This window comes from Hominisplanchenecus faecis (assembly GCF_020687205.1).
Taxonomy (GTDB): domain Bacteria; phylum Bacillota; class Clostridia; order Lachnospirales; family Lachnospiraceae; genus Hominisplanchenecus; species Hominisplanchenecus faecis.
In genome coordinates this window covers 1-46,012 of sequence record NZ_JAJEQE010000020.1, presented here as the reverse complement: position 1 = coordinate 46,012, position 46,012 = coordinate 1, and the positions used below count along the sequence as shown (strand labels likewise).

General features: G+C 42.1%; 42 protein-coding genes and 1 pseudogene. 10 read left to right on the top strand and 33 right to left on the bottom strand.

Features of this window, described 5'->3' with window-relative positions:
- From LKD42_RS07535 to LKD42_RS07495, 9 genes are all read right to left on the bottom strand, one after another.
- Positions 1-227 (bottom strand): hypothetical protein (locus tag LKD42_RS07535; RefSeq protein ID WP_248835296.1); only part of this gene is annotated, 227 nt, incomplete at its 3' end.
- A complete protein-coding gene (locus LKD42_RS07530; RefSeq protein ID WP_022118193.1) occupies positions 212-1,603 on the bottom strand; it encodes a sodium-dependent transporter in 1,392 nt (463 codons plus the stop codon). The genes LKD42_RS07535 and LKD42_RS07530, both read right to left, overlap by 16 nt.
- 64 nt (positions 1,604-1,667) lie before the next feature.
- Entirely contained in the window at positions 1,668-2,018 is a 351-nt protein-coding gene (locus tag LKD42_RS07525) for a PqqD family protein (protein WP_022118192.1), read from the bottom strand.
- Positions 2,015-3,913: an OPT family oligopeptide transporter gene (locus LKD42_RS07520; protein ID WP_248835295.1), complete on the bottom strand. Its 1,899-nt coding sequence runs from the start codon at positions 3,911-3,913 to the stop codon at positions 2,015-2,017. The genes LKD42_RS07525 and LKD42_RS07520 overlap by 4 nt, the downstream gene beginning before the upstream one ends.
- A gap of 442 nt (positions 3,914-4,355) precedes the next feature.
- Positions 4,356-5,588, bottom strand: a complete 1,233-nt coding sequence (locus LKD42_RS07515; protein WP_248835294.1) for an MYG1 family protein — start codon at positions 5,586-5,588, stop codon at positions 4,356-4,358.
- On the bottom strand, positions 5,563-8,892 hold the full coding sequence (locus LKD42_RS07510; RefSeq protein WP_248835293.1) for an SbcC/MukB-like Walker B domain-containing protein: 3,330 nt from the start codon (positions 8,890-8,892) through the stop codon (positions 5,563-5,565). Before LKD42_RS07510 ends, LKD42_RS07515 begins: the two co-directional genes overlap by 26 nt.
- Positions 8,885-9,529, bottom strand: a complete 645-nt coding sequence (locus LKD42_RS07505; RefSeq protein WP_248835292.1) for a DUF4194 domain-containing protein — start codon at positions 9,527-9,529, stop codon at positions 8,885-8,887. Before LKD42_RS07505 ends, LKD42_RS07510 begins: the two co-directional genes overlap by 8 nt.
- 112 nt (positions 9,530-9,641) lie before the next feature.
- Positions 9,642-11,042 (bottom strand): Wadjet anti-phage system protein JetA family protein, encoded by a 1,401-nt coding sequence (locus tag LKD42_RS07500; protein WP_147632331.1) that lies wholly within the window; start codon positions 11,040-11,042, stop codon positions 9,642-9,644.
- A 14-nt stretch (positions 11,043-11,056) separates the two neighbouring features.
- Entirely contained in the window at positions 11,057-14,353 is a 3,297-nt protein-coding gene (locus LKD42_RS07495; protein WP_248835291.1) for a DEAD/DEAH box helicase family protein, read from the bottom strand.
- Positions 14,354-14,612: 259 nt separating this feature from the next.
- Between LKD42_RS07495 and LKD42_RS07490 the strand changes: the two genes are divergently transcribed.
- Positions 14,613-15,215 (top strand): YbjQ family protein, encoded by a 603-nt coding sequence (locus LKD42_RS07490; RefSeq protein WP_248835290.1) that lies wholly within the window; start codon positions 14,613-14,615, stop codon positions 15,213-15,215.
- A gap of 428 nt (positions 15,216-15,643) precedes the next feature.
- Here the strand turns inward: LKD42_RS07490 and LKD42_RS07485 are convergent, their stop codons facing one another.
- The 3 genes from LKD42_RS07485 to LKD42_RS07475 form a co-directional block, all read right to left on the bottom strand.
- Positions 15,644-16,186 carry a restriction endonuclease subunit S gene (locus LKD42_RS07485; RefSeq protein ID WP_248835289.1) on the bottom strand — a complete coding sequence of 181 codons (543 nt, stop codon included), beginning with the start codon at positions 16,184-16,186 and terminating at the stop codon, positions 15,644-15,646.
- A gap of 146 nt (positions 16,187-16,332) precedes the next feature.
- Positions 16,333-17,628, bottom strand: a complete 1,296-nt coding sequence (locus LKD42_RS07480) for a tyrosine-type recombinase/integrase (protein WP_009321335.1) — start codon at positions 17,626-17,628, stop codon at positions 16,333-16,335.
- A 160-nt stretch (positions 17,629-17,788) separates the two neighbouring features.
- Positions 17,789-18,418 (bottom strand): helix-turn-helix domain-containing protein, encoded by a 630-nt coding sequence (locus LKD42_RS07475; protein WP_248835288.1) that lies wholly within the window; start codon positions 18,416-18,418, stop codon positions 17,789-17,791.
- Positions 18,419-18,593: 175 nt separating this feature from the next.
- On the opposite strand from LKD42_RS07475, the gene LKD42_RS07470 reads away from it, so the two are divergent.
- The 6 genes from LKD42_RS07470 (at position 18,594) to LKD42_RS07445 (ending at position 23,945) form a co-directional block, all read left to right on the top strand.
- Complete coding sequence (locus LKD42_RS07470; RefSeq protein ID WP_002578307.1) at positions 18,594-18,824, top strand: helix-turn-helix domain-containing protein; 231 nt, start codon at positions 18,594-18,596, stop codon at positions 18,822-18,824.
- Positions 18,825-18,969: 145 nt separating this feature from the next.
- Positions 18,970-19,284, top strand: a complete 315-nt coding sequence (locus LKD42_RS07465) for a DUF3847 domain-containing protein (protein ID WP_024738908.1) — start codon at positions 18,970-18,972, stop codon at positions 19,282-19,284.
- A 328-nt stretch (positions 19,285-19,612) separates the two neighbouring features.
- Positions 19,613-21,334: a MobA/MobL family protein gene (locus LKD42_RS07460; RefSeq protein ID WP_117636791.1), complete on the top strand. Its 1,722-nt coding sequence runs from the start codon at positions 19,613-19,615 to the stop codon at positions 21,332-21,334.
- On the top strand, positions 21,318-22,022 hold the full coding sequence (locus LKD42_RS07455) for a DUF6040 family protein (protein WP_021369328.1): 705 nt from the start codon (positions 21,318-21,320) through the stop codon (positions 22,020-22,022). The genes LKD42_RS07460 and LKD42_RS07455 overlap by 17 nt, the downstream gene beginning before the upstream one ends.
- Positions 22,023-22,177: 155 nt before the next feature.
- Positions 22,178-22,636, top strand: coding sequence for a MarR family transcriptional regulator (locus tag LKD42_RS07450; protein ID WP_108817235.1), 459 nt, complete (start codon positions 22,178-22,180; stop codon positions 22,634-22,636).
- Positions 22,626-23,945 carry an MATE family efflux transporter gene (locus LKD42_RS07445; RefSeq protein ID WP_248835287.1) on the top strand — a complete coding sequence of 440 codons (1,320 nt, stop codon included), beginning with the start codon at positions 22,626-22,628 and terminating at the stop codon, positions 23,943-23,945. Before LKD42_RS07450 ends, LKD42_RS07445 begins: the two co-directional genes overlap by 11 nt.
- 133 nt (positions 23,946-24,078) lie before the next feature.
- Here the strand turns inward: LKD42_RS07445 and LKD42_RS07440 are convergent, their stop codons facing one another.
- From LKD42_RS07440 to LKD42_RS07415, 6 genes are all read right to left on the bottom strand, one after another.
- The gene (locus LKD42_RS07440) at positions 24,079-24,315 is read right to left on the bottom strand and encodes a DUF6061 family protein (protein ID WP_002578301.1); all 237 of its coding nucleotides are present in this window, start codon (positions 24,313-24,315) and stop codon (positions 24,079-24,081) included.
- 267 nt (positions 24,316-24,582) lie between these two features.
- Positions 24,583-25,110 (bottom strand): restriction endonuclease subunit S, encoded by a 528-nt coding sequence (locus LKD42_RS07435; RefSeq protein WP_248835286.1) that lies wholly within the window; start codon positions 25,108-25,110, stop codon positions 24,583-24,585.
- Positions 25,111-25,184: 74 nt separating this feature from the next.
- Positions 25,185-26,153 carry a site-specific tyrosine recombinase/integron integrase gene (xerA, locus tag LKD42_RS07430; protein ID WP_248835285.1) on the bottom strand — a complete coding sequence of 323 codons (969 nt, stop codon included), beginning with the start codon at positions 26,151-26,153 and terminating at the stop codon, positions 25,185-25,187.
- Positions 26,154-26,197: 44 nt separating this feature from the next.
- Complete coding sequence (locus LKD42_RS07425) at positions 26,198-26,656, bottom strand: hypothetical protein (RefSeq protein WP_248835284.1); 459 nt, start codon at positions 26,654-26,656, stop codon at positions 26,198-26,200.
- Positions 26,656-27,117, bottom strand: a complete 462-nt coding sequence (locus LKD42_RS07420; RefSeq protein ID WP_248835283.1) for a DUF3990 domain-containing protein — start codon at positions 27,115-27,117, stop codon at positions 26,656-26,658. Before LKD42_RS07420 ends, LKD42_RS07425 begins: the two co-directional genes overlap by 1 nt.
- Positions 27,118-27,130: 13 nt before the next feature.
- Positions 27,131-28,279: a restriction endonuclease subunit S gene (locus tag LKD42_RS07415; protein WP_248835282.1), complete on the bottom strand. Its 1,149-nt coding sequence runs from the start codon at positions 28,277-28,279 to the stop codon at positions 27,131-27,133.
- Between the two features lie 449 nt (positions 28,280-28,728).
- On the opposite strand from LKD42_RS07415, the gene LKD42_RS07410 reads away from it, so the two are divergent.
- Positions 28,729-29,619, top strand: coding sequence for a hypothetical protein (locus LKD42_RS07410; RefSeq protein WP_248835281.1), 891 nt, complete (start codon positions 28,729-28,731; stop codon positions 29,617-29,619).
- A 70-nt stretch (positions 29,620-29,689) separates the two neighbouring features.
- Here LKD42_RS07410 and LKD42_RS07405 read toward each other — a convergent pair whose 3' ends face one another.
- A complete protein-coding gene (locus LKD42_RS07405; protein ID WP_215658804.1) occupies positions 29,690-30,073 on the bottom strand; it encodes a VOC family protein in 384 nt (127 codons plus the stop codon).
- On the bottom strand, positions 30,070-31,581 hold the full coding sequence (locus LKD42_RS07400; protein ID WP_248835280.1) for a class I SAM-dependent DNA methyltransferase: 1,512 nt from the start codon (positions 31,579-31,581) through the stop codon (positions 30,070-30,072). Before LKD42_RS07400 ends, LKD42_RS07405 begins: the two co-directional genes overlap by 4 nt.
- A 344-nt stretch (positions 31,582-31,925) precedes the next feature.
- Here LKD42_RS07400 and LKD42_RS07395 point away from each other — a divergent pair, with 344 nt between their 5' ends.
- Positions 31,926-33,161: an Nramp family divalent metal transporter gene (locus LKD42_RS07395; RefSeq protein ID WP_248835279.1), complete on the top strand. Its 1,236-nt coding sequence runs from the start codon at positions 31,926-31,928 to the stop codon at positions 33,159-33,161.
- A gap of 224 nt (positions 33,162-33,385) precedes the next feature.
- Positions 33,386-34,915 carry a sodium/proline symporter PutP gene (gene putP / locus LKD42_RS07390; RefSeq protein ID WP_248835278.1) on the top strand — a complete coding sequence of 510 codons (1,530 nt, stop codon included), beginning with the start codon at positions 33,386-33,388 and terminating at the stop codon, positions 34,913-34,915.
- A 165-nt stretch (positions 34,916-35,080) separates the two neighbouring features.
- On the opposite strand, the gene asnB is transcribed toward putP, so the two are convergent.
- The 13 genes and pseudogenes from asnB to LKD42_RS07330 form a co-directional block, all read right to left on the bottom strand.
- Entirely contained in the window at positions 35,081-36,619 is a 1,539-nt protein-coding gene (gene asnB, locus LKD42_RS07385; protein WP_248835277.1) for an asparagine synthase (glutamine-hydrolyzing), read from the bottom strand.
- A gap of 207 nt (positions 36,620-36,826) precedes the next feature.
- The gene (locus tag LKD42_RS07380) at positions 36,827-37,678 is read right to left on the bottom strand and encodes an Rpn family recombination-promoting nuclease/putative transposase (protein WP_248835276.1); all 852 of its coding nucleotides are present in this window, start codon (positions 37,676-37,678) and stop codon (positions 36,827-36,829) included.
- 294 nt (positions 37,679-37,972) lie between these two features.
- Entirely contained in the window at positions 37,973-38,278 is a 306-nt protein-coding gene (locus LKD42_RS07375; RefSeq protein ID WP_248835275.1) for a hypothetical protein, read from the bottom strand.
- A 14-nt stretch (positions 38,279-38,292) separates the two neighbouring features.
- Entirely contained in the window at positions 38,293-39,669 is a 1,377-nt protein-coding gene (locus LKD42_RS07370; protein WP_248835274.1) for a YeiH family protein, read from the bottom strand.
- 123 nt (positions 39,670-39,792) lie between these two features.
- Positions 39,793-40,053, bottom strand: coding sequence for a hypothetical protein (locus tag LKD42_RS07365; RefSeq protein ID WP_248835273.1), 261 nt, complete (start codon positions 40,051-40,053; stop codon positions 39,793-39,795).
- A 75-nt stretch (positions 40,054-40,128) separates the two neighbouring features.
- Positions 40,129-40,263 carry a hypothetical protein gene (locus LKD42_RS15090; protein WP_283094977.1) on the bottom strand — a complete coding sequence of 45 codons (135 nt, stop codon included), beginning with the start codon at positions 40,261-40,263 and terminating at the stop codon, positions 40,129-40,131.
- Positions 40,263-40,406, bottom strand: a complete 144-nt coding sequence (locus tag LKD42_RS07360; RefSeq protein WP_248835272.1) for a hypothetical protein — start codon at positions 40,404-40,406, stop codon at positions 40,263-40,265. The genes LKD42_RS15090 and LKD42_RS07360 overlap by 1 nt, the downstream gene beginning before the upstream one ends.
- 54 nt (positions 40,407-40,460) lie before the next feature.
- Positions 40,461-40,595 (bottom strand): annotated as a pseudogene (locus tag LKD42_RS07355) (TIGR00266 family protein); the annotation flags it as partial.
- A 50-nt stretch (positions 40,596-40,645) separates the two neighbouring features.
- The gene (locus LKD42_RS07350; protein ID WP_248835271.1) at positions 40,646-43,561 is read right to left on the bottom strand and encodes a response regulator; all 2,916 of its coding nucleotides are present in this window, start codon (positions 43,559-43,561) and stop codon (positions 40,646-40,648) included.
- Positions 43,551-44,324: a substrate-binding periplasmic protein gene (locus LKD42_RS07345; RefSeq protein ID WP_248835270.1), complete on the bottom strand. Its 774-nt coding sequence runs from the start codon at positions 44,322-44,324 to the stop codon at positions 43,551-43,553. The genes LKD42_RS07350 and LKD42_RS07345 overlap by 11 nt, the downstream gene beginning before the upstream one ends.
- Before the next feature lie 329 nt (positions 44,325-44,653).
- Entirely contained in the window at positions 44,654-45,307 is a 654-nt protein-coding gene (locus LKD42_RS07340) for an HAD family hydrolase (protein ID WP_248835269.1), read from the bottom strand.
- Between the two features lie 17 nt (positions 45,308-45,324).
- Positions 45,325-45,798, bottom strand: a complete 474-nt coding sequence (gene ribH, locus LKD42_RS07335; protein WP_147632772.1) for a 6,7-dimethyl-8-ribityllumazine synthase — start codon at positions 45,796-45,798, stop codon at positions 45,325-45,327.
- A gap of 14 nt (positions 45,799-45,812) precedes the next feature.
- Positions 45,813-46,012, bottom strand: a 200-nt coding sequence (locus LKD42_RS07330; protein WP_248835297.1) for a hypothetical protein, incomplete at its 5' end; no start/stop codon positions are given.

Here is a 46,012-nt window from a genome sequence, read left to right as displayed (position 1 = left end):
CCCCGATATGAGCATAAAAGTGGAGCGTAAGCTTCACGATATGCGAATATTGGATAGAATTGTGGGAGTACGAAGTATGGAACAATTCGTATGGCATCTTTTGACCCCAACATCATTCTATAACCATTATATAAAATTAAAAAAGCATTGTACACTAGCCAAACGGCCAGTTTTACAATGCTTAACTGAGTTTTTTCAAAGTTTTCTGTTTTTACATCGAAATCCATCCCAGTACATTTGCAATGGAGCTGAGAAGGATAATGATAACGCAGGCGGATGCCAGATATTTCAGGAAGAAATGATATAATTTCTTGCGTTTAAAATCAGATGACTGTTCAATCTCCGCATCCATTCTTTTAAATCCGACGACTTTCAGGATCAGAATGCAGGTAGCAAGTGCTGCGATCGGCATCATGACCGAGTTGGTCAGGAAGTCAAAGAAATCCAAAAACTGCATACCAAGGATCTTCACAGAGTCCCAGATACCATATCCAAAAGAGGATGCCGTTCCGATCACCAGCATCACGACAACCATCAGCAGACAGCATTTTCCACGGCTCCAGTGAAGCTCATCGTTCAGGGTGGAAACGCTGGTCTCAAGAAGTGAGATTGCACTGGTCAGTGCCGCAAACAGAAACATCAGGAAGAATGCGATGCCGACAATCGTGCCAACTCCCATACTCGCAAATACTTTCGGCAGGGTGATGAACGTCAGTGCCGGTCCTGCCTGGAGCGTTTCCATATCTCCGCCGGAGAATGCAAACACTGCCGGAATGATCATCAGACCGGCCAGAAGTGCGACACCGGTGTCAAAAATCTCAACCTGCGTGGTGCTTTTTTCGATGTCTACATCTTTCCCGATATAAGATCCATACGTATACAGGATACCCATCGCGATCGACAGGGAATAAAACATCTGTCCCATCGCCGCAACGACCGTCATCCAGGAAAAGTTCTCCAGATTCGGGATCAGGAAATATTTGATGCCTTCCACGGCTCCCGGTCTTGTGATGGAATAAACAGCCACACAGGCTGCCAACAGGATCAGAAGCGGCATCATAACCTTTGAAACACGTTCTACTCCATTTTTTACACCTGCAAGAATGACAATAAATACCAGTGCCGCAAAGATCAGAAACCATATTTCTACTTCCATAGAAGAGGTGATAAAACTGTTGAAATAGCCGTCCTGTGCAACAAGGTTTGCATTGCCCCTGATATACTCAAACAGATATTTCAGAACCCAGCCGCCGATCACACTGTAATAAGGAACGATCATCATCGGGATGACTGCGTTGATCCAGCCTCCCAAGTGAAACGGCAGGCTCTTTCCGAATTTGTGGAAAGCTCCAACCGGGCTTTTTTTCGTCATACGTCCCAGTGCTGTTTCGGATACGATCATAACATATCCAAAAGTGACCATTAAAATCAGATAGACAAGCAGAAACATACCTCCGCCATATTTTGCCGCAAGATACGGAAATCGCCAGATGTTTCCAAGTCCAACCGCAGAGCCGGCAACTGCCAGCACATAACCGATGCGACCGGAAAATTTTCCCCGTGCGTGCAAGAGATTTTCTGCATGTTTTTTATTTGTGCACATAAAAAGAATCCCCCTGTGGTAAAAAATCCCTTACAGCAGAAACTGCCCGCCGCAAGGGATTTTATTATTTAAAACTTACAAAATGATTGTTTTCAAGAATCTGAAAATACTTTACGATTCGTGGATAAAGGGGTTCTGCCGCTTCACCAAACCGCTCTTTTTCCAGAGCAGCCAGATCCATGACGGTTCTCTCTCCATCGATAAAAGGCCAAAGATAACTTCCATGTACATCCAGATGTATCTTTGTGACTTCCGGGCGGTTAAATACTTTCTGTGCGATCCCGTTAAAAAAACCTTCATTTTTTACTTCCAGTATCACGCGATCCCTGAAGTCTTTGTGCCACTTCAGGCCTTCGGCTTTTACCGGAATCAGATCCAGATAATTTATCTGTTGTTCCTGTTTCTTTTTTTTCATGCTTTTTTCTTTTTCTTAAGAGAGAAGTAAAGCAGGGATGCAATCATCAGCACCATAAGAATGACACCACCGATGTTGCCAAAGTTTACACTCTCTCCGATGCTTGTGTTGATACCAAATACTGCGAAAATTGCCAGCAGGATACCTACCAGACCTTCTCCGGCGATCATACCTGCACAGTACAGTGTTCCGTCTGTGGCCTGCTGTTCTTTTGTCTTTTCATCGACGTTTTTACGTCCATCCATTACCATACGTACAACGCCACCGATCATGATGGTTGCGTTCAGGTAGATTGGCAGATACAGACCGATTGCGAACGGCATTACCGGGATACGAAGGATCTCAAGTCCCAGTGCCAGGAATACACCTACAAATACAAGATTCCATGGCAGGTTTCCTCCCATGATACCTTCTACGATCATCTTCATCAGAGTTGCCTGAGGAGCCGGTACTTCTGCTCCGCCGTAACCCCATGCTGCATTCAGCAGATAAAGAACACCACCGATAGCCAGACCGGATGCAAGAACACCGATCAGCTCACCGATCTGCTGTTTTTTCGGTGTGGCACCCAGCAGATAACCGGTCTTCAGATCCTGCGAAGTATCGCCTGCGATTGCTGCAATGATACAGATAACAGAACCGATTGCGATTGCTGCTGTCATACCGTCGATACCTGTCTTGCCGCTTCCTTTGATTGCCATAGTAGCGATCAGCAGAGTAGCGATTGCCATACCGGATACCGGGTTGTTAGAGCTTCCTACCAGACCTACCATACGGGAGGATACTGTTGCAAAGAAGAATCCGAAGATTACGATCAGTGCTGCTCCAAGCAGAGTTACCGGGATAGCCGGTACTGCCCAGATGATAACAACCATAGCAACGATTCCGACCAGTATGAACTGCATCGGCAGATCCTGTGCGGTACGTGCGGTACTTGTATTTTTTCCGCCTTTTACGCTCTTCATGGAGTCGCTGAATGTTCTTACGATCAGTGGCAGTGATTTAATCAGGGAGATGATACCGCCTGTTGCGATGGCACCTGCACCGATATATTTTACATAAGTACTCCAGATTGCCGCTGCACCGCCGCCTGCATAAAGCTGAGCGATTGTTGTGCCTGCTTTTGCCGGATACAGCCAGGTATCAGGTCCGAACAGACAGATCAGCGGAATGATAACCAGCCATCCGAATACAGAACCAACAAACATGTAAGATGCGATCTTTGGTCCTACAATATAACCAACACCAAGCAGGGCCGGGTATACTTCCATACCGATCTCACCTTTGAAAGATTTAAAAGCTGCTGATACGTCTGCCGGGATCACCTTCAGACCATCAACGATAAATTTAAATACTGCTGCAAGTCCCATACCGGAGAATACCGTAGAAGCGTTTGCTCCGCCTTCTTCGCCGGCCAGAAGTACGTCTGCACATGCAGTTCCTTCCGGGTAAAGCAGTGTCTGGTGTTCTTTCACGATCAGGGCATTACGAAGCGGTACCATGAAAAGTACACCTAAAACACCACCGCAAAGTGCGATCAGTGTGATCTCGACAAGGCTCGGCATAGAGCAAAGACCCTCTTCTGCCCAGAGGAACAGTGCCGGCATCGTAAAGATCGCTCCTGCTGCAAGTGACTCACCGGCTGAACCGATGGTCTGTACCATGTTACTTTCAAGGATGGAATTCTTACGCATGATAATGCGAATAACACCCATAGATATAACTGCTGCCGGAATAGAAGCAGAAACAGTCATACCAACTCGGAGTCCAAGATATGCATTGGCTGCTCCGAAAATTACTGCGAGCAAAACACCCATAATAATGGAAGTCACAGTAAGCTCCGGCATGACTCTGTCTGCCGGAATGTACGGTTTGAATTCGTCTTTCTTATTCATTTCCTTTTCCTTTCATACTTTTTCTTTTAACGATCCGAAAACCTTCGTATATCCGCCCTCTTCCATCTCCGGATCATTATCACCTAAAATAATCCTTATGAATTGCTCCGCTTTCCCTCAGCTTCTGCAATTCCGTATCATCATAGAACTACATTGTACCTAAAATCCGACTAAATTGCAAGAATATAATACATTTTTCTACTTTTTTCCTGTTTTCAGACCTGTCTTTTTGTGCACTTTTTGAGATGCCAGGGTCAAAAGATCAAAATGTCGTTCTTGCTTGCAAGATAAGACATTTGAACTTGGGACCCGCTAAACATGAGGAAGTAGCTATTTACGCAGTAAATATGCGAATTCCGAATGTTTATAGAATTGCGAGAGTTACTTGTAACGGAGCAATTCGCAGGCATCTTAATGCCAGGGTCAAAAGTCTGAAATCGCACTATGAGCCGGACGGAATCCGCACAATTTTCTGTTCCCCTTCCATCTCTGTCATCACAAGCACCGGCATATGGCGTTTACGAAGTGCATGGATCAGCGGATACACCGCAAAAAGATCTCCCTGCACATAGACTGCTTCCGGTTTGGATTTCAGAATCTTTTTCACCTGATCTTTGATCTGTGCTTTCCATTCCTGCTTTTCAAGTGTGGATTTACCGTAAATGCCGTCCCACTCCATCGGCGGAAGATCCGGCAGCTCCATGTGCACGATTCTGGCACCGGAAAACTGCGGAAGTTTGAAAAGCAATGCATCGGCTGCCTCATCTGTGCCAAGATTTACGATCACAACCTGCTCATGGAACTGCTGCTGACTGATCTTGCATGCCTTTATGGCATCTTCGAGCGTACTTGTCGTCATAAGAAATCCGCCCTTATGACAGAATTCTGCACCGGAAAGACCGCTCTCTTCTTTTAATTCTTCTTTTTCAAGACCAAGCCAGCTTTCCGGAAAACTGCATTTATAATTCAGGGAGTATTCTCGCTTCTGAGGCTGAATACAGTAGCCGCCGCGATTGGATGGAAAGATCACGAATGCAATGTCTGTCTCGGAAAGATATTTCTGGCACGGAACATAATCCGGCAGCACCAGAATCTGCTTTTCATCCGCCGGCTTTTTGCCGGAAGCGATCTCTTCCTGATGCTGTTTTAAAATTTCTTCTACACGTTTGTCGGCACGCTCATTGCCCCGATAACGCTCCAGTTTGTTATCGAGGATCATGCCGGCCACACCGACCGCCTTAAAGAACGCCGCATCGTTTCCGCCCTGTGCATCCCATGGCGGATTGAAATTGCCGATCAGGGTGGCAAGTTCATTTTTTTCGCCGGTGTTGTCATTGTTGTCCAGTGGCTGCACAAAAGCCTCGTCAAATTTTTCTGCCAGTTCTTCTCCTAAAATCTCAGCACCCAACTCTTCCCATAAAAGTCCGAAAGCTGCATACGGCACACCATTTTCACGGATTCTGCTATCCCTCTGATGATGGTCGTATTTCCCTCTTCCGATGTCAAAAACAATCCCTTTAAAATCCTCCGGCACCTGACTGCCGCGGTGGATCGTGATCTCCGGATTGACAGACAGCAGAAGTGCAGACGAAAATACATCGTCCGCATGAAACTTTCCGCTGTGGGTAAATGCCTGTGCATCTTTTTCTTTAATTTGCTCCATTAACTGTGTCATGAAATTTCACCTTTCCGATCAACATATCGTCGTTTGCATTTTTCAGAACCGGGATGATCACACCGCATTCACTTCCGATCGATTCCAGTTTATTTGGCGGTGCACAGAAGATAACCTGAAAGTCCTGGTTTTTGAAGAAATCAAGCATCAGTTTGATATTGTGGTCACTCATTTTTTCGAACGGCTCATCAATAAAGATCAGTCTTACGGAATTGACTCGCACATTGTAGAGCATGGAGAGTGCCGCCGACAAAATCAGCGTATATGGGATCTGCGTTCCGGCACCGGAATTGTATCCTACCTGTTTGGATAATTTTCCGTCTTTTACTTCCTCGTTGTTGATGATGATCTCGTAGCTCATATAATTGCGGTAATCTGCAAATTTCTGGATCTCCGCCAGATCATTTTTTTCAATGATGCGGTTAATAATATCTTTGATCTCCCGCTCCCGTCTCTCTACTTCGTCATCCTCATAACCCATCAGCTTTGTAAGGGCGATCTGACCGTCCGCCAGATTTCCGGTCTGCTGAAGATACTCTGCATAACGCAGAATTTTGGCATAGTCGGAATTGTCATTCAAAAATTTCACATCAAACTGATAGCATGTCGCGAATTTCAGCTTGCGAAGCTCTTTGTTGATCTGTGCGATGTCTTTTCTTGCAGCCCTTGCCGTCTCGTAAATATTCAGAACAAATTCTCTTTTGAAAATGCTTTCATAACGCATGGTCTGCTCTTTTAATTTCTGCTGCAGATTCTGAAGGTCATCGATCCAGATCTTTCCGCGTCTCTGGTGATAGCTTTTTTCGTACTCAAGACCGATCGGCAGACGTTCTTCTTCCTGCTTGCGGTTGTTGTACGCCTGCTGCTGTCCGTTGATATTTGCCGCAAAACTGCTGACACGTTTTTCCATCTGCTCTTTCTCGGAAAGCTGCATGATGCCGCCTTTTTTATCTTCTCCGGCAAGATAGCGGTCGTATTCTGTGATCGCCTGCTCTGCTGCAGAACGATTGAGCTTTTGTTCTTCTTCCAGATGTTTCTGCTCTTCCGCTTCTTTCGCCTGATACATCACGCTGTCTTTCTTTTTCTGTTCGATTTCCGCTTCCAGTCGGTAACGCTTTTTGCTCTCTTCATCTTTCTCCCGTGTTTTATTGCGAAGCTGTTTTTCCAGATCGGTCACACGCTGCGAAAGTGCCATAAATTCTGCATTGTTTTTCTGGGCTTCCAGAAGTTCACGATAACGCACCTTTTCTGCTTCCAGCTCTGCATTTAAATGCTCACATTCTCTGTTGGCTTCCAGATTGTAATCTTTGAAATAATCCAGACTACTCTGCAGAAAGACATCCTGATTCTGCATCGTATGTCTGCTGCTCAAAATCTCTTTTTCCCGTTTTTCCAGCTGATCCAGTTTTTTCGCAGCTCTTTTGCGGTTCAGCTCGATCGCCGCCCCGCCAAGGCAGTAGCTCTTGATCTTTTTCGTGTTGATGTAAGTAACTGCCATATTTCTGCCGAGTTTTCCTTCTTTTGACATGGCATTGTCGTATTTTGCAACCTCGTCCAGCTCGACTGCATGGATCGCTCCCAGCCAAAACTGGAAATACTTTGCTGCTGTCTCATTCTGAATCTGAAGATAATGATAGACCGAATCTTCCTCACATTTGATCTTGCGTTCAGCCAGACGCTTTGTATTGACCAGCTCCACATAACGATGTCCGGAGCGGTCCATAACCTGATTGGCAACATCAAAGGCCTGTGGCGAGACCAGGATCGCATAGCGGTGCACACCAAGAAAAGCTTCGATCGCATCACGCCATGCTTCGTCTTTCAGTTCCGATACATATTCACACGCCATGCGGGCTTCTTCATCGATGCCCTGTTTTTTCAGTTCTTTGTTGATCTCCCGGATCAGCTGCGTCTGTTCCTGCACATGCGAATAATCCGCTTTGTTGCGATCGCAGTTTTCGATGATCTTGCTCTGCTCGCTGCGTTCCAGCTGCACTTCTTTGAGCTCGCGATCCAGATAAGCTCTGCTCCGCACAATACTGTCACGTTTTTTACGGATTTCCGCCCGCAGTGCATCAATGGCTTCCTGCTTTTCAGAATTGGAAAGATCCACTGCCGTCAGTTTTTCAAGTGTTTCAAAATAAGAAACCTCGCATTCCATTTTTTTCAGTTCTTCTGCCACATGCAGCAGACGTTTCCGGAACTGCTCCAACTCTTCCCTTTCACTCTTCCGCTTCTCCAGCTGTTTCTCGAAAGCAGTGATCTGCTGTCTGGAATTGTCGATTGCTTTGGAAACATTCAGTTCCCGCAGTGCGGCTTTTGCTTCCATGTAATAACGGTCAAGTGCATCGATCTCCGTGCTCAGTTCTTTGATTGTTTTGATCTGTGCTTCTACTTCAATGCTGTTTTTGCGGATCATTTCTTCTGCCATACAGCGTTTTTCTTTCCAGGAAAGCATATTTCGATATTTTAATTTAATATCATCCACTTTCAGCTGCATGACACGCTCATCGTATTCTGCATAATCCTTCAGGATCGCATCCAGATCACCGATCTCTTCTTCGATCAGCTCCAAACGGCTGTTGATCTGCTCAATATTTTTCTTGGCATCTTTTAATTTTTCAAAATTGACATCGTGTTCTTCCAGAACCGATTCCCGGATAAATTCCTGGATCTTTGCCGCCGGATTGTATGCCATGATATTTCGAAGTTTTCTCTGATAACGAAACACTTCCTGATACGGAAGCTTCAGTCCGACCATCTGCATAAACAATGCCACTCCATCCTGTTTCTTGCGGAGTTTGACATTGTAACGTTTCTGAAATCCGGACGCATCGTACGGCTTTAAGGCAGAACCGTCTTCATAGACATAGGAAATATCCGACAGACGTTTGTCTTCCATCGCATACCAGTACGTGCCGCGGATATCCGTCACGGCTGTCTCGATGATCACGCCGAGCACAAAGGATTTTTCGTTGATCTGGTCATAATATTCCAGTGCGATATGGCTGTACACAACCGGGATCTTCTCTGCCGGTCTTGCATACACGCCGGCACTTGCATCAACCAGACAGCGTGTATACGAGATCAGATTTCGCTTGCCCACGCCTGTATTATATCCGCTTGTCGCCTTATTAAACTGCGTATCACCGGTGTAGGCATATTTGATGGCATCGAGGATCGTCGATTTTCCGCACTCATTTTCTCCGGAGATCAGGGTGAGATTTTCTGCAACCGGAACGACCGTGTTGGTAAATCCATACCAGTTGATCAGCTGTACATTGCGTAAAACTATTTTACTCATCGCTCTCCTCACTTTCTGCCTCTTCCAGGTCTGCCATGTCCGCTGCCTCGAAATCTTCCTGTTCCACAAATTCTGCCATCACCTGTTTCAACTGTCCGATATCCATACAGAACTGCAAAGAAGGATAGAGACGCACAGCCCCGTCCTCTTTTGTGATATCGTCACTGTAATCGATCAGGCAGAACCTGCGGAAGGTCGCATATGCTTTTTTGAACTCGACCGGTGTCAGTTCTATATCATAAAGTCTGCATTTGTCGATAATCTCACCGACCGTCACATAGACTGCCTCTTCATATCCCATCCGCTCCAGAAATAAAAGCCACAATACCAGCAGCAGCTTCATATGTCTCTGGTCAAAATGATAGAGATTGAGGCGTTTCAGTCCAACCGTTTCTTTATCATCATCATTTGGCTGCAGCATCGCCACACCCATCTGTTCTTCCACAACCACTTTGTAGCCGATCACTGCCAGATACTGGTTCATGTCGTAGCGGTTAGATTCGGAAGCCACAAACTGATAGAGCTTTTCTTCTTTGTCTTTTACAAGAAATGTCGTATCCAGAAGCCGCCGCACACAGCGTTTGAACAGATACGCATCCTCGTCGCTCATATTGCTTATAAAACTTAAATCCTGCATATAAATTTACCTCATTGTATTTGTAAAGCGGACATTCACAATCCGCTTCTCTGCGTTCAAAAAGATGCCCTGTAAATATTTTCGTACCCTGTGATCCACAATTCTGACATCTTTATTTTCTCGAGATCACCACATTGCTGATATCGGCAATCTTCGTGCTCACTTTTTCGTTCTTGATACGGACTTCGTATGGAAATTCTGCATTTTTCGCATAAAGCATCGCCGCTGCGATCATCAGTGCCTCTTCTTTTGTCTGCACACCCTTTTCTTTCAGCTCCATGCTCACATCCAATCCAAGTGCCTCATCCAGATATGCTCCGACACGGGCCGGAGCATATCGGTTCGGTGCACTGCGGAACAGATTCTCCGTCCGTTTCTGCATCTCTTCTTCCGACATCGCATTGGTGTTTAATGCGATATTCTGACCTTCGTTGCGGATACGCCGATTCTGCTCGAATGATTTGTAACCAACGTATTTCTGGTTGATAACACGAGTGCATTTCTCCACTTTTTCCATCGCCGCATCCTGCTCTTCTTTTGAAATCCTGGAAACACGGTCCAGGAAATCGCCGAGAAGATTCTCCAGTCTGACACGGCTGCTCGCCATCTGCATGATCCTCGTATTTGCCAGATTATAATAACTGTTGATGCGAGTATCAATCAGTTCCATATTTTCTTCGTATTCCACACTCAGGAAATACTGGAGTTCCGCCATGTAACGATCCACACGGGAAATTGCCTGCTCTTTCGGGCAACGCAGACGTTTTCCACATTCTTCGACCATTTTCTCATACATATCCCCATAACGCAGATCCTCGATCCGGTCACGGATGAAAGAAAGCTGGGTCGGGATCAGTCCGTTGTTTTTTACGAAGAAATATTCACTGAAAAACCGGTCCAACATTTCATTTTTCATAATGAACTGCCCGAAACTGTTCATGTCCTGAAATTCGATGACTGTTTTCATGATATCCGATATACTGTCTTTTAAATCAGCCAGCTCATTACGAAGCTCGGTTTCATTTTCCATCATCGGCACCAGAATGTTTGAATACGGTCGTTCTTTTCGCACCGAGCCTTCTTCCGATGCGGATTTCATGATCTCATACATTGAGAGAATGCGGTTTGACATCGTACCTTCATTTTTCTTTTCAGTCAGTTTATCCAGAAAATCAATCACTCTTCGGCAATCCGTCGAAAGATTTACAACATATTCTCCGCTGCGTCCGATCTGCCGTGGCTTGATCCATCCACATTCACGGAAAATGGCCAGAATCTCAGCCGCCTGAAGCTGCACCGCCTCATTCTCATCATCCGCTTCTTCGATCAGTCGCTGAATCTCTTCGTTTTTCAGATACAGTGTGATACTGTCCTTTGCATCCGACTCGTAGAGAACCGGAAGTTCCTTCGAACGGTCGATCAAAATCCGGATACAGTCATAATAAATCCTGCGGTATTTGAACGTAAGCGGTTTAAAAAACGACTCGTTCTTTATGTAATCAAAAAAATTCATAGTTTATTTATCTCCTAAGCTGCTACGGCATTTGCATTGATCTGGTCGATCACTTTCCGAATTCCCATCCATACGTTCAGATCCGTAAAAATGTCCACGACACTTCCCTGATCCGTAAATGGTGCCTCCTGAAGTACCGACAGATCTTTCATCATGCCATTTTGCACAATGTATTCCACGATCTGATTTACGAAATAAATCTGCCTGCTGTCCAGGCTGTTTTCATCCAGATATTCTGAAAATGCTTCTTTTGCAGCGTTCATATCCAAGCCGACAATTTCACGGACAAATTCTCCGAGCGGCTTCTGCCCGTACTCCGTCTCATACTCTTCTTTTGTCCCCAGTTCTCCCCAGAGGATCTCTTCCAGAAGCTGTACATCCGCCGCTGTCAGCGGCTGATTATTCTTCAGCCTGGCAATCGCCTCATTATCCTGATGCCTGCGGACATAATATTCTGCTTTCGCTTTATAATTTTTCAGGTCATCATTTTCCAGCTCCGACTCTTTCCATTCCATCGCCAGAAGTTCATCCGCAAAATCGGTATCATACCGCTTTCCTTCTTTTTCTTTGATATATTTGATCAGTTCCCGCAGATTTTCACGGATATGTTCAAATTCATCCACACCGGCCGTCTCCAGATAATCCGTGTGCAGGATCTGATTCAGCAGTTTTTCCTGTGCTTTGATCTGCGGAATATTGGCAACACCTGCCACCGCACGCACCTTTTTCAGAAGATCCTTTCTCGCTTTTCCATATTTATTTCCCATCAGATAAGCAAGCTCAATCCCATAAAGCAGTGCGTCAAAACGAACGGCGGACGCCTCTTCCTGATCCGGCATGATCAGCGGTGCAACCTCCTCCTGAACGGTCAACGTATCCTCGTAACGGATATTCTGATAATTCTCCGGATTGGAATAATATTCCACATATTTCAAATGCTGACGCACCGCAAAATTATCCCGGCTCAGTTCCTGTACTTTTCCCTGCATACTCTCAACCAGGTTTTTGCGATAGGCGATCAGTCTTTCTGTCTGATATTGTAAATCCTGCAATTTATACGAAATCTGAAATTTCAGGTTAAAAATCGCACTCTGCAAAGGCAGCCGGACTGCTGTCTCTTTTCCCTTCTGCATCCGGAAAAACTCGAAATTCCCACAAAAATCAAAAATATAGAATTTCTGCTTATCCTCACCATCCAAAAGTCCCGGACAGAGCCTCGTTCCACGCCCGATCATCTGCCAGAATTTTGCCTTGCTCATTACCTTTTTAAAAAAGACCAGATTTAAAATTTCCGGCACGTCGATTCCCGTATCCAGCATATCAACGGAAATGGCGATCTGCGGCAGTTTATCCGGCTCCGAAAACTGATCGATCAGGCTCTGGGAATGGCTGATACGATTATCGATCACTTTTGCATAACCCGGCAGATGTGAATATTCTTTATTGAACACCTCAAATATTTTTTCCGCATGAGCATGATTTTTCGCAAAAATAATCGTCTTGCCGAGCTTTTCTCCGTAGTCTGTATGGATTCCATGTCTCATCAGAATGTCCAGCACCTGTCTGATCGTATCGTCATTGAAAATCCAGGTATTTAGTGCTGAGGACTGGATCCGCTCCACAACCTGTCCGTTTTCATCCACAAAGGTGTTCTCGTATGCTTCTTTATCTTCGTCCGAAAGCTCATCGTACGCAATGCCCTCTTCCAGAAATTTCATCTTTGTTTCCACCGAAAGGAAATCCACCAGATAACCGTCTTTTACCGCCTGTGCCAGCTCATAACCGTAAGTCGGCACGCCCTTCTCCAGCTCAAAAATGCTGTAGGTATTTTTATCGATCTCATCTTTCGGCGTCGCAGTAAGACCAACAAGCGGTGCATCAAAATATGTGAAAATGTCTTTGTATTTATTGTAGATCGAACGATGTGCCTCGTCACAGATCACAAGGTCAAAATGGCCGCTCGTAAATAATTTTCCGTCTTCGTCCCGTGTGGCATCAATGCAGTTGATCATCGTCTGATAAGTTGAAAAAATACAGTGTGCATGCAGATTGCTTTTCTCCTCACACAGATTTGCCACCGAAAGATCCGGCAGCATATTGACAAAGCTTCTTTTTGCCTGTGTGACAAGGGAAGTGCGGTCTGCAAGAAACAAAATATTTTTCACCCAGCCGTTTTGCAGAAGCACATCACAAAGTGCGATCACCGTCCTTGTCTTTCCCGATCCAGTCGCCATGACAAGCAGTGCTTTTCTTCTGTTCTTTTTATCAAAGCTTTCGCATACTGCCTTGATCGCCTCTTCCTGATAATACCTTCCGGCGATTTTTTTATCAATTCGGACACTGCCAAGATCGCCCCGCATGGTTTTTAAATTAAACCATTTTTCCAGATCTCTCCTGGAATAAATGCAGGAAACCTGCCGTTCCGGATACTGTCCGTCCACAATCCTCGTCTCAAATCCGTTCGTAAGGAAAATGACCGGTCTGCGTCCATACTGCCGCTCCAGAGAATCCGCATATAACTCTGCCTGCTGCCGTCCGCTCGCCACATCTGCACAGGTCTTTTTCGCCTCGATCACCGCCAGCGGCCGGTGTGCATCGTCATAAAGCACATAATCCGCAAAACCGCTGCCTGATTTATTTGGCATGCCATAGACTTCGACTTCATTCAGCCAGTTCTTTCCTTCCATCCATCCGGCATCAATCAGCATCGTATCGATATATTGTTTGCGGGTTGCATACTCCGACAACTCCAGCGGCTTCGGAACATACGTCTGCTTCTGCTCCTCACGCCTGGAAGTCAGTTCTGCCTTCAATGCTTTATTTTCTGCGATCAAAGCCTCCAGATCAATATCCGGAAAGGCTGTCTCCGCTGCCAGGATCTCCTGATTCTGCTCCGGAAGACCTGCATCAAACTGCCCCTCCTGATAATCATCCGCATAACAATAAGCTACAAAATCCAGAAATATATAAAGATTCTCAAGGCACAGCTTCGCCTGATCCAGCGTCAGCTTTCTTCCCGTATGTGCCACCTGATTTGCCACCCTGCGAATAAAATCCATTCTCCGCAAAATGTCTGCATCCACAATTCCTTTAAACTCTTCCGTATTCAGCAGGCTGACCAGCTTGTCCTGATATGGCATCACCAGCATATCGTCAACCGAATACATCCATTTGACGGCAAATTCCATCGCCCGCCGGCAGTTCATCACACTCGCCTCCGGGTCGATCATCAGGATCTTTTCCGCTGCCACCGCAACATCCGCAAAGGCTGCAAACTGCGGAATATCCTTCAGGAAATCAAAGTTCGTCACGCCGCCACCCCCTCTTGTTGTATTTTCGTGAAATGTCTTCTGATATTTTAACACGAAGTGGTTTTTCTCACAAGAAAGTTATGAAAGGAATCCGACAAATCCCGTAAATCCAGCCTGAAAACACATATTTCACAAAAAACGACAGGTTCCGTTCCTGTTCACAAAAAAAACATTGTACAGATGGCAGATTCCTATTACAATGGTATTTAACTTAAGAGCTTACCATTTTGAAAATACATACGCTAAAGGAGGAACGCTTATGATTTTATGCTGCAAACACTGCGGAAATTGCAGAGAAAGCAATCATCTTGCAGAAAACTGCGATTATTGTGGAAATGAAATGGTTCAACTGTTATCCGACGAAGAGTTAAGCCATATTGATCCTAAAGAATTACCTCAGATCATCGAAGCGATGCGTGCAGGTTATCAATACAGCAATCCGGATTATGACGAAAAATTGTGGGACAGTCGTGCAAAAAAAGAAGAAATACAACGGGCAGAAAACGAAAAACAGGATCTGGATTATCGTGAAAAAACCCACATGGTAACAACCGGATTTCAGTTTGAAGGTTATGAAATCGTATCTTACCTGGGGATTGTCGCCGGCGAAGTAGTTCTTGGCACCGGATTTCTCTCAGAATTTACTTCTTCATTTGCTGATTTCTTTGGCGTGCAATCCGGGATGTTCGAGGAAAAACTTGAGATGGCAAGGCACGCTGCCATGGATAAACTGATCAAAAAATCAGCTGCATTGGGTGGAAATGCAGTCATTGGCATTGACATTGACTACAATATGTTTTCCAATAATGTAATCGGAGTCATTGCAAACGGGACATCTGTTGTAATCAGAAAGATCAGGTGAATTACCGCTAATTACCGGTAAAGCGGACATTCGCAATCCGCTTCGCTACTTGCTCATGAACGCAGTCGCTTCGCGACCTGTCAGCGAGAGCTTTCAACTCCCACTGACATAAGCATCCCCCTCACCCACCGCTTAGTGCTCTGCACATTTGAAATGGGGGAATGCTTCTCTGCGTTCAAGATACTGCTGATAATTTGACACAAAAGTCGTTTTGTGCTATGATACAGACAGTTCATATTTAAATACAAAAGGTGCTACCATGACGGTTCGCCTGATGTTTATTAGGTTAAAAATAACCGCTTAGTTTGCAGACTGGGGCGGTTATTTTTTTGTCTTTTCCGCCATTTACAAGAAATATAGCCTGATTTTTTGTGAATATTCAGCCAGAAGTCCGTGTTTTAGTCCATTATATATTAACAAACTTTTTATTATTTTAATTTATCGACTTGTTGGACAAAGTTTTCAAATTTATTTTGAACATCTAAATCAGGATTCATAACTTTAACTGTTCTTACTTTTTGAATTCCAAATGCTGCCTGTGAAGTAGAATTTTTAGCTTCAGCAAACTGTCTTTCCACAAAATCTGATTCAAAAGAATACTTTAAAAAATATGGGCTAACTAATTCTCTATTAGGTTGAACTAAGACAATATTTGCAGAAAGAGTGTAATCATCACGAGCAGGAATAAATACCGGATTACCTATGGTTCCAATCTTTCCAATTACAAAATCTCCCTCATGTAGAGTATACCTATTCAAATGTTCTTCTAAAACTTTAGGGCTAACTTTACGAGCTCCTTCAAAATCAATTTTCCCTGTTTTATAATCACAATCTTTTATACTCACGTAAGGAACACCATCTTCTTCTACTGGCGGTGTTCTATGGCTCGGTTGTGGATCAACTGAATTAGCTACTTCACCTACTTGATGAATTGGGTACTTAGCAGTTCCATTAAGCGGGTTTCCAAACATCTCTGCAAATCGGGATTTGTGGAGAGATTTCCTGAACTTTCCTTATTTTACAGGCTTTTCAGCCCATTAAATAGTGAAATGATATGTATTTTCCCTTATTTTTGCCCTTATGCGGAATCCGCAAGGGAAATAAGGGAAATTTTTAGTTAAGCATTGCTCGCTACTTTATCAAGAAGTCTTGCGGAATCCCGTTTTGCTTTTCTTGTTGAGTGAGCGTAAATATTCATTGTGGTACTGACATCAGAGTGTCCTAACAGTTCCTGTACATCTTTCGGTGCAGCTCCATTGGAAAGCAGATTGCTGGTATAAGTGTGACGCAACTGGTGAAAATGGAAATCTTCAAATCCTTCCAGCTTCTTTGCCACTGATCTGCATACAATGCTGAGTGTACTCGGCAGTTCCAAAGAGCCATCTGGTCGCAGGCAGACAAAGGAGATTTCTTTGTAATCTGTCGGGACTTCCTGTGTTCCGTCAAGATGATAGTATTCATAATATACCCTGTTTTTCACATGCACTTCTTTGTAGTAATTGCGGTGATATAATTCGCCATACTGCATCCGGTTTTTGAGCTGTTCTTTTCTGGCAGCTTTCAGTATTTCAGTCAGCGTATCTCCAAAATCAACAATCCTTACTTTTTTCCGTTTCGTTGGTCCGATAATATTTTTGTGTTTCATGCCGTCGTAGCGGATACTGCGTTTTATGGTCAGGCATTGTTCCTCAAGGTTAATGTCCTGCCATGTAAGACCACAGGTTTCCCCGATACGGAGCCCGGCATAATACGCAATTTGAATCGGAAGAATAGCAGGTGGATTTTTCTTTTCCAGATATTGGATAAGCCGTTCATAATCCTCATGTGAAATCGGCTGTGTACCTTCTTCCACTTCATCATCGGAAAAGAGGTCAACTTCCTCTGCCTGCTTTTTCAGCTTAATATACTGCATCGGATTGAAACTGATTAACTGTTTTGGAAATACTGCAAAACGGAATGACTGCTGTAACACTGCGGAAAAAGAATGGATATAATCTTTGCTGTATCCCTTTTTTACTTTCCCGTCTGGAAACTCACCACCGAATGTAAGCAGATCAAGAAATGCCTGTAAATGTTCGGCAGTAACTGTTTTCAGTTTGCGGTCTGCAATCGGGTGTTTTTTGATACATCGGATTGCACCAAGATAATTTTCCACTGTACCGTTGCTGAGTGTCCCAGTTTTCAGTTCTTCTTCTGCCCACATATCCAGAAGTTCCCCTACGGTAAGATTATCTGCCTTTGCAACAAACTTCTTATCTTCGTAGTCTTCCAGTGCCTTGCGGAGAAGCTTTTCCGTCTCACTTTTACTTTCGGTTCCGGCGTATTCTTTCTGAACCATTTTACCGCTTGCATCTTCTACATAGAAACGATAGTACCATTTTTTTCCTTTTTTTCTAACAGATCCTTTTGCCATAATCGTATGTCTCCTTTCGATATCAGACAATCGGAACTGCTGAAATGCTTCTTGCGTGTAGGCATCTTATGGACAAGTCCATAAGCCAATTCGCCGCTCGTCAAATCTGTAAACAGCTTGACTCGCTTGCGCTCATTGTATCATAACTCCGATTATCTTACTATACCGATTCAGAATCGTCATACATAACTTCGGATAAAAGATTTGCAAGCCTTTGTTCTGCCGCTTCCGGTTTCTTTGAATAGAGCCTTACAACATCTGCCATACCATTAAATGCGTTGACAGTATGTGTGATCTCCCTGAGAAACATAATCTCATTATATTCATCTTTCGATTCAAATCCCATTACTTTGGCAATGTCCGCATCTTTGGTACTGCCTTTGTAATTTTTACAGGCGAACTGAAACGAATCCAGAAACAGTTCATATTGCTTTAACATTAACAGCAGTAAGTCTTTAGAAAAAGCGTCTTCTGTTTTATTGAGGTCAAGAGGAAACTGTTTGAGAATGTCGCCCATCGCATCACGAATCTGCAATTCTTTCTTATCCGTAATATCAGTTTCATATTCATCGGTTTCCCCTTTGAGCCATTCAATCGATACATGAAGTGCTTCCGAAAGACCTTCCAGTACCATCTTTTTGGTATTGTCAATCGAACCATTCTCATAACGCAGGATTGTGGAAGCGGTAACTCCCATCTTCTCTGCGACATAAGGCTGTGTCAGATTTAATTCGAGACGGCGCTGTTTTGCCCTGCTGCCGATCAGCTTGCGTAGTTCTTTATCTTTCATGCTGATGTGCCTCCTTTTTCGGTATGTCATTACTATACCACGCAACAAAATACATTGCAATATGCAATTAATGGAAAAAGAATAAAATTTCATAATGCTTGACAAAGCAATATAAACACGCTATACTGACAGCACAAATGAAATTGCATAATGCAATTTAAAAGGAGGTGGTCATATGACACAAAGAAAGATTGCCTTATCTATTGAAGAAGCTGCTGATTATACGGGAATCGGCAGGAACACCCTGAGAAAACTGGTGGAATGGAAGAAACTTCCGGTATTAAAGGTCGGGAGAAAAGTCCTGATCAAAACGGATATGCTGGAACTTTTTATGGAAGCCAACGAGGGCAGAGACTTGAGGGATAAGGGAAATGTGAAAGCAGTCACAAGAAACGGTTCAACTTAAAAAAGCGGTTCCCGAAGAAACCGCCAAAGGTTCTATCAGACCGGAGTCATGATATACCTACACGCAAACAGATTATACCATGTACTTCGTCTGACAGACAACAGGAAACTTATGTTTGGAAGAAAAAGAAAGGACGATGATATTTATGGCAAGATCAACAAAGAGTTATGAGGAGCGTATGCTCCAGTTGGAAAAGAAAGAACAGGAAAGCCTTGAGAAAGCAAAACAGTATGCAGCACAGAAACGGGAACTGAAGAAACGTCAGAAAGATGTGGAAACCAAAAAGCGGACACACAGGCTCTGCCAGATTGGTGGTGCGGTGGAATCGGTGCTGGGTTCTGCGATTGAGGAAGATGATATCCCAAAGCTGATCGGCTTCTTAAAAAGGCAGGAAGCAAATGGGAGATTCTTCTCAAAGGCAATGCAGAAAGAGCCAGTTGCGAATACGGAGGAAGTGTAATGCCGGAGGGAGTGGATTTTTCATTCCCTTCATTGCTTTTTCATGAAGGGCGCACTTATGGACAACCAGAGGTCGTCCGTATAAGTTTGCCACAGGTGGCAACCGGTCTGCGCTTACGCTTGCCGGGCTCGTTCCGTCGGCGGGCATTTCATGCAGACCTGCTCATGCCGCAGGAGGCACTCTTCGCCAGAGGGGCGCATTCCATGCAGGCTGTTATTCACAGGGCACTCTTACGCAGAGGGCGTTCCGGCAGATACCATTTTCTTTTTGGGAAAACGTTACCTGCCGGAAATCAAAGCCGGATACGGCAGAAAGGGGGAAACGGATCATGGCGATTTTTCATTATACAGTAAAGATTGTTGGACGCAGCAAAGGGAAATCCATCATATCAGCATCTGCCTATCTCAATGGTGATGTGATGAAAAATGAAGAAACCGGCAGAATCAGCTACTACACTTCCAAAAGAGAAGTTGTTTATACCAGCCTATTGATGTGTGAAAATGCACCACAGGAATGGCTGAATGTACCTGCTGAAAATATCAGACGGTTCCAGAAATCTGTCCGATATAAAAGGGCAGATAACAAAGAAGCCGCACTGAAAAAATTTAAACTTACTTTTCAGAAGCAGCGTTTATGGAATGAAGTTTTGAGGATAGAAAAAAGTGCAGATGCACAACTCGGCAGGTCATTTGAGTTCTCACTTCCGAAAGAATGGAACAGACAGGAACAGATTGATTATACAACCGAATATATTCAAAAGACCTTTGTAAATAAGGGAATGTGTGCGGACTGGAGTATCCACGATAAAGGAGATGGAAATCCCCATGTGCATTTACTTGTGACGATGCGACCATTCAATCCAGACCACTCATGGGGGAACAAAGAAATCAAGGATTGGGAGTTTGTCAGAGATGAAAATGGAAATATTGTGGTGGATGAATCCCATCCGGACTGGTGGCAGGATAAAAAGGACCCTGACCGTCATGGAATCCGAATCCCGGTATTGGACGAAAACGGTAATCAGAAAGTCGGTGCAAGGAACCGTAAACAGTGGAAACGTGTATTAACCGATGCTACCGGATGGAACAGTCCGAAAAATTGTGAACTGTGGCGGAGTGAATGGGCGAATGTCTGTAATTCACATTTGAAAACGGAAAATCACATTGACCACCGTTCTTATGCAAGGCAGGGGAAATTAGAGATACCGACGATCCATGAGGGCGCGGATGCCAGAAAAATTGATGAGAAATTTCAAAATGGGCAGACACAATCAGCGTCATGGAAAGTGGTAGAAAATCAGATCATAAAAAGACAAAATGCACTGCTGGATAAAATACAGATTTCTTTCGGAAAGGTATCCGGTGCATTGACACAATGGAAGGAGCGATTGGATGACATTAGAAGAAAGCCGGGAAGTCATTCCCATGATGGAGACAATGATAAACCAGATCGAGGAACAGCAGAATTTTATGGCAGCGATGGTACAGGAATTGCAGGAACGGGATCGACAGCTCCTGTCTTTTCAGGAGCAGAACCAGAGTTTAAAAAGCTTAAACAGCGAATTATCCAGGCTGCTAAATCTTTTGCCAGATACAGAAGAACTGCTCTCACAGATCGAGCAACAGAAAACCAGAATCGAACAGTTGGAAAACGAGAATCAGCAATGGCAGGAATTAACGCAGAAGCTGAACAACGAGAACAGCTTATTGCAGAAACAGAACAGCGAATTGCTGACCTTAAACAGCAGATAGAGAAAGCGAGGGAGATCGATGAGCGAATGCAGAAACTTAGAGAACGTCGGGCAGGTGGAAGAACTTCTGCTGATGACCGAACAGATGCAGGACGAACTGGATCAGAAAGACCAGACAATCCAGGAACTAAACAGGCAGCTAAGCGAATCGCTGACCTTGAACGAGAAATTGAACAGCGAAAACAGAGCCGAGAATATCGAAGCATTGCGGACAAGATTAAGGCAAACAGAGGAACGATTGACCAGCGAGACAGACAGCAGGAAAAGAGCCGACGCAGAAGCCGTGGCATGGAAATTTAAGTATGAAAAAGCAGAGCAGGAAAAACTTTATGCACAGACACACCAAAAGACGGTAGAGGTAGCTGTTGAGAAAAAAGTGCCTTATGAGAAATGTGAAAAATGTGACCGTACTGCTTACCGGAAAGCAAAAGAAAAATGCGATAGCCGTAAAAGCCAGTTAGAAAAGAAATATAAAAATATGACGATTGGTTATGAAAGTATCTTGTTTCTACTGGCATGGTACAGCATAACAACAACACTGTTTACTGCGATTCTTTCGCCGGTTTTCCTTAACGACTGTATCGTCTTTTTCGGTGCGTTAGGAAAAGGAATGGGAAGTTTATTTCGGGAGTTTGTGACAGGTGCAGACTCTTTCGGACAGTTAAGCAGTGGAATACCTAACAGTATTCTTTCCGGGATTGTGTACTGGCTGATTGCCGGTACTGTCATGGCAATTTTATTCGTAATAACCGGGTGGCTGATAATCGGGATTGGTTATCAGGTAGGAAAAATCTACCGGAAATATTGTTGGGATATCATCAGTATCGTGGTAGCGATAACGAGTACAGCTGTTGTAATTTACTTTGGAGAATGGATTAAAAACGCTAATCCGATAAATCTTATTGTATTGCTATTACTGTCGCATATTATTTATATTGGAATCAGATGTTATGTGAAAGACTGGATGGAAGAACGAGGATATTATTAAAAGAGGACAGGGAAATTTCATAATCTTCCTGTCCTTAGTAAGGGACTATTGATTGTTTATATAAAGAAAAAGTATATAAATAAATCTTGACAATTAGTACGAACTCGGACTATACTATAAAAGTCCGGATTCGTACTAATTTAAGGAGAAAAAAGATGAGAAAAGATAATAATATGATAATACAGTTGCAACGATATTATGCTTTATGGAAAGAATGTACAGCAATGTATGAGGAATGGTCAAAGGATCAGGGACTGTCTTCAAATGGAGTTTTTGCTTTGTATTCATTTTATGAAAGTAATGGAAGATGCACGCAGAAAATGATAAGTGAAAAATGGAATATACCTAAGCAAACGGTAAATACGATACTAAAAGATTTTCAGAAAAAAGGATACATCAATATGGTATCTGATGATTCAGACAAGAGAAATAAGCTGATATGCCTCACAGAATCAGGAATGGAATATACGAAAGATATCATAGAAAAACTGCACTCAAAAGAAATATATGTAATCGAAAAAATGGGATTAGAGAATATAGAAAGTCTTAATGATAATACAGAGCTGTTTATCAGACTTTTCAAGGAAGGAGATTGTAAGAAAAATGAATCATAAATCATTATTTTTTAAATATGTTATTCCATCTATTATAGCATTTGCATTATCAGGAATATATGCGATAGTGGATGGATATTTTGTAGGCAATACCATAGGAGATGCTGGAATTTCGGCTATTAATATTGCATATCCGATTGTGGCTTTGATTCAGGCTCTTGGAACAGGAATTGGTATGGGAGGAGCTGTTTATTACTCAATTAATGCAGCAGAAAAGAAAGGAAAACGGGCAGAAGAATTTATTGCTACAAGCTGGTGGCTTCTTGTAATAGTAAGTGTTATCAATACCATAATTATTTACTCCTTTTCGTCTAAAATTTTAGGATTGCTTGGAGCAGATGGAATTATATTAACAAATGCGACAGATTATATCAAAATTATAGCACTTGGAGCAATATTGCAGATTCTTGGAACTGGAATGATGCCATTCATTAGAAATTATGGAAACTCTTTCTGGTCAATGTTTGCGATGGTTGGTGGATTCATAACCAATATTGTTCTGGATTTTATCTTTGTATGGATATATGAAATGGGCATGAAAGGTGCAGCCACAGCTACAATAGCCGGACAGGGTGTGACTGCAGCAATTGCAATCATATACGCATTATATAATAAAAAGTTTTATGTGTATGTATCCTTAAAAAATGTAAAAGAAATGTGTGGCGCTATATTCAGAGTAGGTCTTGCACCATTTGGGCTAGCATTGACTCCTAATATTTCATTGGTGTTTATAAACCGATTCTCCGCTTCTTATGGGGGAGAAAAAGCTATTGCAACTTATGCATGTGTATCCTATATTATCTGTATCATATATCTCATATTGCAGGGCGTAGGTGATGGAAGTCAACCTTTAATGAGCCGTTTTTATGGTGAGAAGGATCAAGAAAGCCTGAGAGGAGTTCAGAGAATGGCATACATTTTTGCAATAATTCTTGCTGTTTGTGGTGGAATTATCATGTATGTAAACAGAGCAAATATTGGAGGGGGTTTCGGAGCTTCTTATGAAGTAAGTATTGAGATTTCTAAAATTGTACCTATATTTTTAGTGTCATTACCATTTGTTGCGATTACCAGAATAGCGACAGCTGGATTTTATGCTACTGAAAAAAGTGGATTGTCATACATTCTTACATTCATTGAACCAGTATTGATGCTGATATTTATGCTTGTTTTACCACCTTTATTTGGTGGACAGATTATGATATGGTGGAGTACGGTATTGGCACGTGTTTTTTCAGCGATTCTGGCATTCATACTAATAAAATATTGCGAAAAGGGAGATTTGCAATATGGAATACAGAAAATTTAACAATCAGATAGTAGCAAGAATAATCTAGGTTTATCTATTGTATTTTTAAGGACAGCCTCATAGCAATAGGGCTGTCCTTTTAAAATTATGAAGCTAATTTTTAATAAATTCTAGTAGATTTTGATTGGAATAATCATAACTCTAATGAATCTTCAGCATCTACCCACATCTGTAAATTCCCATCAAGATATAACCTTGCATATTCTAATGGCTCATCGATTGCAAGCGATGTCAAAGCACAATCAGATCCAGGTGTGGTTCTTAAATTTTTTTCTGCTTCCCAACAATCAATACGGAGTATATAGCCCGTATTAGTATATACATCAATGCTGTTGCACTGTGGATTGTATTCTGCAAATATTGTTCTCATCGTATCCCATCTCCTTATCATTTAATCAATCAGTAGTAGCAAAAATTAAGAAGCATTTCAATCAGTTCACCATGTCACTTTTATTTTGTGTTATACTGTCTTATAGATTTTTCTTGCCCTTGTATTTGCCCTTATCAGAGTGCATAAACACTGATGGGACGATATAACACAAGGAAAATAATAAGGGAAAGCTCACCTGCGACAAATCCAGTGTTTTCAAGGGGGTGCGAAGAATTTAATAATAAAATATAACAGTTATTAAATTTCTTAAAACAGGTGAAATCTCAATCGGGATTTGACAAAGGTGTCCAGCTGTTCTAATTCTTGTTTCTTTTTTTCAATAATATTTTCTATTGATACAAGAATATCCGCTATTTTCCTTTGTTTTTCATATTCAGGCATAGTAAATTCGATTGTACTAAGTTCCCTAGCTGATAAATGTTTTACTGTGACAAATGATGTTTTATCTTCAATATTTTTCAATTTTTTCGACAACGCAAACCTTATGTATTCTTCATTTGTTTCTTTTTTTGCTGATATTTTACACACTCGCTGATTCAATAATGCATCTACACTTTTCCACCTGGCTATATTGAATTCTCCATCCATTCCAATTAGAAGATCTCCTTTATGCAAAAGATATTCTTTTGAATATTCTCCAGCATAAAATGTTTCTGAAAAACCTCTTTTTACATCTCGTATTCTAACTAATGGTGGATAAATTGGATTATCGGTAAATCTTTTAGAATCAAATGCATATCCATATTTTATATCGCATAAATCTAATAATCTCATTCCATTTTTCCTCACAAACCTGCATTATCTTGCAGTTTCATCTGCACTGCAAATATGAACAGCGAAAAATTTGCTCAGGCTATGAAGCGTCTATGGGATGTTTTTACATTGTTTTGATTAACCATTGCATACTGCATCGTGGTGTCGATTTGTTGATGTCCCAGCAGTTTCTGTACTTGCTCGATCGGCATCCCTTTATCTATGGCTCTTGTTGCCATAGTTCGGCGGAATTTATGCGGATGGATTCTCTCTAATTTCAATTCTCGTCCTAATTGTCTCAATCTTATTTCCACTCCACTGATTTTCAGGCGTTTATGCGGATCATTGAGCGTCACAAATAGTGCCGGATTATCGTCAGTCCGGCATTTTAAATAATTCTGTAAATGCAGTTTTGCTCTTGCATCAAAATATACCCTGCGTTCTTTATCACCTTTTCCATATACAATACATTCTCTTTCATTGAAATCAATATCTGCAATATCCAGATTTACCAGCTCACCGACTCTCATCCCTGTTGAAAAAAGTAAATCTATGATGGCAAGATCGCGTTTTTCTTTGCAATTATCACGCAAAATCTCAATACTCTCATCGGAAATCACTTCTTTTACCACTGTTTTCGTCTTGATTTTGTGAATACGTTTCACTGGACTTTTTAAAATGTGATCTTCTTCCTCCAGCCAAGAAAAGAAACTTGATAAATTGCGGCGAATATTGTCTATTGTCACCTTTCCACAATTATTGATTTTCTGATAATCAATCAAATATTGGCGAATATCCTCCGTTGCAATCTGACGCAGTGGTATTGTAATTCTTTTCAGCATATGCTCAATCGTTACACGATAATATTGAATTGTCCTGTCTGAACACCCCTCAATCTGTTTTGCCGTCAAAAACATTTCCAGATATTTCTCATTTGAAATCTCTTCCTGTACCTGTTTCGCCTCCATTAGGTGATAAATCAGCACTTTCTGAAGCTTTTTCATCTGCATTACATTTAAAAATTCCGCCATGTCGTTTAAAATATTATAAATCTGATTCTCCATTTTTCTGCACTCCTGTTTTTTGCAGAAAGTATAACAGATTTTTTCTAAAGAATCTTATTTTCCTCGTAACATTCGAAAAGATATGATGGATTTTCATAATAAACACTGCTGTTATAATCATCTATTTTCTCGCTCAGAAAAGAATTATAAACTCTAATCAGTGCGTCAATTACTTCTATCTTCTCTTTTTCTGAAACCTGCTTAATAAGGCGTTTATAGACTTTTCCGATGTCCCAGTGTGTAGGAATTGCATACTGACATTCTCCGACATTATCAAAATTTCCCTGTTTAATCTGGGCTTCTTTGATAAAATCTTCGCTTACCCGATCAATGTTATCACTATGGTAAATATCCGCCAGATCGTAAATCTTATCCAGACGCTTTTTTCCTAATGCATCAACGACATCTGCCCTGGTATTTTTCGTTTTTCTTGCAATATAATCAATCAACGCACAGGTAAAAAATAAATCATTATCCTTTCTGGCTTCTCTTCCATTCTCCATTATTTAACCACCTCAAATCCCCTGTATTCCAGACATTTCAGTGCTTCTTTAGAGCAAAAGTTTATCTGATGTGTCGGATATTTAAACTTTGCCAGCACCCAGAACTGCTCTCTCGTAATCGAGCCATCTATATAATCAGAAACATAGTTGTAAATCTGATCATCTGCCATCGCTCCGATTACAATATCATAGTCATGTATTTTTCCTGCCCGACAATTAATAATGAAATCCAACCATTCATCTGTCATTTCCCGGAAATCTTTGATTTTTAACGAAGAATCTAAACGCACATCATAAATAGAAACAATCTTAGTATCATAACGTTTTGCCCATCTCTGAGCCTGTTCTTTAATAATTGTGCAATAAAAACCTGTCCCAAAATCCTTTGTATTACGTCCCTTTCGGATTTCCGGATGTTCCACTGCCATATATCCACCATGATATACTGTCATTTTTGCCATTTCATCACCCTTTTCATCCAAAATACTTCTGCATCAGACTGTCAAATAATAACTGCGTCTCTTCTAAGGATTTTTGAATCTTAGATTTTAATTTGTCGACTTGTTCCAATACTCCTTCAAGTTTCTTCTGCTCAGAAATCGGTGGACAGATAACCTCTATGTTCTTCAAACGTTCCTTAGATATGTTTGACATAGATTTCGCTGATCCACCAGAGATACCTTGAATAGCCGGCCTAAACTCTCTATTATTGATTAATTGCCACAGGAATGTGGGCGTCATTCGCTCGTTTGTGACTAAGCGAAATATCAAATCTGGCATCATAAGTTTTTCTGGTGTTTCGAAAACATAGGCTGCCATTCCAACAAGATCAGGTGTATTCTTTCTTGTAAAAAGCAAATCTCCTCTATGTACTTCGACAGATTCCACAAACTGCTTCTCATCCAAGAGAGCTTTATTTTCATAGGGTCTGTAATCCCCATATGTTGCAGCACTTAACTTAAGAATTGCCGGAAATACGCCTTCTCGTGCATTACTATCACATGTAAAGCTTTTTCCATTATCAATTCTTTCCAGACATTCCGACAATTTTACAACTTCCCATCCTTTTGGATTCTTTATCGGATCACCAAATAATTCGACAAATCGGGATTTGACAAAAGTGTCCAGTTGTTCTAATTCTTGTTCTTTTTTTTCAACAACATCACTTACTTTATCAAGAATTTTTACAATTTTTCTTTGATTTTCAAGTTTTGGTAATTCAATTGGAAATTCATATAGCATTGAAAGTTTTAAATTATCGCGTACACTTCCAGTTGCCACGGCTTTTATACGCTGTAAAACAAAATCGCTTTTCAAATAATAGTATAAGTACTGTCGCTCCAAATTCGGTGATACCGAAAAAACATTATACAATGGACTTACTATAACTTTTTTCTCTTTTCTTTGCCAATCTACTGATCCAACATTAATTCGTGAAGGATTATACGCAAAATATCCATATGGAACTATTTTATAAGTAGTTTTATCCTTACTTGCTACCTCTTTTCCGAAATAATCTTTGCAAAATCCTTTTGTATTTGTAACACTATAAACCGAAATATTTTCATCATCCTTATTTTTAACTGAGTACTCTTGTATATAATCTCCCAATCTCACCTTCATTTTCCATTCCTCGCTGTTTCTTCTAACTTTTTACCACCAAATTTTTTATATTTCTCCCACAAATATGAATTTCTCGCCCTTTATCTTAAATAAAGGCATCTCGGTTTTACTATTTCTTATTTCCATATACATATTTCTTTCAGAATAACATTTTTCAATGCCTTGTGCAAGTCGTTTCCTTTGATTTGTTGCAGTTGTTTATTGTTTATGTTGTCTTTTTAATATTTTTCATTTTCTATTGATTTAAAAAGAGTTATGTGTTAGTATAATGGCAAAGCATATTTTCTTAACGTTCTTGGCATCATGCCGTCTATTAATCTATTTCACATTTCGAAAATTCATGCTTTTCTTTCAAAATTAATAAAAAAGCAGGAGTTTCAAATGTTGACCGATTAGCAGACTGCATATCTACCGCACTTTTGTACACTCCTGCCAAAGGAGGTACTTCTATGGTGCAAAATAAAACGCTGAAAGCAAACCGGATGTACAAAGACACTGTATTCCGTATGCTGTTCTCTGACAGAAAAAATTTATTGTCTCTTTATAACGCAATCAGCGGTTCACACTATGATGATCCGGATAAACTTGAGATTGTGACACTGGAAAATGCCATTTATATGGGTATGAAAAATGACCTAGCTTTTATCGTTGATACTGATCTATTTCTGTATGAACATCAGTCTACTTACAATCCAAATATGCCGCTGCGTGATTTATTCTATATTTCCAGTGAATACCAGAAATTAGTAGATCACAAATCTCTCTATTCTTCTGTATTACAGAAAATACCGGCACCGCAATTTATTGTATTTTACAATGGTCTGGAAAAGAAAAAGGACTACTGGGTAAACCATTTATCCGAAGCTTTCGAAAACCAATCCGGTGATCCAAAGCTAGAACTGGAAGTTCTGACACTGAATATCAATGAGGGACACAATAAAGAACTGATGGAACAATGTCAAACTTTAAAAGAATATGCACAATATGTAAATCTTGTACGCAAATACACGAAAGATTTTGAATTAAACGAAGCGGTTGAACTGGCTGTCAATGAATGTATACATGACAACATTCTTTCCGACTTTCTTCGTGCAAACAAAGCAGAGGTGATCTCCATGAGTATATTTGAATATGATAAAGAACTGGAAGAACGCAAACTCCGTAAGGCGGAATATGAGGCTGGGGTAGCTGATGGTATCAAAACAGCTACCGAAAATATTAAAAGGGAAGATGCTCTTTCCTTAGTTGATCTTGGCTTGTCTGTTGAGCAAATTGCTACTGCTTTAAAAATTGATTTAAAAACCATTCAAAAATGGATTGAGCAAAACCCACAAAGTTAATTTTACACTCGTGGGATTTGCTCTGTTGTTGTTCTATATTTTAGCTGTGCGGAACGTAAAAATCACTTTGCTACACGGTAATCTCGATCTGGTTGCCTTCGATTCCCACTACGCAGCTCTCGTAATATCCGTCTCCGGTTATCCGTGGACCGCTGATGATTTCATAGCCATCTTCTTTTAATTTTGCCGTCAACTCATCTACTTTTTCTTTGCTTCCGACGCTGAATGCAATGTGAATATATCCGGTCTGTGTCAGGGCTTTCGGAGAATCCTGCATCTGCGGCTTATTCATAATTTCCAGTCTTGCCCCATCGTCAAAGGAAAGGAAGTAAGAGCGAAAGTCTGTTTTCGGATTGTGATAACCAGCGTTTGCTCTGGCATTCAGATAGATTTCAAAAAATGTTTTTGTTTTTTCGAGATCTTTTACATACATTGCGATATGTTCTATTTTCATGCCATCTCATCTCCTAACATTTTTTCAAGTTCTGCCATGCTCTCCTGTACTTCTTTTTCCAGTGCCCGTAAATTTGCCATAATCTCAGATGTTGGCGGATATTCTACCGGAATGTATTCTATTTCTTTGTACTTGTTGATGGAAAGGTCATAGGCATTGTCTACGATTTCCTGTTTTTTTACAAAAAATGACTGGTCAGTTCGTTTACGGTCATTTTCTGCTTCCAGATTTTTAAATCTTGCGATTATATCCGGAATATCGTTTTCTTTGACTTCGGAACGTTTGTCATCCAGGCTGCGTCCATCTGCTTTCATATCATAGAACCACACTTTGTCTGTTCCGCCATGCCCGGTTTTCGTAAAGATCAGGATCGCTGTAGAAACTCCGGCATATGGTTTGAACACACCGGACGGCATGGAAATCACTGCTTCCAGTCGCTGTTCTTCCACGATTGCTTTCCGGATATCTTTATGGGCTTTGGACGAACCGAAAAGTACGCCATCCGGTACAATGCAGGCACATCTTCCGCCTGTTTTTAACATTCTTACAAACAGTGTCAGAAAAAGGAGTTCTGTCTTTTTGGTTTTGCAGACTTTCAGAAGATCTGCAGATACAATATCATAATCCAGGCTTCCTTTGAATGGTGGATTTGCCAGGATCAGGCTGTATTTTTCTTTATCTTCGTTCTGGTCGGAAAGACTGTCTCGATATTCGATATTCGGATTGCTGACACCGTGTGTCATCATGTTCATTGCTCCGATACGCAGCATCGTTCTGTCCATATCGTAGCCGTGGAACATATGATTCATATAGTGTTCCTTGTTTTTTGCATTAAACAGAACTTCTGCTTTTTTCTTTTTTCGCAGATATTCACTGGACTCTACCAGAAATCCGGAGGTACCGCAGGCCGGGTCGCAGATCAGGTCATCGGCTTTTGGATCCATCATTTCTACCATCATTTTTATGATATGACGCGGTGTGCGGAACTGTCCGTTTGTTCCAGCAGTTTTCAGTTTCAAAAGTAAATGTTCATATACATCTCCCCGGACATCTTCACTTCTTAACTGCTCCATTTTTTCGTAGATTTCATCCATGGCAGTCACGATCTTATCCAGCATGACCGGTGTCGGCACTTTAAAGATCGCATCTCCCATATATTTTGCATAGGCACTCTCTTTATCTCCATGAAGATTTTTGATAAACGGGAACACATTTTCCTGCATATTTGCATACATTTTCTGAGCCGGAAAATCGTGAAATACGCTCCACTTGAACTGATTCCCCGGAACTTTTCTGTCTCCGATTGTTATGTTTTCTTCAAATATGCTTTTATATGGCAGACAAAGCATAATGCTTTCTTTCATATGTACGTTATCTGAATCATCCAGATCGCGGATAAACATAAGATAGGTCATCTGTTCGATCACATCGAGCGGATTTGTCAGTCCGCCTGTCCAGAAAATTTCCCATAAACCGTCTACTTTATTTTTTAATTCCCCTGTAACCATATTTTTTGTTTTCCTTCCTTTTCATTCTATATATTGTCAAGCGGATATTCGCAATCCGCTTTGCTACTTGCTCATAACATTTAAGGCTCCGTCCGGAAAATTTCATTTAAATTATCTACCTGATAATTATACGGTTTTCGTCTATTTTTCGCAACAAGCGAATATTCTTTTGACAAGCTTCCGTTTCTCTGCATATAATAAATGCACAGAGTTAGTTATAACTAACTTCATAAAACTACAGGTACTGCTATATGATACCTGCAACAAGATTCTGAGGAAATCTGCTCACTGTTCTGCAAAAATGGGCATATTCTTTTAAAGAAGTGGAAAAGGGGAAGTATTTTATGATACAGAAACACAAAAAGCAGCCACTAAATTTTCTTAAGTACATTGGTCCGGGACTTCTGGTCACGGTCGGTTTTATCGATCCCGGGAACTGGGCTTCGAACATTGCCGCCGGTTCTGGGTATGGCTATCAGCTTCTGTGGATGGTCACACTCTCCACGATCATGCTGATCCTTCTGCAGCATAATGCCGCCCATCTCGGCATTGTTACCGGACTTTGTCTTTCGGAGGCTGCCAGCACATACATCAACCGAATTCTCAAGAACATCATTCTGTCTACGGCAATGCTTGCTTCGATTGCCACAGCTATGGCGGAAATCCTGGGCGGTGCAATCGCTCTGCAGATGCTTTTTTCAATCCCGATCAAACCAGGCAGTCTGCTGATTCTCGTGATCGTTTTGTTCTGTACGTTTACCAATGCCTACCGGCGGATTGAAAAATTGATCATTCTTTTTGTCTCGCTGATCGGATTTTCATTTTTATTTGAGATCTGCATCGCAGGAATCGACTGGAAACAGGCTGCCATCGGCTGGATAAAGCCTTCGTTTCCTGCTCACTCCATGCCGGTCATCATGAGTGTGCTCGGTGCGGTTGTGATGCCGCACAATCTGTTTCTGCATTCTGAAATCATTCAGAGCCGCCAGTGGTCTCTTGCGGATGATGCTGTAATCCAGAGGCAGCTGAAATATGAATTCCATGACACGCTGTTTTCCATGATCATTGGCTGGGCGATCAACAGTGCCATGATCCTGATGGCGGCAGCAAGTTTTTATCAGAATGGAAATGGAACGACTGTTGACGATCTTGCAGTCACCGGTTCTATGCTCGCTCCTCTGCTTGGGAATATGGCATCACTGGTCTTTGCAGTCGCTTTGCTGCTCTCCGGGATTTCTTCGAGTATCACAGCCGGAATGGCAGGCGGTACGATTTTTTCTGGTATTTTTAACAAGCCTTATGATACTTCCAGTAAAGAAACAAAACTGGGGATTCTGGTGACAATGGTTCCGGCTGCTGTGATCATTTTGTTTATTTCTTCGCCGTTCCAGGGACTCATCTATTCACAGATGCTGCTTGCCGTTCAACTCCCGATTACGATCTTCACACAGATCTGTCTGACTTCTTCTAAAAGGGTAATGGGCAGATATGCAAACAGCAGACGCCTGAATATCGTTCTGTGGATTACCGCTCTGACCGTAACTTTTTTAAATATCGGGCTTTTTATAACAGGTTTTTAGTATTTTATTATTGTAGCCTCGCCTAAATTATGTTAATATTTGGTTTATAGTGTCATTTTGAGTCGCTGACACTGCACTGTGTTAAAGTCTCAACTGACAAACAATCCGTACAAAGACTGCTTCGACTGCTCTTCCGTACGGAGCATTAATCATAAACCGGATGTTTCATTTTCCGCATATGTGAATGACAACATCAAACTGCAGAAACTTAGGGAGGATTTAAAATGGATGTAACACAGATTCTAATGTTGATCACAATCCTGGTCTACCTGGCTGCGATGGTAGGTATCGGTGCGGTTCTGGCAAAACAGAATCAGACCACAGATGACTTCTATCTCGGCGGACGTACACTGGGACCGCTCGTCACCGCCATGAGTGCCGAGGCCTCTGACATGAGCAGCTGGCTGCTGATGGGACTGCCTGGCGTTGCTTACCTGTCCGGTACGGCTGATGCAGCGTGGACTGCAATCGGACTGGCAATCGGAACTTATGTAAACTGGCTTGTTGTTGCAAAGAGACTTCGTAATTATACGCATGTCTGCGGAAATTCTACGACACTGCCTCTGTTCTTTTCCAACCGTTACAGAGATAACAAACGTATTCTTTCCGTAATCGCAGCACTGCTGATCATCATTTTCTTTGTACCTTATACGGCTTCCGGATTTGCAGCCTGCGGCAAGCTGTTTGCAAACCTGTTCGGAATGGATTATCTGCCGGCAATGCTGATCAGTGCGATCGTTATCGTAGCTTACACCACACTGGGCGGATTCCTCGCAGCAAGTACGACAGACTTTGTCCAGAGTATTGTTATGACGATTGCAATCGTTGTTGTATTTGGTTTTGGTATCAGCAAAGTCGGCAGTTTCAGTGCCGTTATGGACAATGCAAAATCCATGGCCGGATACTTCAGCCTGACGCATACACACAATGCTGCTGCCGGAACAGCTTCTCCTTACAGCCTGCTGCAGATTTTCTCTACACTGGCATGGGGACTTGGATATTTCGGTATGCCTCACGTACTGCTTCGTTTTATGGCGATCGGTGATGCAAACAAACTGAAACTCTCCAGAAGAGTTGCAACCGTCTGGGTTGTGATCTCCATGGCTGTTTCCGTATTTATCGGTGTGATTGGAAATGCTATGACAAAAGCCGGTGTTCTGCCGACTTTAAAAGATCCGGAAACCATCATTCTGGTTGTTTCAGATCTGATCTCCAAACATGGTGTTCTGGCAACGATCATTGCCGGACTGATCCTCGCCGGTATCCTGGCAGCTACCATGTCAACTGCGGACTCTCAGCTGCTCGCTGCTTCTTCCAGTGCTTCTCAGAACATTCTGAAAGAAGTATTTATGAAAGACATGAGCGAAAAGACCGGTATGCTGATCGCACGTATCACCGTTCTTGTTATCGCACTGATCGGTGTATTTATCGCACGTAACCCGGACAGTTCTGTTTTCCAGATCGTATCCTTTGCATGGGCAGGCTTTGGTGCTTCCTTTGGACCGCTTGTTCTGCTGGCACTGTTCTGGAAACGCTCCACATTCCAGGGTGCTCTCTGCGGAATGATCAGCGGCGGCGTTATGGTATTTGTATGGAAATTTCTGATCCGTCCGATGGGCGGTGCACTTGGTATTTACGAACTGCTTCCTGCATTCCTTCTTGGTCTTGCAGTAAACGTAATCGTAAGTCTCCTGACACCGGCTCCTTCCAGAGAAGTTCAGGATGAGTTCGATAAAGTAGCTTCTATGAAGTAAAAGAATGTAAAAAACAAAATCCTGAAAACACAATAGGATGCCAGAGTCAAAAGACCTGTATTTCATGGAGTTTTTCCATTTAATACAGGTCTTTCTTTTTCTGATAAAACCAGCTTATCATTTCTGCTTTTACCAGAAGACAGGGGGAAAAATGTCATTTAAGGATTATCTTTTTACAAAATATTCTTCATACCATACAAGGAAGGTATAAATCGTCCATACTTTTCTCCAGTTATCGGAATTACCTCCTACATAGTCATCGAAAATCTCGTTGATCGCATCTACATCAAAGAATTTCTCTGCGATCTCACTGTGGAACAGACGCTGTACATCCTGATTGTATCTTGCATCGGCCATCCAGATACGAATCGGCACAATGAATCCCAGTTTCTTACGGAATGCGATCTCTTCCGGGAGTACTTTTGCTGCTGCGGTACGGAATGCCACTTTGTTCTGCTCTTCGTTGACTTTAAAACGGGACGGCATTCTTGATGCAATATCAAAGATCCGGCGGTCTGTAAGCGGCATACGGATTTCCAGCCCTGCTGCGGTACTCATCTTATCTACATTCAGATAGATATCGCCTTCCAGCCAGATCTGAATATCAACATCGGACATTTTTGTAAGCGGATCAAGACCTTCCGTCTCTTTGTAGATTTCATGCGTAAGATTGATCGGAAGAACTTCCGGATTGTAGTGTTTGAGGATTTTCTTCTTTTCATCTTCCTTCATGATGTTTGTATTGCCGACATAAAATGTCTTCAGATTTTCACCGTAACGTTCTGCATTGCGGTACATATTGTAACCACCGAAGAATTCATCCGCACCTTCTCCGGAATAGCAAATCTTCGTGTGTTCTGCGGTTGCATTGCAGGCAATGGTAAATACGATCGCAGATGCATCTCCAAGCGGCTGTTCCATATTGTACATAACATATGGTACGATATCAAAATACTGCTGTGGTGTGATCTTGCAGACAGAATGTTCTCTTCCGAGAAGTTCCGCTGTCTTTTTTGCAAGACGTGACTCATCAAATCGTTCTTCATCATAACCGCAGGAATCGGACATCTTTGCATCTGACATTGCCAGTACATAGGAAGAATCCACCCCACTTGACAGGAAAGATTCTACGGTTTCGTCCTCTGTCTTTACTTCCGGCATGATGGATTTCAGCGTAGAATGGATCTCATCTGCCCAGTCTTCCAGAGATTTGCTCTCGTCCGGCTGAAACTTTGGAGTCCAGTATCTGTGAATTTCCACTTTTCCATCCTTCCAGATCAGATAACGCCCCGGCAGAAGCTTTTTCAGACCTTTGAAAAAGGTATCCTCACCGGCACCATAGGTCAGGCTCATATAGATCTGGAGCATCTCTTCATTCAGCTCTTTTCTAAATCCCGGCTGTCCAATGATGTCACGGATCATGGTGCCGTACAGAAGTTCACCGTCTTCTGTCTGGTAATAATAGAACGGCTTGGTTCCAAACTGATCTCTTAAGCAGAACAGCTTTTTCTCCTCTTCATCCCACAAGGCAAAAGCAAACATACCATAGATATGGTCTGCCATCTCGCCTCCCCATTTCTGGTATGCTTTTACCAGGATTTCCTGCTCTTTTTCTTCTCTTGGCAGTGCTGCATCGACTGCCAGTTCCTCACAAAGTTCTTTCCAGTTGCGAATGTGTCCACGATAGGTTTTTACAGTGATCATTTGTGCTTCCTCTCTTTTATAGGTTATTGAAATTTCTCTGTTTTTCGACTTTTTTCATCATAATTCTTTCACATTTTATCACACTGGATGGGTGGTTGTAAATTTTTATTTAACCAAATCAGGTAAGTCCCCTGCTTCAATTGCGAAAAGTAATAAGCAGTGGGTGGGGAGCACGCTCATTTTACTATCCGTTCTGACACCGCAATATTACTGTTCCAGAGTCATATCTTCTGGCAGCTCTGTAAGTCTTCTGGCTTCTTTCTCGTCAAATCCTTCCCTGCGCAGATTTTTATATACCAGTATTTTTCCTTCTATTTGTCCTTCCATTTGTCCCTTCTCCCATCCTATTTTTTCTAATCTTTCTGCTACATCACACATACTGTGCACTCCTTCCTTCTTTTTGCCAAAAATTCTTTTATACCTTGCATCTCCGGTCATGACCTGCAAAAGTTTCAGCACTTCATCTACATGCTGTATTTCTGTCGGATCATCCGGTATATAGTTCTTGTTTTTTCTTTTGTTTACAAAAAAGTTTGCCACAATCCGAAAATCACTTCGAAATCGACGGATCTGCTCTTCACTCAGCCAGGCGATCTCGAATACTTTTATCTGATAATCACTCACAAATTCATCCAGACCTGTTGGTATTTCCATCAGCGATTTTATATTTTTTCCGCTTCTCCAATGTCTGTCCGTTCCAAAATACAGCACGATTGTCACTACCGGCAAAATCTTGCTTCTTTCCTGCTGCAGCTGGCTGCGGTACGCCGCACCATCATACCCTATAATGCGAAACGGCATGTTTCTCTCAATCCTACTCTGATTTTCAATCCCACAGACTGCAAGCTGTACTTCTTTTTCTTTCCAGTATTTTGCCACATCTCTTTCCAGTTCATGCATTTTCTCATCGTCTGCTTTATATTGCGAATGAACGGATATATTTTCCAGTGCTTCCGGCAACACTCTCTGCTCACCCTGAAACAGTAATCCGTTTATAATATCCGCAAACACATCATTATAATCTTCCAGTATCTTTTCCGTAATGTCTTTTTCTCCCATAGGCTTCGCTCCTTTTCTTCTGTTTTGGGCACGAAGCTGCTATGGTTGCATGATTCCTGTTTCTGCCGCTTCGTGCAGGTCTCTTTTCTGGATTTTCCTGCCGAACGGCAATGAATTTAGATTTGTTTTAGAACCTTTATGTAGTTATGATAACTCTCTGTGTGATGTTTGTCAATGTTTTTGTTTCTTTCCGGGTATGTAAACAATTTTATAAGAAGACATCACAACCTTTTTCTCCCAATCAATATCTGCGAATTGAAAAAGCCTGCCGCATCCTCTGCGGCAGGCTTTTTATCAGATTTTATTTTTACTTATCTTTTTTTCAATCCATCCCCAGAGTTTATACATGAAGAATCCCCAGATCAGGAACAGTGCAATGAGCACCTTCATGGAAACCGGTGATGTGTAGCAAGATCCATCTACATATTTTGCAAACTGTGGAATGTCCGCATAATAATATGCCCCTGCTCCAAAGTCCAGGCCATCGATCAATCCCAGACCATTTGCCATGATATAAACGGCTGCAATGATCGTCAGCACCAGAACGGTATAATTTACCATCGAAAACAGATTTTTCTTTTTTCCTGTTTTTTTCTTCATAGCCCTGCATCTCCTTATAATGCCAGATTTGGCAGTGGGAAAAATTTTCCGCTTAAGAGCAGATAGACTGCTGCAAAAGTCAGAACAATGTTAAACAACTGCCCAACCACATAAAGTGTCAGTGGCTTTCCGCCCTGGAACTGTTCTTTGATCTCACGAAAATTTGTTTCCAGTCCGATACTTGTAAATGCCAGAACAAATGCCCAGTTTTTATACTGATCCAGTACACTGTTGATGGATGAAACCGTCTCTTTTCCGAATGCCGGAACTGCTATAAAAGATGCAATTAAGGAAGCGGCAAAAAATCCAAGGATAAATTTCGGAAGTCTGTACCAGATTTCGGATACCCCGATTTTTCTGCTGCTTTCTCCGTTATTTTCAACTTTTGTTGCAAAAAATACTGCAACTGCAAATGCGATAAATCCGATCAGGATATTCTGGATGGATTTTACAAGGACTGCAGCCGTCTGTGCTGTTTCACCAAGTGCAGTACCTGCTACGGTTACTGCTCCGGTTGAATCGACAGTACCACCGATCAGGGCACCGCCTATCAGCTCTCCAAGACCGGTTACACGGATCAGTACCGGTTCAAATACCATCATCAGTACCGTAAAGATAATAGATATGGATACGGTCAGTGAAAGATCATTTTTCTTTGCTTTGCTTGCTGCGCCAACGGCGATCACAGCAGAAGTTCCGCACACAGAGGTTGCGGTTGCCAGGGTAATGACAAACGATTTATTGTCAATTTTTAAAACCCTGGTTCCGAACCACCACATGAAAAGAATAACGATTGGTGTTACGATCCATGCAATCCCCAGTCCGTAAAGTCCAAAATTAACAATATTGGAAAACAGTACGGAAAATCCCATGATCATCAGTCCGACTTTGATATAGAATTCTGTCTGGATCGCCGGCTTCAGCCATGCCGGTACTCCGATGGTGTTGGATACCAGAATTCCGATCAGGATTGCAAAAAATGCCCATTCCAGCCAGCGGTTCAAGGTATATTCGGCACTGATAAATCTTACCAGAACTGCCAGAAGAAACAGTCCCAGAAATGCCGGAAGGTATTTTTTAACGGATAATCCCTTCAGGTGGTTTCCAACAGTAAACAGTACTCCAAGTACAGCCACTGTCAGGATCAGTTTTCCGAAAAATCCTGCGTTTACCTGTTCAAAAAAACTTGTTCCATGACCCCAGGTGCTGAATTTTGCAGCGTTAAAATCAAATGCTCCTGTGATCACGGCCACAGCACCGACTGCGATGATGATAAATCCGATCCATACTGCCAGCCAATCCTCTTTTTTCCAAAGATCACTCAGACTGGATGTCTCTGTTGTTACGATATTCTCTGATGTCGCAGCTTCTGCCTTTCTTTGACTACTCATAATGATCTCCTCCTTCAAACAACTTGGGATCATTATATTCGTTCTCTTACTTTTCTTCTATGGAATATATGTTTTATTTTTTCCATAGGAATTTTTACTGACATTTTTCCATAACTGCGACTTTCACATCAGATGATATATTTCCGGTGAAAGATACAGCATTCCGCTGTCGTCCCCTGAGAGATATTCACAATCTCTTTCTAGTTCCATTGAGGAAACAAATTCAAGTCCACTTTCTGAATACTTGTAAGTATCCAGCTTATTCTCCAGCAAATGGTATACCTGGTCGTCATGTTTTACAAACTGGTGATCCATAATCTGCATGACACCCTGTGCTTCTTTAAATAGTATATATTCCGGAACGATCGTATAAAAACCTACCATCTGTTCTGTCAATACAGGCTCAACAGGCTCTCCCTCCCATGGCCACGGTGCGTCTTTATTTCCTTCATCCTTTAATTACATCACAACGCCTTCCAGCAATTCTTTGACAGAATCACTTGCTGCCTCTCCTTCTACTCTGATATCATAAGACGTACCTGACTGCTCATGGCGATACATATACGTGCACCTTCCGGAATCATTTTCCGGCATTACCGCATATTCTGCATTCTTTCTTTGTCGTACTTCCATTCTTCCGGATAATACACGGTAAATAAACTAAGTTTAAGTCTTTCCCTGCCCTGGAAGTCCTGATCCGGTTCTGTTTCTGTCTGAACGGTTGTTTCTGTCTGCATGACCGTTTCTGTCTGAACGGCTGTTTCTTTTTTTCTTTTTCATGGGTTCTTCCCTTATTTATTTTTTGTAAAAAACGGAGTCAGTAATTCTGCCACCTTACTGATCGGCATTGTCTGTAAGATCACTTTACCCGATCCTCTGACAACGGTATTAAAAATGCCTTCTCCGCCGACAAGCATATTTTTCACTTCCTGTTATGATTTACCATTATGTTCTTCACTGTTTCATAACTTCCCCCTTATTTTCTTCTGTCAAAGATCTGATCCAGTACCTCCATAATAGCATCAATGCTGATCGGTTTTGCGATATGGGCATTCATTCCGGCTTCAAGAGCTTTCTTTTTATCTTCCTCAAACGCATTTGCCGTCATGGCAATGATCGGAATATTGGCTTTTTTATTGTTGTCAAGTGTGCGGATTTCTCTTGTTGCCATATAACCATCCATCTTCGGCATCTGAATATCCATCAGGATCGCATCATATCTGGATTCTTCTGCAGATCCCATTCTTTCCACGGCATCTATTCCGTCTTCTACGGAATCCACAATAAGCCCTGCTTCCTCCATGATTGCAGCTGCGATCTCTCGGTTCAGTTCATTGTCCTCAACTAAAAGCACTCTTTTTCCGGCATGGTTATAATGTTTCTTTTCAACTGCTGCATCTTTTTCCGTCCCGACTGCCTGCTGCGTCAGTGCTGCTCTGAGTTCGGACATAAACAGCGGTTTGGATACAAACGCAGTAACTCCTGCTTCTTTTGCTTCCTCCGCAATATCCGCCCAGTCATACGCAGTAAGAATGATGATCGGTGTGTCATTTCCGATCACTTTTCGTATCCTTCTGACTGTTTCAATACCATTCATATCCGGCATTTGCCAGTCGATAATATATGCTTTGAATTCTTTTTTTATCTCGCAGGCTTCTTTTGCACGCAGTACAGCTTCTTTACCGGAAGTAGTCCAGTCTGCCAGCATTTCTATATCACGCAGCATCTTGCAGACACTCATACAGGTATTGGCATCGTCATCCACAACCAGTGCTCTGGCTCCCTGCAGTTCCGGAACCGATTTGTATTTTACCGTTTCGCCGGTAATCTTACATTCGATAGAAACAATAAACTCAGAACCTTTTCCGACTTCACTGTTTACCGTGATGGTTCCTCCCATCATATTGACAATGTTTTTGGAGATTGCCATTCCAAGACCGGTTCCCTGGATCCCGCTCTTTGTAACTGTCTGTTCTCTCGCAAATGCATCAAAGATATGCTCCTGAAATTCTTCTGACATCCCTATGCCATTGTCTTTCACACTGAACGAATAACTTGCATATCCTTCTTTGCTGCATGGATTTTCACTGACCCGGATATTGATCATACCGCCGACTGACGTAAATTTTACTGCATTTCCAACGATGTTGAGAAGCACCTGATTCAGCCGAAGCTTATCAATGACAACATCCTCATGTACCACATTCTGCGTGTCTATATATAACTCCTGCTGTTTTGCCGCAATACTACCCTGAATAATAACCCTCAGATCATGGAAGACATCCGGAAGATGCACTTTGACTTCTTCCAGTTTGACATTACCGCTCTCGATCCGGCTCATATCCAGCACATCATTGATCAGACTTAAGAGATGACGGCTCGATATACTTATTTTTTTCAGATACTCCATCACCAGATCTTTATTATCAATATGCGTTGTTGCCAGAGCTGTAAATCCGATCACAGCATTCATTGGCGTGCGGATATCGTGTGAAATACTGTTCAGGAAATTTGTCTTCGCTTTGTTGGCATGTTCTGCTGCTGCCAGTGCATTTCTCAGCTCTCTCTCCTGCTCCAGTTCTTTCTCTTTTTCTTTCGTGATATCCCGGTTTGCCAGCAACACTGCCCTGATATTCCCGTCACTGTCAAAACGCTGCGGTACGATCACGGAAAGAAGCCATGTGCCCTTTTCCATCTGGCTTGTATAAGTCAGTGACTGCTGTCCCTTCAGCCGCTGTGCCACGGTGTCCATGTCAATAAATTCCAGAAAACCTTCCCGATACTCAGATGTCAGCATCTCATTTATATGATTTTGCTGAATCTTTTTGGATAAGATCTGATCTCCGGAAGGCATAGAAGTATCCCCGGAAGTCTTTATCATCTCTACTTTATCCTTTTCCAGATCAAACAGGACGATAGATGCGTATGCTGTACCGAGTGCATTGATGATCCTCATACGTTTCTGACTCTGTTTCAGCGTAACCTTTTCCAGATTACTCTTGATCAGCAAAAACAGCAGATATACAAGAATTGCCACAGCCGTGTACAATCCACAGACAACCGTCCGTGCCATAAATATCTGTGATGCCGGAAAGAATATATAGATCGCATATTCTTTCATTTTATCTTTATGGCCGTACCAGATCTTATGATCTGGTTTTATGCGGATAATCCCGCTTTCATTTCCTTCCGGCCTGCTGTTGTAATATTTCCGCATTTCCTGCATGGTCTTTCCAAGCAGTGTTTCCTGATTGGTACTGACAACCGTATCATCGAGGCATACCATGATCACACCATGCATATTGACCAGAAAATCTGAAAAAACAGATTCCAGTGTCATATCACCCAGTGTATTGCTGTTTTTTTCTGCATAGGCGATCACCAAACCTTCGGCATCCTGACGCGGCACAACTGCAAGATCATACTCCTCACGGTTCACCGTAATGCGTTCTGTGTAGGTTGCTTCCGGATGTTCCAGAACTTCTTTTACATAACCTTTGCCGATAATTTCGTTCCACAGATTTTCCGAATCCAGATTCTGCTGTCCCTGAAGCACTACATTCAGATTTTTATCAGATACAAAGGCACCGCTCAGTCTCTGTTCCGTAATGTATTCATCCAGATCCTGCTGTCCGTATTTATTAATTTTACTCAGATTTGTGCCCAGTTCCTTTGTTTTATCCAACAGCCGCACCAGACTTTTTACCCTGTCATTTGCCGTATAATTATCATAATCCTGCAGTTTATTTTTGGCAACTAAAGTTGTCTTATCCAGTGTCTCACTCAGCTCTCTTCGGTCTAATCCCGTAAAGATTCCCCATACGATCATCCCGACCAGAATCAACACGATCAAAAGGATTCCGGATATTCCCGGGCGTTTTTTACTTTTCATCGGAACCTCCTCTTATCACAACTTTCTCCGCATCAAGTCCATATTTTTCTGCAATACTGCCAATCGTACCATCTTCACTCATTTCTTTTATCAGCCCGTTTATCTTTTTGGTAAGCTCCTCATGCGTCCCCTTTTGAAATGCAATGCCTATTTTTGAAATATAAGGACTTTCATCCAATAATCGATATTTGCCCTTTCCATTTATAATAAATTCATTCAGCAAAGCTTCATGTCCTGCAATCGCATCGACATATTCTTTGCGAAGTGCTGCAAACATATCTTCCGTTGTCGCAAAGCAGTTCACCTGCTTTACTTCCGGCAATGCAGAGTCGATCGTATGAAAAAAGAGTTCAGCTGCTCTTGTCGTATCCTGTACTCCAACATTCTTCCCAAGAAGATCATCGAATGTCTGAATATCACTGTCAGAAGCAACTGCGATCACCTGACGGCTGTACAGATAAGGTCCCGCCCACTGATAATCGTTTTCCCGGTCATTCATAGAATAGCAGCTCCAGATACAGTCTATCGTGCCGTCCGCAAGGCAGGTGTGTTTTTCACTCCACGTAATAAACTTAAAATCTGGTTCATACCCAAGTTCATGAAATACTTTCGATGCGATCTCAATGTCAACGCCGGTATAATTTCCGTCCATGTCAAGATAGGAATACGGCTCAAATTTATCAATGCCCACTGTTATCTTCTGCAGACTGCCATCCGACTCCTGCTCCTTCTGGTTACTGCAGCCGCATACGATGCTTATCACAAAGACGAAAACTCCAAGTAAAATCAGATTTTGCTGACGACTGTGCAAAATTTTCCGATATTTTCGATTTCTAGCTGTTCTTTTTTCAAAATGCATATAGTTACTCCCTTTTATCTGCACGGTTATATGATTTTTCCTGTAAAACTGTAATATTTCTATTATATAATATCTCCCTGATACGGTCAATTTAAAATCCTCTGTTTTTCTGATAAAAGGAAAAGGAATACTTTTGTTAGTTTTATCTAACTTCCTTTTTGAAAAAAACCGCATGAAAACGAAATTCGTATCACACGGTTTCAACAAATATTTCTGACATTACCCAATCACACTTACACCAAATGGCATAATTCTGGTATATCCCCTACATGCTCTGCAAGATAATCTGCTCCGTCCAATTCTCCCTGATCACCATATCCATACAGACATCCCGCAAACAGACTGCCACAGGATCTGGCACATTCCAGATCCTGTTTTCTGTCTCCGATCACCAGATAAGGGCCTGGATATTCCCGGATAATATTCTGCACAATCTCCGTTTTTGGACGAAATCCATAGGATTCGCAGTCATAAAATCGCTCGAACCATCGTTTCATACCAAATTCTTCCCAGTGTGCCTTTCGATATGCCGTTTTACAGTTACTCAGGACTACAAGATAATATCCCTGATTTTTCAGCGTCGTAAGCATCTTTTCTGCTCCCGGATACCACACGGCCTTATGTTTTCTGACCTGTTCGATCATCCGCTCGCCCACCATTTTGCTTGCCTGATCTTTATATTTCTGATCCAGTTCCGGCATAAAAGTGTCCCACATTTCTTTGCTGTTCAGTCCAAGCCATCCGGCAATCCTTGAAGATGCTATCTTTTGTTCTTCTGCGACTTTCTGTTCTGTCAGCCACTGATAAGTTTCTCGAAATGCCGGTTCATAAATTCCAAGTGTCTGGTGAATCGTCCCGTCATAATCAAATATGATCGTTTTTACCATCCTTTATTTCCTCATTCTTAAAGCTGTTTCATCAGATTGACCATCTCAATCGCAGACAATGCACAGTCATATCCTTTATTTCCTGCCTTGCTTCCGGCACGTGCAATAGCCTGCTCAATATTCTCAGTTGTGATTACTCCGAATAATACCGGAACTCCGGATGCAAGTCCAACCTGTGCGATTCCTTTGGCAGCTTCGCTGCACACCAGATCATAGTGTGATGTATCGCCGCGGATGACTGCTCCCACGCAGATCACTGCATCATACTTTCCGGACTGTGCCATCTTCTGTGCAGTCAGCGGAATTTCAAATGCTCCCGGTACCCATGCAGCAGTAATATTCTCTTCTTCGACTCCATGTCTTACCAGTCCGTCAACTGCACCTCCCAGTAATTTATTGACAATGATCTCATTAAATCTCGCCGCTACGATACCGACTTTCATTCCCTGCGGTGCTACTACTTTTCCTTCTACCAAATTGATCTGTCTCATGATTTTTCCTCCTGTTATTGTGAACTTAATATTTTTTTATAAATTGATGTGAGTGTCAAAAGTCCCAAACTATGATGCCTACGGATTGTTCCGTGCATCGCACTCCCACAATCCTCTCCGGTATTCGCATATCGTGAGATTATCATCCCACTTTTATGTCTACGCTCCGCTTCGGTCGGAGCAAAACGAACATCCACTGGATGTTCTGCTCCAT

Excerpts from the sequence above, each read along its gene's own strand:
- LKD42_RS07480 (WP_009321335.1), bottom strand. The coding sequence starts at position 17,628 with ATGGCAAAAGGATCTGTTAGAAAAAAAGGAAAAAAATGGTACTATCGT.
- xerA (WP_248835285.1), bottom strand. The coding sequence starts at position 26,153 with ATGGAGAATCAGATTTATAATATTTTAAACGACATGGCGGAATTTTTA.
- LKD42_RS07375 (WP_248835275.1), bottom strand. The coding sequence starts at position 38,278 with ATGAAGAAAAAAACAGGAAAAAAGAAAAATCTGTTTTCGATGGTAAAT.
- asnB (WP_248835277.1), bottom strand. The coding sequence starts at position 36,619 with ATGATCACTGTAAAAACCTATCGTGGACACATTCGCAACTGGAAAGAA.
- LKD42_RS07470 (WP_002578307.1), top strand. The coding sequence starts at position 18,594 with ATGACACAAAGAAAGATTGCCTTATCTATTGAAGAAGCTGCTGATTAT.
- LKD42_RS07445 (WP_248835287.1), top strand. The coding sequence starts at position 22,626 with ATGAATCATAAATCATTATTTTTTAAATATGTTATTCCATCTATTATA.
- ribH (WP_147632772.1), bottom strand. The coding sequence starts at position 45,798 with ATGAGACAGATCAATTTGGTAGAAGGAAAAGTAGTAGCACCGCAGGGA.
- LKD42_RS07365 (WP_248835273.1), bottom strand. The coding sequence starts at position 40,053 with ATGGTAGGTTTTTATACGATCGTTCCGGAATATATACTATTTAAAGAA.
- LKD42_RS07370 (WP_248835274.1), bottom strand. The coding sequence starts at position 39,669 with ATGAGTAGTCAAAGAAAGGCAGAAGCTGCGACATCAGAGAATATCGTA.
- LKD42_RS07460 (WP_117636791.1), top strand. The coding sequence starts at position 19,613 with ATGGCGATTTTTCATTATACAGTAAAGATTGTTGGACGCAGCAAAGGG.
- LKD42_RS07465 (WP_024738908.1), top strand. The coding sequence starts at position 18,970 with ATGGCAAGATCAACAAAGAGTTATGAGGAGCGTATGCTCCAGTTGGAA.
- LKD42_RS07420 (WP_248835283.1), bottom strand. The coding sequence starts at position 27,117 with ATGGCAAAAATGACAGTATATCATGGTGGATATATGGCAGTGGAACAT.
- LKD42_RS07525 (WP_022118192.1), bottom strand. The coding sequence starts at position 2,018 with ATGAAAAAAAAGAAACAGGAACAACAGATAAATTATCTGGATCTGATT.
- LKD42_RS07510 (WP_248835293.1), bottom strand. The coding sequence starts at position 8,892 with ATGAGTAAAATAGTTTTACGCAATGTACAGCTGATCAACTGGTATGGA.
- LKD42_RS07505 (WP_248835292.1), bottom strand. The coding sequence starts at position 9,529 with ATGCAGGATTTAAGTTTTATAAGCAATATGAGCGACGAGGATGCGTAT.
- LKD42_RS07425 (WP_248835284.1), bottom strand. The coding sequence starts at position 26,656 with ATGGAGAATGGAAGAGAAGCCAGAAAGGATAATGATTTATTTTTTACC.
- LKD42_RS15090 (WP_283094977.1), bottom strand. The coding sequence starts at position 40,263 with ATGCCGGAAAATGATTCCGGAAGGTGCACGTATATGTATCGCCATGAG.
- LKD42_RS07515 (WP_248835294.1), bottom strand. The coding sequence starts at position 5,588 with ATGACACAGTTAATGGAGCAAATTAAAGAAAAAGATGCACAGGCATTT.
- LKD42_RS07530 (WP_022118193.1), bottom strand. The coding sequence starts at position 1,603 with ATGTGCACAAATAAAAAACATGCAGAAAATCTCTTGCACGCACGGGGA.
- LKD42_RS07440 (WP_002578301.1), bottom strand. The coding sequence starts at position 24,315 with ATGAGAACAATATTTGCAGAATACAATCCACAGTGCAACAGCATTGAT.
- LKD42_RS07500 (WP_147632331.1), bottom strand. The coding sequence starts at position 11,042 with ATGAATTTTTTTGATTACATAAAGAACGAGTCGTTTTTTAAACCGCTT.
- LKD42_RS07405 (WP_215658804.1), bottom strand. The coding sequence starts at position 30,073 with ATGAAAATAGAACATATCGCAATGTATGTAAAAGATCTCGAAAAAACA.
- LKD42_RS07450 (WP_108817235.1), top strand. The coding sequence starts at position 22,178 with ATGAGAAAAGATAATAATATGATAATACAGTTGCAACGATATTATGCT.
- LKD42_RS07350 (WP_248835271.1), bottom strand. The coding sequence starts at position 43,561 with ATGAAAAGTAAAAAACGCCCGGGAATATCCGGAATCCTTTTGATCGTG.
- LKD42_RS07415 (WP_248835282.1), bottom strand. The coding sequence starts at position 28,279 with ATGAAGGTGAGATTGGGAGATTATATACAAGAGTACTCAGTTAAAAAT.
- LKD42_RS07360 (WP_248835272.1), bottom strand. The coding sequence starts at position 40,406 with ATGCAGACAGAAACAACCGTTCAGACAGAAACAGAACCGGATCAGGAC.
- LKD42_RS07435 (WP_248835286.1), bottom strand. The coding sequence starts at position 25,110 with ATGAGATTATTAGATTTATGCGATATAAAATATGGATATGCATTTGAT.
- LKD42_RS07520 (WP_248835295.1), bottom strand. The coding sequence starts at position 3,913 with ATGAATAAGAAAGACGAATTCAAACCGTACATTCCGGCAGACAGAGTC.
- LKD42_RS07485 (WP_248835289.1), bottom strand. The coding sequence starts at position 16,186 with ATGTTTGGAAACCCGCTTAATGGAACTGCTAAGTACCCAATTCATCAA.
- LKD42_RS07400 (WP_248835280.1), bottom strand. The coding sequence starts at position 31,581 with ATGGTTACAGGGGAATTAAAAAATAAAGTAGACGGTTTATGGGAAATT.
- LKD42_RS07340 (WP_248835269.1), bottom strand. The coding sequence starts at position 45,307 with ATGGTAAAAACGATCATATTTGATTATGACGGGACGATTCACCAGACA.
- LKD42_RS07475 (WP_248835288.1), bottom strand. The coding sequence starts at position 18,418 with ATGAAAGATAAAGAACTACGCAAGCTGATCGGCAGCAGGGCAAAACAG.
- LKD42_RS07410 (WP_248835281.1), top strand. The coding sequence starts at position 28,729 with ATGGTGCAAAATAAAACGCTGAAAGCAAACCGGATGTACAAAGACACT.
- LKD42_RS07395 (WP_248835279.1), top strand. The coding sequence starts at position 31,926 with ATGATACAGAAACACAAAAAGCAGCCACTAAATTTTCTTAAGTACATT.
- putP (WP_248835278.1), top strand. The coding sequence starts at position 33,386 with ATGGATGTAACACAGATTCTAATGTTGATCACAATCCTGGTCTACCTG.
- LKD42_RS07490 (WP_248835290.1), top strand. The coding sequence starts at position 14,613 with ATGATTTTATGCTGCAAACACTGCGGAAATTGCAGAGAAAGCAATCAT.
- LKD42_RS07380 (WP_248835276.1), bottom strand. The coding sequence starts at position 37,678 with ATGGGAGAAAAAGACATTACGGAAAAGATACTGGAAGATTATAATGAT.